At 67.5% G+C, this 54,350-nt stretch carries 55 protein-coding genes and 3 tRNA genes (1 of these 58 running past the window's edge); 15 read left to right on the forward strand and 43 right to left on the reverse strand.

Going from position 1 to position 54,350, the window contains the following annotated elements:
• Positions 1-181 precede the first annotated feature (181 nt).
• From D3H34_RS22970 to D3H34_RS22985, 4 genes are read right to left on the reverse strand one after another with little or no spacing between them, the layout of a single operon-like run.
• On the reverse strand, positions 182-535 hold the full coding sequence (locus D3H34_RS22970) for a hypothetical protein (RefSeq protein ID WP_119556561.1): 354 nt from the start codon (positions 533-535) through the stop codon (positions 182-184).
• 14 nt (positions 536-549) lie between these two features.
• Entirely contained in the window at positions 550-1,374 is an 825-nt protein-coding gene (locus tag D3H34_RS22975; protein ID WP_119556562.1) for a MetQ/NlpA family ABC transporter substrate-binding protein, read from the reverse strand.
• Positions 1,375-1,411: 37 nt separating this feature from the next.
• Positions 1,412-2,074, reverse strand: coding sequence for a methionine ABC transporter permease (locus D3H34_RS22980; RefSeq protein ID WP_119556563.1), 663 nt, complete (start codon positions 2,072-2,074; stop codon positions 1,412-1,414).
• Positions 2,067-2,936 carry a methionine ABC transporter ATP-binding protein gene (locus D3H34_RS22985; RefSeq protein ID WP_119556564.1) on the reverse strand — a complete coding sequence of 290 codons (870 nt, stop codon included), beginning with the start codon at positions 2,934-2,936 and terminating at the stop codon, positions 2,067-2,069. Before D3H34_RS22985 ends, D3H34_RS22980 begins: the two co-directional genes overlap by 8 nt.
• A gap of 240 nt (positions 2,937-3,176) precedes the next feature.
• On the opposite strand from D3H34_RS22985, the gene D3H34_RS22990 reads away from it, so the two are divergent.
• From D3H34_RS22990 to D3H34_RS23020, 7 genes are all read left to right on the forward strand, one after another.
• Positions 3,177-4,001: a MetQ/NlpA family ABC transporter substrate-binding protein gene (locus D3H34_RS22990; RefSeq protein ID WP_119556565.1), complete on the forward strand. Its 825-nt coding sequence runs from the start codon at positions 3,177-3,179 to the stop codon at positions 3,999-4,001.
• A 150-nt stretch (positions 4,002-4,151) separates the two neighbouring features.
• Positions 4,152-4,919, forward strand: coding sequence for an SIMPL domain-containing protein (locus D3H34_RS22995; RefSeq protein ID WP_119556566.1), 768 nt, complete (start codon positions 4,152-4,154; stop codon positions 4,917-4,919).
• Positions 4,920-5,010: 91 nt separating this feature from the next.
• Positions 5,011-6,115, forward strand: a protein-coding gene (gene prfB, locus D3H34_RS23000) for a peptide chain release factor 2 (protein ID WP_119556567.1) whose coding sequence is annotated in 2 segments (ribosomal slippage) — positions 5,011-5,091 and positions 5,093-6,115 — 1,104 coding nt in all. Because the reading frame shifts where the segments join, the coding sequence is not laid out codon by codon here.
• A 3-nt stretch (positions 6,116-6,118) separates the two neighbouring features.
• Positions 6,119-6,808: an HAD family hydrolase gene (locus D3H34_RS23005; RefSeq protein WP_119556568.1), complete on the forward strand. Its 690-nt coding sequence runs from the start codon at positions 6,119-6,121 to the stop codon at positions 6,806-6,808.
• Complete coding sequence (pepN, locus tag D3H34_RS23010; protein WP_119556569.1) at positions 6,792-9,494, forward strand: aminopeptidase N; 2,703 nt, start codon at positions 6,792-6,794, stop codon at positions 9,492-9,494. The genes D3H34_RS23005 and pepN overlap by 17 nt, the downstream gene beginning before the upstream one ends.
• Before the next feature lie 132 nt (positions 9,495-9,626).
• Positions 9,627-10,640 carry a class 1 fructose-bisphosphatase gene (locus tag D3H34_RS23015; RefSeq protein WP_119556570.1) on the forward strand — a complete coding sequence of 338 codons (1,014 nt, stop codon included), beginning with the start codon at positions 9,627-9,629 and terminating at the stop codon, positions 10,638-10,640.
• 25 nt (positions 10,641-10,665) lie between these two features.
• A tRNA-Thr gene (locus D3H34_RS23020) sits at positions 10,666-10,741 on the forward strand.
• Between the two features lie 57 nt (positions 10,742-10,798).
• Here the strand turns inward: D3H34_RS23020 and D3H34_RS23025 are convergent.
• On the reverse strand, positions 10,799-11,671 hold the full coding sequence (locus tag D3H34_RS23025) for an HNH endonuclease (RefSeq protein WP_119556571.1): 873 nt from the start codon (positions 11,669-11,671) through the stop codon (positions 10,799-10,801).
• Between the two features lie 274 nt (positions 11,672-11,945).
• On the opposite strand from D3H34_RS23025, the gene D3H34_RS34305 reads away from it, so the two are divergent.
• The gene (locus D3H34_RS34305) at positions 11,946-12,107 is read left to right on the forward strand and encodes a hypothetical protein (protein ID WP_167481263.1); all 162 of its coding nucleotides are present in this window, start codon (positions 11,946-11,948) and stop codon (positions 12,105-12,107) included.
• A 90-nt stretch (positions 12,108-12,197) separates the two neighbouring features.
• On the opposite strand, the gene D3H34_RS23030 is transcribed toward D3H34_RS34305, so the two are convergent.
• The 4 genes from D3H34_RS23030 to D3H34_RS23045 form a co-directional block, all read right to left on the reverse strand.
• Positions 12,198-12,470: a hypothetical protein gene (locus tag D3H34_RS23030; RefSeq protein WP_119556572.1), complete on the reverse strand. Its 273-nt coding sequence runs from the start codon at positions 12,468-12,470 to the stop codon at positions 12,198-12,200.
• A 258-nt stretch (positions 12,471-12,728) separates the two neighbouring features.
• Entirely contained in the window at positions 12,729-13,094 is a 366-nt protein-coding gene (locus D3H34_RS23035) for a helix-turn-helix domain-containing protein (protein WP_119556573.1), read from the reverse strand.
• A complete protein-coding gene (locus tag D3H34_RS23040; protein ID WP_119556619.1) occupies positions 13,069-13,389 on the reverse strand; it encodes a type II toxin-antitoxin system RelE/ParE family toxin in 321 nt (106 codons plus the stop codon). Before D3H34_RS23040 ends, D3H34_RS23035 begins: the two co-directional genes overlap by 26 nt.
• A gap of 141 nt (positions 13,390-13,530) precedes the next feature.
• Positions 13,531-13,944, reverse strand: a complete 414-nt coding sequence (locus tag D3H34_RS23045) for a hypothetical protein (RefSeq protein WP_119556574.1) — start codon at positions 13,942-13,944, stop codon at positions 13,531-13,533.
• Between the two features lie 109 nt (positions 13,945-14,053).
• Here D3H34_RS23045 and D3H34_RS34310 point away from each other — a divergent pair, with 109 nt between their 5' ends.
• Positions 14,054-14,230: a hypothetical protein gene (locus D3H34_RS34310; RefSeq protein ID WP_167481264.1), complete on the forward strand. Its 177-nt coding sequence runs from the start codon at positions 14,054-14,056 to the stop codon at positions 14,228-14,230.
• 100 nt (positions 14,231-14,330) lie between these two features.
• On the opposite strand, the gene D3H34_RS23050 is transcribed toward D3H34_RS34310, so the two are convergent.
• The 4 genes from D3H34_RS23050 to D3H34_RS23065 form a co-directional block, all read right to left on the reverse strand.
• Positions 14,331-14,894: an HNH endonuclease gene (locus tag D3H34_RS23050; protein WP_119556575.1), complete on the reverse strand. Its 564-nt coding sequence runs from the start codon at positions 14,892-14,894 to the stop codon at positions 14,331-14,333.
• A gap of 52 nt (positions 14,895-14,946) precedes the next feature.
• Positions 14,947-15,020 (reverse strand) — tRNA-His (locus D3H34_RS23055).
• Between the two features lie 33 nt (positions 15,021-15,053).
• A complete protein-coding gene (locus D3H34_RS23060; RefSeq protein WP_119556576.1) occupies positions 15,054-15,266 on the reverse strand; it encodes a short-chain dehydrogenase in 213 nt (70 codons plus the stop codon).
• 141 nt (positions 15,267-15,407) lie between these two features.
• Positions 15,408-15,484 (reverse strand) — tRNA-Pro (locus tag D3H34_RS23065).
• A gap of 376 nt (positions 15,485-15,860) precedes the next feature.
• Between D3H34_RS23065 and D3H34_RS34025 the strand changes: the two genes are divergently transcribed.
• Both D3H34_RS34025 and D3H34_RS23070 read left to right on the forward strand, forming a co-directional pair.
• Entirely contained in the window at positions 15,861-16,094 is a 234-nt protein-coding gene (locus D3H34_RS34025; protein WP_147400476.1) for a hypothetical protein, read from the forward strand.
• Positions 16,095-16,097: 3 nt separating this feature from the next.
• Complete coding sequence (locus D3H34_RS23070) at positions 16,098-16,514, forward strand: hypothetical protein (RefSeq protein ID WP_119556577.1); 417 nt, start codon at positions 16,098-16,100, stop codon at positions 16,512-16,514.
• Positions 16,515-16,520: 6 nt separating this feature from the next.
• Here D3H34_RS23070 and D3H34_RS23075 read toward each other — a convergent pair whose 3' ends face one another.
• The 24 genes from D3H34_RS23075 to D3H34_RS23190 form a co-directional block, all read right to left on the reverse strand.
• On the reverse strand, positions 16,521-16,988 hold the full coding sequence (locus D3H34_RS23075) for an acyl-CoA thioesterase (RefSeq protein WP_119556578.1): 468 nt from the start codon (positions 16,986-16,988) through the stop codon (positions 16,521-16,523).
• Positions 16,985-17,521: a MarR family winged helix-turn-helix transcriptional regulator gene (locus tag D3H34_RS23080; RefSeq protein WP_119556579.1), complete on the reverse strand. Its 537-nt coding sequence runs from the start codon at positions 17,519-17,521 to the stop codon at positions 16,985-16,987. Before D3H34_RS23080 ends, D3H34_RS23075 begins: the two co-directional genes overlap by 4 nt.
• Positions 17,518-18,294, reverse strand: coding sequence for an SDR family NAD(P)-dependent oxidoreductase (locus D3H34_RS23085; protein WP_119556580.1), 777 nt, complete (start codon positions 18,292-18,294; stop codon positions 17,518-17,520). Before D3H34_RS23085 ends, D3H34_RS23080 begins: the two co-directional genes overlap by 4 nt.
• 63 nt (positions 18,295-18,357) lie before the next feature.
• Positions 18,358-19,107: an SDR family NAD(P)-dependent oxidoreductase gene (locus D3H34_RS23090; RefSeq protein ID WP_119556581.1), complete on the reverse strand. Its 750-nt coding sequence runs from the start codon at positions 19,105-19,107 to the stop codon at positions 18,358-18,360.
• Positions 19,104-20,699 (reverse strand): ATP-dependent acyl-CoA ligase, encoded by a 1,596-nt coding sequence (locus D3H34_RS23095; protein WP_119556582.1) that lies wholly within the window; start codon positions 20,697-20,699, stop codon positions 19,104-19,106. Before D3H34_RS23095 ends, D3H34_RS23090 begins: the two co-directional genes overlap by 4 nt.
• Positions 20,689-21,420 (reverse strand): ABC transporter ATP-binding protein, encoded by a 732-nt coding sequence (locus tag D3H34_RS23100; protein WP_119556583.1) that lies wholly within the window; start codon positions 21,418-21,420, stop codon positions 20,689-20,691. The genes D3H34_RS23095 and D3H34_RS23100 overlap by 11 nt, the downstream gene beginning before the upstream one ends.
• The gene (locus D3H34_RS23105) at positions 21,417-23,204 is read right to left on the reverse strand and encodes a branched-chain amino acid ABC transporter ATP-binding protein/permease (RefSeq protein ID WP_119556584.1); all 1,788 of its coding nucleotides are present in this window, start codon (positions 23,202-23,204) and stop codon (positions 21,417-21,419) included. Before D3H34_RS23105 ends, D3H34_RS23100 begins: the two co-directional genes overlap by 4 nt.
• On the reverse strand, positions 23,201-24,256 hold the full coding sequence (locus D3H34_RS23110; protein WP_119556585.1) for a branched-chain amino acid ABC transporter permease: 1,056 nt from the start codon (positions 24,254-24,256) through the stop codon (positions 23,201-23,203). The genes D3H34_RS23105 and D3H34_RS23110 overlap by 4 nt, the downstream gene beginning before the upstream one ends.
• 55 nt (positions 24,257-24,311) lie before the next feature.
• Entirely contained in the window at positions 24,312-25,475 is a 1,164-nt protein-coding gene (locus tag D3H34_RS23115) for an ABC transporter substrate-binding protein (protein WP_119556586.1), read from the reverse strand.
• 39 nt (positions 25,476-25,514) lie between these two features.
• On the reverse strand, positions 25,515-25,979 hold the full coding sequence (locus D3H34_RS23120; protein WP_119556587.1) for an aromatic-ring-hydroxylating dioxygenase subunit beta: 465 nt from the start codon (positions 25,977-25,979) through the stop codon (positions 25,515-25,517).
• On the reverse strand, positions 25,976-27,304 hold the full coding sequence (locus tag D3H34_RS23125; protein WP_119556588.1) for an aromatic ring-hydroxylating dioxygenase subunit alpha: 1,329 nt from the start codon (positions 27,302-27,304) through the stop codon (positions 25,976-25,978). Before D3H34_RS23125 ends, D3H34_RS23120 begins: the two co-directional genes overlap by 4 nt.
• 26 nt (positions 27,305-27,330) lie before the next feature.
• Positions 27,331-28,473: an ABC transporter substrate-binding protein gene (locus D3H34_RS23130; RefSeq protein ID WP_119556589.1), complete on the reverse strand. Its 1,143-nt coding sequence runs from the start codon at positions 28,471-28,473 to the stop codon at positions 27,331-27,333.
• A gap of 50 nt (positions 28,474-28,523) precedes the next feature.
• Entirely contained in the window at positions 28,524-30,995 is a 2,472-nt protein-coding gene (locus tag D3H34_RS23135; RefSeq protein ID WP_286186116.1) for a penicillin acylase family protein, read from the reverse strand.
• 28 nt (positions 30,996-31,023) lie between these two features.
• Positions 31,024-32,190, reverse strand: a complete 1,167-nt coding sequence (locus D3H34_RS23140) for an ABC transporter substrate-binding protein (RefSeq protein WP_119556590.1) — start codon at positions 32,188-32,190, stop codon at positions 31,024-31,026.
• A 61-nt stretch (positions 32,191-32,251) separates the two neighbouring features.
• Positions 32,252-32,989: an SDR family oxidoreductase gene (locus tag D3H34_RS23145; RefSeq protein WP_119556591.1), complete on the reverse strand. Its 738-nt coding sequence runs from the start codon at positions 32,987-32,989 to the stop codon at positions 32,252-32,254.
• Positions 32,986-33,798 (reverse strand): cyclase family protein, encoded by an 813-nt coding sequence (locus tag D3H34_RS23150; RefSeq protein WP_119556592.1) that lies wholly within the window; start codon positions 33,796-33,798, stop codon positions 32,986-32,988. Before D3H34_RS23150 ends, D3H34_RS23145 begins: the two co-directional genes overlap by 4 nt.
• Before the next feature lie 16 nt (positions 33,799-33,814).
• A complete protein-coding gene (locus D3H34_RS23155) occupies positions 33,815-35,068 on the reverse strand; it encodes an SDR family NAD(P)-dependent oxidoreductase (RefSeq protein WP_119556593.1) in 1,254 nt (417 codons plus the stop codon).
• Entirely contained in the window at positions 35,065-36,240 is a 1,176-nt protein-coding gene (locus D3H34_RS23160) for a thiolase family protein (RefSeq protein WP_119556594.1), read from the reverse strand. Before D3H34_RS23160 ends, D3H34_RS23155 begins: the two co-directional genes overlap by 4 nt.
• Positions 36,237-37,871 carry an AMP-binding protein gene (locus D3H34_RS23165; protein WP_119556595.1) on the reverse strand — a complete coding sequence of 545 codons (1,635 nt, stop codon included), beginning with the start codon at positions 37,869-37,871 and terminating at the stop codon, positions 36,237-36,239. The genes D3H34_RS23160 and D3H34_RS23165 overlap by 4 nt, the downstream gene beginning before the upstream one ends.
• Before the next feature lie 7 nt (positions 37,872-37,878).
• On the reverse strand, positions 37,879-38,367 hold the full coding sequence (locus D3H34_RS23170; protein ID WP_119556596.1) for an aromatic-ring-hydroxylating dioxygenase subunit beta: 489 nt from the start codon (positions 38,365-38,367) through the stop codon (positions 37,879-37,881).
• Positions 38,367-39,680 (reverse strand): aromatic ring-hydroxylating dioxygenase subunit alpha, encoded by a 1,314-nt coding sequence (locus D3H34_RS23175; RefSeq protein WP_119556597.1) that lies wholly within the window; start codon positions 39,678-39,680, stop codon positions 38,367-38,369. Before D3H34_RS23175 ends, D3H34_RS23170 begins: the two co-directional genes overlap by 1 nt.
• Before the next feature lie 26 nt (positions 39,681-39,706).
• The gene (locus D3H34_RS23180) at positions 39,707-40,693 is read right to left on the reverse strand and encodes a PDR/VanB family oxidoreductase (protein WP_119556598.1); all 987 of its coding nucleotides are present in this window, start codon (positions 40,691-40,693) and stop codon (positions 39,707-39,709) included.
• 21 nt (positions 40,694-40,714) lie between these two features.
• A complete protein-coding gene (locus tag D3H34_RS23185; RefSeq protein ID WP_119556599.1) occupies positions 40,715-42,220 on the reverse strand; it encodes an indolepyruvate oxidoreductase subunit beta family protein in 1,506 nt (501 codons plus the stop codon).
• 4 nt (positions 42,221-42,224) lie between these two features.
• On the reverse strand, positions 42,225-44,417 hold the full coding sequence (locus D3H34_RS23190) for a thiamine pyrophosphate-dependent enzyme (RefSeq protein ID WP_119556600.1): 2,193 nt from the start codon (positions 44,415-44,417) through the stop codon (positions 42,225-42,227).
• 145 nt (positions 44,418-44,562) lie between these two features.
• Here D3H34_RS23190 and D3H34_RS23195 point away from each other — a divergent pair, with 145 nt between their 5' ends.
• Positions 44,563-45,039, forward strand: a complete 477-nt coding sequence (locus D3H34_RS23195) for a MarR family winged helix-turn-helix transcriptional regulator (protein ID WP_119556621.1) — start codon at positions 44,563-44,565, stop codon at positions 45,037-45,039.
• A 23-nt stretch (positions 45,040-45,062) separates the two neighbouring features.
• On the opposite strand, the gene D3H34_RS23200 is transcribed toward D3H34_RS23195, so the two are convergent.
• From D3H34_RS23200 to orn, 6 genes are all read right to left on the reverse strand, one after another.
• The gene (locus D3H34_RS23200) at positions 45,063-45,941 is read right to left on the reverse strand and encodes a quinone oxidoreductase family protein (protein ID WP_119556601.1); all 879 of its coding nucleotides are present in this window, start codon (positions 45,939-45,941) and stop codon (positions 45,063-45,065) included.
• The gene (locus tag D3H34_RS23205) at positions 45,938-46,741 is read right to left on the reverse strand and encodes an alpha/beta fold hydrolase (protein WP_119556602.1); all 804 of its coding nucleotides are present in this window, start codon (positions 46,739-46,741) and stop codon (positions 45,938-45,940) included. Before D3H34_RS23205 ends, D3H34_RS23200 begins: the two co-directional genes overlap by 4 nt.
• Complete coding sequence (locus D3H34_RS23210; protein WP_119556603.1) at positions 46,738-47,742, reverse strand: 3-hydroxybutyryl-CoA dehydrogenase; 1,005 nt, start codon at positions 47,740-47,742, stop codon at positions 46,738-46,740. The genes D3H34_RS23205 and D3H34_RS23210 overlap by 4 nt, the downstream gene beginning before the upstream one ends.
• Positions 47,732-48,805: an NAD/NADP-dependent octopine/nopaline dehydrogenase family protein gene (locus D3H34_RS23215; protein ID WP_119556604.1), complete on the reverse strand. Its 1,074-nt coding sequence runs from the start codon at positions 48,803-48,805 to the stop codon at positions 47,732-47,734. The genes D3H34_RS23210 and D3H34_RS23215 overlap by 11 nt, the downstream gene beginning before the upstream one ends.
• A 216-nt stretch (positions 48,806-49,021) precedes the next feature.
• Positions 49,022-50,911: a DEAD/DEAH box helicase gene (locus D3H34_RS23220; protein ID WP_119556605.1), complete on the reverse strand. Its 1,890-nt coding sequence runs from the start codon at positions 50,909-50,911 to the stop codon at positions 49,022-49,024.
• 269 nt (positions 50,912-51,180) lie between these two features.
• Positions 51,181-51,777, reverse strand: coding sequence for an oligoribonuclease (gene orn, locus D3H34_RS23225; protein WP_119556622.1), 597 nt, complete (start codon positions 51,775-51,777; stop codon positions 51,181-51,183).
• Between the two features lie 62 nt (positions 51,778-51,839).
• On the opposite strand from orn, the gene D3H34_RS23230 reads away from it, so the two are divergent.
• From D3H34_RS23230 to rsgA, 3 genes are all read left to right on the forward strand, one after another.
• Positions 51,840-53,099 (forward strand): M48 family metallopeptidase, encoded by a 1,260-nt coding sequence (locus D3H34_RS23230; RefSeq protein WP_119556623.1) that lies wholly within the window; start codon positions 51,840-51,842, stop codon positions 53,097-53,099.
• A gap of 133 nt (positions 53,100-53,232) precedes the next feature.
• On the forward strand, positions 53,233-53,574 hold the full coding sequence (locus D3H34_RS23235; protein ID WP_286186119.1) for a 4a-hydroxytetrahydrobiopterin dehydratase: 342 nt from the start codon (positions 53,233-53,235) through the stop codon (positions 53,572-53,574).
• A 12-nt stretch (positions 53,575-53,586) separates the two neighbouring features.
• Positions 53,587-54,350: the 5' portion of a ribosome small subunit-dependent GTPase A gene (rsgA, locus tag D3H34_RS23240; protein WP_119556607.1), read on the forward strand. 193 nt of this gene lie beyond the right edge of the window; only the first 764 of its 957 coding nucleotides appear in the window; its start codon is at positions 53,587-53,589; the stop codon falls past the right edge of the window.

A 54,350-nucleotide genomic window follows, 5' to 3' on the forward strand; every position in this document is an offset into this window, starting at 1 on the left:
CCCCTTCCGGGGGAGGGTCGGGGTGGGGGCACGGCCTTCGCGCATGCACAGCGTTTGCAAGCGCCGCGAGCCCCCATCCCAGCCTTCCCCCGGGAGGGGAAGGAGCAATACGGGGCGCGCTTGAACACGCGGTGCTGAACTTACCCGCACTGCGGACGCATTCGAAGCGCGATCCGCACCTTCATTCGTCGTCGGCGTTGTTTCCCGTCAGAGACAAGACCTCTTCGACAAAAGCCTCGAAGCGCGGCAACACAGCCGGAAGTCCTTCAGGAGACTCCCCCTCGCCCGCATCGAAGAAATGCGGTGCATCGGCGGCAATGGACACCCACTCCCCGCCTTCGAACAACAACCCCAGATAGCCATCCGCCGTCGGCAGATAGAACAGCCCCGCGCTGTCGAGCGTGCGCTGGCCTTGTTGAGCCTCGCCGCGCCCCCAGCGCACGCCGTGGTGCGCCAGGTGATCGGTGATCCAGCCGTCGCACACGTGCGTGTCGCGCCAGCTGCCTTGTGCATCGAATACGGCCAGCACGGGCATGGGCGGCGTCCGGGTTACTGCAGGAAGCTGGGCTTGGCGTAGCCCTGGAACTTGCTGTCGACCACCGCCTTGAATTCCTTCGAGCGGTAGGCGTCGGCGAGGTCCTTGGCCCATGCGGCGTTCTTGTCGGCGGTCTTCACGGCGACCACATTCAGGTAGTAGTCGGGCGTCTTCTCGAGCACCACGGCCTCGGTGAGCTTCAGGCCCGACGAGATCGCGAAGTTGCCGTTGACGATGGCGTATTCGGTGTCGCCCAGCGAACGCGGCAGCTGCGCGGCTTCGAGCGGAATGAACTTCAGCTTCTTCGGGTTCTCGGCCACGTCACGCTCCGACGCGCGCAGCGGGTCGATGCCGGCCTTGATGGTGATGAGCTTGTTCTGCTCCAGCAGCACCAGCGCGCGCGCCAGGTTGCTCGGGTCGTTCGGCAGCGTCACGCGGTCGCCCTCCTTCACGTCGGCCAGCGTCTTGCGCTTGGTCGAGTACACGCCCATCGGTGCGATCGGTCCCTGCACCAGCTCGGTCAGGTCGAGCTTCTGGTCGGCCGCGAACTTCTTCAGGTAGACCAGGTGCTGGAAGAAGTTGGCGTCGAGCGAGCCCTGCGCCAGCGCGAGGTTGGGCTGCACGTAGTCGTTGAACTCGACCAGCTTGACCTTGTAGCCCTTCTTTTCCAGGATCGGAATGATGCCGGTCTTGAGCTGGTCGGCGTTGGAGCCGGCGGTGCCGCCGATCACGAGGTTCTTCTTGGCGTCTTGCGCCTGCGCCGACAGCGAGAGGCCGCCGAGCGACAGCGCGGCGAGGGACAGGGCGAGGACGGAACGGCGCAGCAGTGCGGTTTTCATGGAATGAGCAAGGAAAGAGAAAGGGAAGAAAGAGAGATCAACGCTTGTCGAGCCGGCGCGCCGTGGTGTTGCCCACGAACTGCAGGATCTGCACCAGCACCACGAGCAGCGCCACGGTGAGCACCATCACGTCGGTCTGGAAACGGTAGTAGCCGTAGCGGATGGCCAGGTCGCCGATGCCGCCGCCGCCCACCACGCCGGCAATCGCCGAGTACGACAGGAAGCTCACGGCCAGCACGGTGAGCGCGAGCACCAAGCCCGAGCGCGCCTCGACCACCAGCACGCGCCAGACGATCTGCAGCTCCGAGGCGCCCATGGCATGGGCCGCCTCGATCACGCCGCGCGGCACCTCGCGCAGGCACTGGTCGACCAGCCGCGCAAAGTACGGAATGGCCGCGAACGACAGCGGCACCGCGGCCGCCAGCGGGCCGATGGAGGTGCCGGCGATCACCCGCGTGAACGGCACCAGCGCCACCAGCAGGATGATGAACGGGAAGGAACGCACCGTGTTCACGATCCAGTTGAGCACCAGGAACGCCGGCTTGTTCTCCAGCGACTGCCCCGGCCCCAGCAGGAACAGCAGGATGCCCAGCGGCCCGCCGATGAGCACCGCCGCCGACAGGCCGATGGCCAGCATCAGGAAGGTCTGGCCCGTGGCGGTCCACAGCTCGGGAAGGATGGGGGTGATGTTCTCAAACATAGGCCAGCTCCTGCGCGTTGCGCTCTACCGACGCCACGCGCGGCGCCACGGCTTCGCGCGCCTCGCGTTCGCGGCGGCGCACCAGTTCGTCGATCTCGCGGCCCAGCGCGGTCTTGCGCTCCTCGCTCGGTGCATCGACAGCGAACTGCTCGATGAGGCGGCCTTTTTCGAGGATGGCCACGTTGCGGCACAGCACCTCGACCACCGGCAGCTCGTGCGTGACGATCACGATGGTCACGCCGATCTTCTGGTTGATGTCGCGCAGCGTCTCGAGCAGCGCGCGGGTGGTTTCGGTGTCGAGCGCCGAGGTGGGCTCGTCGCACAGCAGCACCTGCGGGCGCGGCGCCAGCGCGCGGGCAATGGCCACGCGCTGCTTCTGGCCGCCCGAAAGCTGGGCCGGGTAGGTGTCGATCTTTTCGGCCAGGCCGACGAGGTCGAGGCACTCGCGCACCCGCTCGTTGATTTCGGCCTTGGAATGGCGGCCGTGGATCTTCAGCGGGAAAGCCACGTTGTCGAACACCGTGGCGTTCTGCAGCAGGTTGAACTGCTGGAAGATCATGCCGATGTTCTGGCGCGTGTCGCGCAACTCGCGGCGCGAGAGCGTCGTCAGGTCGCGCCCGCCCACGAACACCTGGCCCGCGTCGGGCCGCTCCAGCAGGTTGATGAGGCGCAGCAGCGTCGACTTGCCGGCGCCGCTCTTGCCGATCAGGCCGAACACGTCGCCCTGCTGGATCTCGAGCGAGAGCGACTGCACGGCATCGAACACCTCGCCGCTGGGCAAGGCAAAGGACTTCTGCACCGATTGAAGACGGATGACCGGCGCCGCGTTGCCGCGTGCCGCATCAGGCGAAGGGAAGGTCATGAAAGAAGAAGGAGGCACGGGCCGCAAGGCGCGACCGCGCAGGTTCGCAAAAAGGTGCCGAGTATGAAAAGAAACAAGCCGAAAGGGAACGAACAAATCGGCTCGTACTTATATGAAAAAACAGATAAGAAAGACCACATAAACGAAGTGGATGCCATATCGATATGAGGATTGGTTCGTTCCCGATCCACGGCGGCAATGCCACATTCGGCGCCTTCATTTCTTCGAATTCGCGCCACCATGCATTCCACTTTCCGCCGCCGCAGCCTCGTGCTCGCCACCCTGGCCACCGCCCTTTTCACCGCTTTCGCGGGCAATGCGGCCTTTGCACAGGACAACAAGAACACCGTCAAGGTCGGCATTTCCGTCGGCAGCGCCGAGCAGGTGTTCGAGGTGGTCAAGAAGGTCGCCGCCAAGGACGGCCTGAACATCCAGGTCGTGGTGTTCAACGACTACCAGTTGCCCAACGCGGCGCTGGCCGCCGGCGACCTCGACGCCAACGCCTTCCAGCACCAGCCCTTCCTGGACAACCAGATCAAGGCGCGCGGCTTCGACCTCGTGCCCGTGGGCCTGACCATCACCGCGCCGCTGGGCTTCTATTCGCGCAAGATCAAGTCGGTCGACCAGCTGGCCGACGGCGCCTCGGTCGGCATCCAGAACGACCCGTCGAACGGCAACCGCGCCCTGCTGCTCCTGCAACAGGCCAAGCTCATCACCCTCAAGCCCGAGGCCGTGAAGAACAACAACGCCACGCCGCTGGACGTGGTGAGCAACCCCAAGAAGCTCAAGCTGGTGTCGCTGGACGCCGCCCAGCTGCCGCGCTCGCTCGACGACCTGGCGATTTCGGCCATCAACAACGACTACGCCGAGAAGGCCGGCCTGTCGTTCGGCAAGGACGCCGTCATCAAGGAATCGGCCCAGAGCCCCTACGCCAACCTGATCGCCGTGCGCCGCGCCGACAAGGACAAGCCCTGGGCCAAGCGCCTCGTGGCCGCCTACCAGTCGCCGGAGGTGAAGAGCTTCATCGAGACGCAGTTCAAGGGGTCGCTGATTCCGGCGTTCTGACCGCCGCACCGCCCCATCCAGGTTGTCTCCCCCCTTGCCCCCTGTGCGCGCGCGGCGTGCCCAGGGGGCTTTTCGCGTTCAGGTTTTTTGCTGCGGAAACGGCGTCGAAGGTATCTTCCGGGCTCCAACGAACCATGGAGGAATCCCAGCATGTTTTCGCGACACCACCTCGCCGCCGGCCTGGCCACCATGACACTGCTCACCGCCGCCACGAGCGCCTCGGCCCAGCGGCCCGCCGACCCCGTGCCCGGCCAGATCAGCGTGACCGGCACCGCCGCGGTCCGCGTGGCGCCCGACGAGGTGTTCCTGACCATCGGCGTCGAGAGCCGCGACAAGAGCCTGCAGGCCACCACGCGCGACAACAGCGACCGCATCGCCAAGGCCCTGGCGGTGATCCGGCGCCACGGCGTGCCCGACAAGAGCGTGCAGCTCAACTACATCCAGGTCGAGCCCGACTACGACACCCAGGTCAGCCGCATCACCCCCGTGGCCTACCGCGCGCACAAGAGCATCGGCATCAAGCTCACGAAGCTGGACAGCTTCGAGCCCCTGCTGACCGAGCTTTTCGCGGTGGGCGTCAACCAGGTCGAGAACATCGAGTTCCGTAATTCCGACATGCGCAAGCACCGCGACAAGGCCCGCGAGCTGGCCGTGGCGGCCGCGCGCGAGAAGGCCGACGCGCTGACCTCGCAGCTGGGCGTGAAGCGCGGGCGGGCCCTGCGCATCACCGAGGACTCGGGCTGGCGCTGGGGCGGCTGGAGCGGCAGCTACCGCGGCGGCCAGAACCTGATGCAGCAGAACGTCGTGCAGTCCGCCGGCGGCGCCGCCGCCAGCCAGGGCGACAGCGCGGACGGCGAGCTGTCGGTGGGACAGATCAGCATCACGGCCACGATCAGCGTCGATTTCCAGCTCGAATAGCGCCGCAACGGCACTGCTTCAGGGGCCTTTGCGGCCCGTGAGAAAATGACGGGTTCCCCCGAACACCCACCTCACACAGTCAGGACACCCCATGGACGCAGAACAGATCAACCAAATCGGCGCAATGCTCGCGGACCTGAGCGTCCGCACGGTCGATTTACGGAGGTATCTTTGACTACGATGCCAAAGCTGAACGACTGAGGACAGTCAACGCATCGCTGGAAGACCCGAGCGTCTGGAACGACCCGAAGAAGGCCCAGGAACTGGGCAAGGAAAAGAAGTCGCTCGACGACGTGGTCGTCACGCTCGACCGGCTCACCAACGGGCTGTCGGACAACACCGAGCTCTTCGAAATGTCGAAGGAAGAAGGCGACCTCGACGGCCTGCAGGCCATTGCCGATGACGCCGCCACGCTCGAAGCCGACATCAAGCAGCTCGAATTCCGCCGGATGTTCAACAACCCGGCCGACCCGCTGAACGCCTTCATCGACATCCAGGCCGGCGCCGGCGGCACCGAGGCCTGCGACTGGGCCAGCATGCTGCTGCGCCAGTACCTGAAGTACGCCGAGCGCAAGGGCTTCAAGACGCAGATCGAAGACGAAACGCCCGGCGACACCGCCGGCATCAAGGGCGCGACCATCAAGGTCGAAGGCGACTACGCCTTCGGCCTGCTGCGCACCGAGACCGGCGTGCACCGCCTGGTGCGCAAGTCGCCGTTCGACTCGTCGGGCGGCCGCCACACCAGCTTCGCATCGATCTTCGTCTACCCCGAGATCGACGACTCGATCGAGATCGAGATCAACCCTTCCGACGTGCGCACCGACACCTTCCGCGCCTCGGGCGCCGGCGGCCAGCACATCAACAAGACCGACTCGGCCGTGCGCCTGACGCACATCCCGACCGGCATCGTGGTGCAGTGCCAGGACGGCCGCAGCCAGCACAGCAACCGCGACGTGGCGTGGAAGCGCCTGCGCTCGCGCCTGTACGACCACGAGATGCGCAAGCGCCAGGAAGAGCAGCAAAAGCTCGAGGACAGCAAGACCGACGTGGGCTGGGGCCACCAGATCCGCAGCTACGTGCTGGACAACAGCCGCATCAAGGACCTGCGCACCAACGTCGAAGTCTCGGCCACACAGAAGGTGCTCGACGGCGACCTCGACGTGTTCATCGAAGCGTCGCTCAAGCAAGGCGTCTGATCGATGAGCCTGAACACCGGCAGGGTCGAAGCCCTGATCTTCGACATGGACGGCACCATGATCGACTCCATGCCCTGGCATGCGCGGTCGTGGGTGACGTTCGCGGAGCGCCACGGCGTGAAGCTCGACGTGAGCGAGATCCTCGCGCGCACCACGGGCCGCACCGGCACCGAGAGCATGCGCGAGCTGTTCGAGCGCGAGCTCTCCGATGCCGAGTGCCTGGGCTTCGTGCACGAGAAGGAAGAGATCTACCGCGAACTCTTCCACGACAACTTCACCGAGGTGGCGGGCTTCACCGCCTTCGCCAAGGCCGCCGTTGCACGCGGCCTGAAGGTGGCGGTGGGCACGGCCGGCGACAGGCACAACATCGAATTCGCCATGTCGCGCCTGAAGATGGACCCGCTGCCGCTGGCCATCGTCGGCGGCGACGAAGGCTTTTCGGGCAAGCCCACGCCCGCGATCTTCCTGGAAGCCGCGCGCCGCATCGGCGTGGCGCCCGAGCGCTGCATCGTGTTTGAAGACGCGCCCTTCGGCATCGAAGCCGCCCGCCGTGGCGGCATGCGCGCCGTGGCCGTGTGCAGCACCCATACGGCCGCCGAGCTGGCCGGCCCTCACGTGATCGCCGCCGTTCGCGACTACAACGAACTGGCCCATTCGAATTTTCTGGAGACCCTCGATGCTGCTTCAGCGTGACGCCCAAGGGCAACCCATTGCCATCCGCCGCGAAGACTACGCCGCGCCGGCGTTCTGGATCGACACCGTCGACCTGACCTTCGACCTCGACCCCGCCAAGACCCGCGTGCTCAACCGCATGCAGCTGCGCCGCAACCCCGAGGTGCCGGCCCAGCCGCTGCGCCTGGACGGCGACGAGCTCAACCTGGCGCGCGTGCTCGTGAACGGCCAGGGCGCCTCGTTCCGCATGGAAGGCGAGCAGCTCGTCATCGACGGTTTGCCCGACGCGTTCGAACTCGAGATCTTCACCACCTGCTGCCCCATCAAGAACACCAAGCTGATGGGCCTGTTCGTGAGCGAGGACACCTTCTTCACGCAGTGCGAGGCCGAGGGCTTCCGCCGCATCACCTACTTCCTCGACCGTCCGGACGTGATGGCGATGTACACCGTCACGCTGCGCGCCAGCAAGGCCGCCTACCCGGTGCTGCTGTCCAACGGCAACCTCGTCGACCAGGGCGAACTGCCCGAGGGCCGCCACTTCGCCAAGTGGGTCGACCCCTTCAAGAAGCCCAGCTACCTGTTCGCCCTGGTGGCGGGCAAGCTCGTGGCGCGCGAGCAGCGCATCAAGGCCCGCAACGGCAAGGAACACCTGCTGCAGGTGTACGTGCGCGCCGGCGACCTCGACAAGACCGAGCACGCCATGAACTCGCTCGTCAACTCCGTGCTGTGGGACGAAGCCCGCTTCGGCCTGCCGCTGGACCTGGACCGCTTCATGATCGTCGCCACCAGCGACTTCAACATGGGCGCCATGGAGAACAAGGGCCTGAACATCTTCAACACGAAGTACGTTCTGGCCAACCAGGCCACCGCGACCGACGCCGACTACAGCAACATCGAAAGCGTGGTCGGCCACGAGTACTTCCACAACTGGAGCGGCGACCGCGTGACCTGCCGCGACTGGTTCCAGCTCTCGCTGAAGGAAGGCCTCACCGTCTTCCGCGACCAGGAGTTCAGCCAGGACCTGTGTGCCGACGCCTCGGCGCGCGCCGTCAAGCGCATCGAGGACGTGCGCGTGCTGCGCACCGCCCAGTTCCCCGAAGACGCCGGCCCCATGGCCCACCCGGTGCGGCCCGACAGCTACATCGAGATCAGCAACTTCTACACCGTCACCATCTACGAAAAGGGTGCCGAGGTCGTTCGCATGATGCAGACGCTGGTCGGCCGCGCAGGCTTCGAAAAGGGCATCACCCTGTACTTCGAGCGCCACGACGGCCAGGCCGTGACCTGCGACGACTTCGCCCAGGCCATCGCCGACGCCAACCCCGACTCGGAACTGGCCCGCCTGCTGCCGCAGTTCAAACGCTGGTACAGCCAGGCCGGCACGCCCCGCCTTGCGGCGCACGGCGTGTACGACGCGCAGAACCGCAGCTACACCCTGAGCGTTGTGCAAAGCTGCCCGCCCACGCCGGGCCAGCAGACGAAGGAACCCTTCGTCATTCCACTGAACATCGGCCTGCTCGACGCCGCCACCGGCCGCGAGCTGCCCATGCAGCTTGAGGGCGAAAGCGATGTGGCACACGGCACTCGCACCATCGTGCTGTCGCGCGCCGGCGAGCAGATCACCTTCACGGGCCTGGACGCCGAGCCCGTTCCGTCGATCCTGCGCGGCTTCAGCGCGCCGGTGATCCTCGACTTTGCGTACACCGACGCCCAGCTGCTCACCCTGCTGGCCAACGACCCCGACCCGTTCAACCGCTGGGAAGCCGGCCAGCGCCTGGGCCTGCGCGCCGCGCTGCAAGCCATTGCAGCAGCGAACGCCACCGACGCCACGCCGGTGCTGAACGACGCGTACCTCGACGCCATGCGCAGCGTGCTGCGCCACCCGCAGCTCGACGCCGCCTTCAAGGAACTGGTGCTCACGCTGCCGTCGGAAACCTACATCGCCGAACAGCTCGACGTGGTCGACCCGCAGCGCGTGCACCTCGTGCGCGAAGCCATGCGCGCCCAGCTCGCCACCGCCCTCTTCGCCGACTGGGAGCAGGTGTACGAAGCCAACCACGACACCGGCGCCTACACGCCCGACCCGACCTCGTCGGGCCGCCGCGCACTGGCCGGCATGGCGCTGAACTTCCTGTGCCTGGCGGCGCGCGCCTCGGGCGACACCGTGTGGCCGGGCAAGACCCTGCAGCGCTTCAAGGACGCGGGCAACATGACCGACCGCTTCAACGCGCTCAACGCGCTCGTGTCGTCGGGCCACACCCTGGCGGCGCAGGCGCTCGCACGCTTCCACGCCATGTTCAAGGACGAGGCGCTGGTCATCGACAAGTGGTTCTCGCTGCAGGCTGGCGCCAGCGACCGCGGCGGCGACATCCTGCCGCTGGTGAAGCAGCTCATGAAGCACTCCGACTTCTCGCTGAAGAACCCCAACCGCGCGCGTAGCGTGATCTTCAGCTACTGCAGCGGCAACCCCGGCGCCTTCCACCGCGCCGACGCGGCCGGCTACGTGTTCTGGAGCGAGCGCGTGATCGAGCTCGACGCCATCAACCCCCAGGTGGCTGCCCGCCTCGCGCGCGCGCTCGACCGCTGGAGCAAGCTGGCCGAGCCGTACCGCAGCGCCGCGCGCGAAGCCATCGCCCGCGTGGCCGCCAAGCCCGATCTGAGCAAGGACACGCACGAAGTGGTGACCCGCGCTCTTGCCGGGAATTGAGCTCTCCCCCAGGCTTCGCGCACTTCGTGTCGCTTCTCCTCCCCCCTCACCGGGGGCAACACCAGCGGCCGGGCAAAGCCGGTTCCGCGGTGTTCCACGAACAGACCCTCTCATTTGGATAGGACAGACCCCATGGCACAGCAAAAAATCTCCTTCACCCGCTACCTCGTCGAACAACAACGCGCCGACGGCCTCATTCCTGGTCAGCTGCGCCTGCTGCTCGAAGTGGTCGCCCGTGCCTGCAAGAGCATCAGCCAGGCTGTCAACAAGGGCGCGCTGGGCGGCGTGCTCGGCTCGGCCGAGAGCGAGAACGTGCAGGGCGAAGTCCAGAAGAAGCTGGACATCATCGCCAATGAAGTGCTCATCGAGGCCAACGAATGGGGCGGCCACCTCGCGGCCATGGCCAGCGAGGAAATGGACAGCATCTACGTGGTGCCCAACCGCTACCCGCAGGGCGAATACCTGCTCATGTTCGACCCGCTCGACGGCAGCAGCAACATCGACGTCAACGTGAGCATCGGCACCATCTTCAGCGTGCTGAAGAAGCCCGACGACACCCCCGGCGTGCAGGAAGCCGACTTTCTGCAGGCCGGCACCCAGCAAGTGGCCGCCGGCTACTGCATCTACGGCCCCCAGACCACCCTGGTGCTCACCGTGGGCAACGGCGTCGCCATGTTCACGCTCGACCGCGAGCAAGGCAGCTTCGTGCTCACGCAGGAAGACATCCAGATTCCGGCCGACACCAAGGAATTCGCGATCAACATGAGCAACATGCGCCACTGGGACGAGCCCGTGAAGCGCTACATCGACGAATGCCTGGCCGGCAAGGAAGGCCCGCGCGGCAAGGACTTCAACATGCGCTGGATCGCCAGCATGGTGGCCGACGTGCACCGCATCCTGATGCGCGGCGGCGTCTTCATGTACCCCTGGGACAAGCGCGAGCCCGAAAAGGCCGGCAAGCTGCGCCTGATGTACGAGGCCAACCCCATGAGCTGGCTCGTCGAACAGGCCGGCGGCGCCGCCACCAACGGCAAGCAGCGCATCCTGGACCTGAAACCCACCAAACTGCACGAGCGCGTGAGCGTGATGTTGGGTTCGCGTAACGAAGTTGAGCGTTTGACGCAGTACCACGCCGAGAAGCCTTGATTTCTTGGCTATAATCTGAGGCTTCGCCGGTGTAGCTCAGTCGGTAGAGCAGCTCATTCGTAATGAGAAGGTCGGGTGTTCGATTCATCTCTCCGGCACCAAATCAAAAGCCCCGCTATTTTTTCGATAGCGGGGCTTTTTGCTGTGCGGTCTAGAAATTAGGGTCGATGAGACCCCGTCGGTTCAAGACTGCGAAGTCGTTCTATCAGCGCCAGATTCTTCGTATGAGCATGCTCCCCATAGTGCACTTCCCGATGACACGCCGGGCACAGCGCAGCCACAAACTGCGGATGATCTGGCCCTCCGTCAGATACGCGCGTGGTGTGATGGGGCTCTAGATACGGGGACCCGCCACTTCGATGAAACGGCGCCGGCTCATTACATAGCTCACACTTCCCCGCTGCCCGCAAAAGCACGTAGTCCCGCACCGCACGGCTCCGGTCGTAGATCGTGCGGCTTCCTGTTGTCGCGTCCTTCACGCCATCGACCTTGGACGCGGCAATTGCCCTGCTTCGGGACTCTTGCAACGTCAGACCTTCAGCGGAATTCTCCGCCGCAGCAAGCTCCAGTTGTTCGAGACGCGCAACCGGTACAAGCCGAAAAATGATCGCGTCTCGAAGAACTTGTTTCTTGTCTGGCGCACGGACCCAGTCATATCCTTGGTAAACAAATTCGCCGAGATACTTTTGGCCCTTGCCTTTGCCGATGGTCCGAAACAAATGCAGCGCTTTTCCTCTGGCTGAGTGGTCGCGAACTGCCTTGTTGCCGCGAACGAACTGCATGTTGCCTTCTTGGCCTTCGCCCGAGAAAAAGAAAGTGCCCTCGTCATCGAATCGATCGGCGTAACCATACTGCTCGCCACTATCGCCAGTGAACAAGAACGTCACCGGTGCCTGCGCTGAATCAGAGATTCCGCCTTGCCGACCGCCGCCAAACGGGTCATTCAGGTCTGGCCAGCGTCGATAAATCTTCCCAAGTGCAAACGATGGAAGCGCCCCAGCGATTGAGAGCGAAGGCGCCTTGCTAGCCACGCCATCTCACCGAAAAAACGACCTGATTGCTCCCAATCCGATACTGATCCTTCGATCTGGAAGAACCTACATCGCACTGCGCTCCGCGATTTGCACCGAAATAGCCTGACATCACCCGCCTTTCGTTAACAATTGACCACACTTTAGCGTCAATTGATCGGGTGATTCACTGTCTGGCGCGCTCTAAGCAATCATTGTTTCTGTGCTTCTCGGCGACGCCCCTCATTCGCCTGAATGAGAAGAGCAGGCCGCTCACAAGCAGGGCCGGCACCAAGTGAATGAGTTGATTGCCGCCGCCAAGCGCACGATGTTCTTCATCGGCGAGAACCAACAAGACGTGGCAGAGCCGAAGGCCTGCGGTCGGCACGACAGCACCTCGCGCGGCTACAAGGCGCGGCTCAAAGCAGACCCGATCATCAAGAACACCGCACGCTGATGACGCGCGGCATGAAGGGGTGCCACCTCTACTGCAGCAACGAAGAGACCGCGAACTACTTTCGCGCGCGGCTGTCGCCCTCTGCAGCGCTCACGTAGGCGCCGACGCGTCCGCTGCGTTGATCCGTCTCAACAGTTGCTGCGCAAGCTCTGCAACTTCGCCAGCCAGGTCTGACGCGATCCACATCACATGGTCCCGGTGCACCGCACCGATTGCGTCGAACCATTCACTGCAGTCTCCGTAGCAACAGGTCAGCAACGATTGCAGTTGAGAGGACTTCTTCTCTAGAAGATCGGCAGCGTCAGGGCGATTTGCCCTGGGGGAATCAGGCGTGGCTTGCCCGGCGATAATTTCATCAGCCATTTGGTGTGCGTCCTTTCCGAGGTTGTGCACGTCACTTGGTCAGACGGTCTGGGTGTTAGCGCACCCTGGCCGTCGCCTTTTGTGCCTCACATCGACATCGCGGCGGTGTGCATCGATGTCCCGCCGTGAGGCGCGGCGGGCGTTCAAATGTAGGCAGAGAAGCGCATCAGCGGAAGCCTCACACGGTGAACAAATGAGGACTCGCGTCGACTCTGTGGCGTGCGACTGCGATCGTCATGGACGCGACGAAGCCGGCACTCAGGCCTTGATCTGTCTGGCTTTCGATCGACTCGGTACGCGTCGCGGCGCCTTGTAGTTCGGGTCTGCCGCCCGGAGTGCTTCGGGCATCTTTTCAGCGATGGCGATCAGTGTCTTCGCAGCGCCTGTTGGTTCTCGGCGCCCTTGCTCCCACTGCTGCAAGGTACGAACCGACACGCCGAGCAGTTCAGCAAAGCCCGCTTGCGAAAGGCCTGCGTTCTCGCGTGCAGCAACAACAGGCGTGTAGACCTTGCGCGTTTTTCCAGCGCCCATCTCGCGCGCCGATTGCACGAGCAACGCCTCGAAGTCCTGGCCTGCTTCGAAGGCAGCCAGCTCGGCATCATTCATCGGCTTTTTCTGCGGCATTGCGCAACTCCTTCAAGGTTTCACCAGAGATCGAATCGAGGTTCGCCTTGGCATAAATCAACAGCAGGACGACTTCACCGCGCTTCGTGCGGTTGAAGTACACCACCCGCACGCCACTGCTCTTGCCCGAGCCGACACGGCTCCAGCGCACCTTGCGCACCCCGCCCGACTTCTGAACGAGATCTCCCGCATCGGGGTGTTCCGAGATGTAGGCAGCAAACTCGCCTCGCTCTTCCTCTGCCCAATAGTTCGGCCACAGCTTCTGGAAGGTTGGGGTTTCGACGACGGTGAGCATGGCGAAAATGTACGCCAATGGCGTATATTCTACGCCCACCGAATCGTGACCATCGTCACGAATCCTGCATGAGAAGTTGGACGTGCCAGCAGGCCCGTTCTACAGGTCGATCAAGAAGCGTTTCTGCGAGCCACGCCGGTTTCAACCCGCAGCCGCAGCCCACGCCTCCACCCGCCGCACCAACACATCCCGACGCGCCACCACCTCCGCCAACAGGTACTGCCGCGCCTGCTCCTGCGCCACGTCGTTCGACAGAAACCACTGCTCGCGCTCGGCGCTGCCTTGCGGCGGTGGCGTGCCCCACCCTGCTTCTCCGGCAGCGCCTCGGAAGGCCTCGGTCATGGGCAGGCGGCCGTCGGTCTTGCCTAGGCTCGACAGCGCATCGGGCGGGCCGTCGAGTGCGATGCGCACGTGCACGACGCTCTCGCCTTCGGTGCGAATCGATGCACCCAGGCCGCCCTCGCGGTGCACGCGCCACAGCTCGACCGCGGAGGCGTTGCGGACCCAGCTCTCCAGTGCGCGGACCAAGCTCTCGAGAATGATTTGTTGGTTCATGGGCAATATTTCACACGTTTCCATCTGGTGTCGGCAAGCGGCCACGGTGCGAGCCGGTCAAAAGGCCGCTGTAACTTCGTGTCTTGGCGCCTGAGCTATATTTGTTGTCATGGAAAAGGCGTCTGACATAGGTAAACCCACGGTTCCGATCGATCTGATCGGGCCAGAGCATTGGGTGCGTTCAAGGCGCGGCTCCCGCCGCACGACGAAGGTGCTTTTCCTTCTGCTCGGTGGGCTCGCAGCGGCCTCCGCGGTGGCCTACAGCTTCTTCGGCGCGGGGCGCTGAACACCCACACAAACAAGCACACGCGCAAGCCGCACAAGACAAAGCCCGCTTCCGTTGGACCAACGGAAGCGGGCTTTTCTCATGGTGCATGCGGCGCCATCTATTGCAGTCGCGAGCCGCGCGGCAGGCGTTTGGCCAGCCACTCGTGCACGTCGGCGCGGATGTTGCGGCCTTCGAGCAGGAAGTTCTCGAAGCGGCTCGGCACGTACGGCAGGTAGACCAGCGGCATGCCGGCTTCCTCGGGCGTGCGTGCGGCCTTGCGGTTGTTGCAGGCGGCGCAGGCGCTCACGAGGTTGGTCCAGCTCCACGGGCCGCCGCGCGATTCGGGCATGACGTGTTCGCACTGCAGGTCGCGGTCGGCGAACACCTGCGCGCAATAGGCGCAGGTGTGGCGGTCGCGGCGCAGCAGCTTGGCCTTGGTCACGCCGGGCACGACGTCGAACAGGTTGATCTTCGACGCACCACGCAGCGCGATGATGGGCGCGACTTCGATGCGCGACTGCACACCGCGCGCCACGTTGAAGCCGCCGCGCAGCGTGGCCAGCGGCAGGTCGCCGTCTTCCCAGGCGACGGAGCCGGTGGCGTAGTGCAACACCGCCTGCTCCAGCGAGATCCAGGCTTGCGGCGTGCCCTGAATGTCGAGTTGCAGGACGTGAGGATGCATGACGGTTCGCCTCCCTTCGCGGCGATAAAAAGTGAGTGGATGGGTGAATGAATGGGGTGCACGAACGGAATCGAACCGCCGTCAGCGGGATCACAACCCGCGGCTCTGCCATTGAGCTACGCGCACCATGGAAAACAAGAAGAAGACGAGCGACGCCGCCTACCACTCGCCCGATGCGCGCACGCGCTGGTCGAGGTCGAGGTTGTCGAGCAACGCCTCGTTGCCGCTGGGCAATGCCGAAGCACGAAGTTCGACGTAGCGCGGCCCGAGCCCCACGCCGAAGCGCTGGGCCAGCGACCACACCATGTGCCTGCGCGGCTTCGGTGCCGGGTGCACGGCGATCATCCGGATCGGTGTGTTGCGCTTGCGCATGAGGGCCTCCTGGGTCAGTGACAGAAAAACAAAAGTGATGACTTGAAAAATGTCCGGTGACGGGTTCCGGCGCCGCCCAATCTTTGCGGCCGGTTTCCGCGGGAGGACCACGCATCGGCATGGCCCGGTCCCGCTCGGGTGTGGTCCGTGTGGCAGGAGTTGAACCTGCGACCCTCTGGTCCCAAACCAGATGCGCTACCAGGCTGCGCCACACACGGAAGAAAAACAAAAAAAGCCTGCCCGCGCTTCCATTTCGGTTGTGTCCTCACGCGACAGGCCACGCGCTGGGCGCGGCCCCGTCGAACGTCGCTGCACAGGAGTGATCAACTCATGCACATCCCGCCAGACCGTCGACGCGGCAATTTCTGGCGGTGGGGTGAAGGCACACCCGAAATGGAAAGCGGCAAAAACAAAAAGGCCCGGAACCTTGCGGTGTCCGGGCCTCTTTGCGAGAGAGCTTGAGAGATGCGCGTCTACGCGCGACCTCCACCCGGGGGCACCTGAGCCTCGAACTGACCGCCAACGCGCAGACGGGCTGCGGCTTTGGTGGCGTACGCGGTGTTCTGGTGCGAAAACAACGACAGGGGCGACGGCATGTCGAAACCATGGCAGAACCCGACGCGCACGAGCGGTCGGCCCGAAGCGGGTCGAATGCTGGTGAGAGTCAGTGCGGTGTTCACGATGGTTCCTGGTCAAAAATTGCCGCTGTCGGCTGTAAGGGGTTGGAAAAAGGACGGCTTGCGCCGTGAATTGCTGGCAACTGTAAAGAGTGTTTACGGCGACGTCAACAACCGGGACAATCTTTTCTTGTCTTGTTGTTGTTTTTGAACAGTGCCCCATACCACCGTCGCGCGCCGCCGCAATGCGCTCGTGCTGCATCGCCGCTTTCTCGAGGACGCCGTCGCGGCGGGCCTGCCCGCCAAGGGACTGGACCAGGCGTTTGCACGAAAGATCGAGATCTCTCCCAGCATGTGGAGCCAGATCAAGAGTGCGCGGCCCATCGGCGACAAGCTGGCGCGGCAGATCGAACGGCACTGCGACATGGAAGCCGGTTGGCTCGACCGGGAAGACACCCCCCAGTCAGAAGCGCTGCCCGATGCGGCGGAAGAACGCTTCGTGGCGGCCGCGCGCGACGCGTGGCGCCAGGCCAATGCCAAGGGGAAGCGAGAACTCAGCGGCTGGCTGAAGAAGCACGCGCAGGAGAAGAAGGCGCCCGAGGCTGCCGACAGCGCGGCACCGGCGCCCTAGCCTTCTTCAGGCCTTGCCTGCAGCCTCGGCAGCGGCCAACGCCGGCGCATCGCGCAGGATGGCCGCGCGCATGTCGTCCGGCACGGCGATGGCACGGTGCGTGTCGAGCGAGGTCGTCACCAGCACCTGACGCACCTGCATGCGCAGCTCGCCCGAGGTGGGCTCGAAGCAGCGCAACGAAAGCGTGATCGAGCGCGAGCCCAGTTGTGCCACCGACAGGCCGAGCGTCACGCGGTCGCCCATGCGGCTCACGGCGCGGAAGTCGGCGTCGAGCTTCACGGTCGGCAGGCCGACGCGGCGCTCGCCGATGAGTGCGTGATAGCCCACGCCGAGCCCGTCGCTCACCCAGTCTTCGACCAGGCCGTTGAGCATCACGAAGTACTGCGGATAGAAAACGATGCCCGCCGGGTCGCAGTCGGAAAAGCGGATGAGGCGCGGGCGCTGGAACTCCACGCCGTTGCTCTCGCCGCTCATGCCTGCCCTTCCTCGCCCGCGCCGTCGCCGCGCATCACGTGCACGCGCAGCAGTCCGAGCTGGTTGTACATCTGCTTCACGGTCTTCATGTCGAGACCCGAGAACATCTCGAGGATCCACTGCTCGTGTTCGTTGGCCATGGCTTCGAAGGCGCTGCGGCCTTCGGGCGTGAGGCTCACGATCCACGCACGGCGGTCGTCGGGGCTGGGGGCGCGTGCCACCATGCCTTCGCGCTCGAGTTCGTCGGTCAGGCCGGTGACGTTGCCACCGGTGACCATCAGGTAGCGCGAGAGCACGCGCATCTTCAGGCCGTCTTCGTAGCGGTACAGCTGCGCCATGTAGTCGAAGCGCGCCAGCGAGATGCCGAAGCGCTCGCGCAGGCGACGCCGGATCTCGGCCTCGATCTGCGTGGTGCTGGCGAGCATGCGCAGCCACAGCTTGAGCATGGCGTGGTCTTCATGACCGGCGCGCGCTTCGTGGCCGAGTTCTTCGGCGTCGCTCAGCACGGCGTGGGAAGCATCGTTGCGGCTCATGTGACTTCTCCTCCGGAAACGGAGATCGACTGGCCCGTGACCGACGCGGCGCCTTCGCCGCACAGCCAGCGCACGGCATCGGCCACCTCGGCAGGCTGCACGATGCGCTTTTGCGGGTTCACGCTGGAGAACTCGGCCAGCGCATCGGCTTCGCTGCGGCCGGTCTTGCCGACCACGTTGGCGACGCTGTTGCGCAGGATGTCGGTGTCGGTGTAGCCCGGGCACACGGCGTTCACGGTGATGCCCTTGCGCGCCACTTCGAGCGCGAGCGAGCGCGTGAGGCCGATCACGCCGTGCTTGGCCGCCGTGTAGGCCGACACGTAGGCGTAGCCCTTCTGCCCCGCCGTGCTGGCGATGTTGACGATGCGGCCCCAGCCGGCGTCGAGCATGTCGGGCAGCGCGGCCTGCGCGCACAGGAAGCTGCCGGTGAGGTTGACCGACAGCATGCGCTGCCACAGCTCGACCGAGGTCTTCAGGAACGGCGCGCTCTCGGCGGCGCCCGCGTTGTTGACCAGCACGGTCACAGGGCCGCGTTCCGCCCGCGCCTGCGCAAAGGCCGCCTGCACGCCCTGCGGGTCGGCCACGTCGGCCGCCGCCACGCCGTGACCGCTGCCGGCCAGGGTGTCGGCCACGCGCTGCAGGGCCTGCGCATCGCGGCCCAGCAGGGTGAGCACGGCCCCCTGGGCGGCGAGGGTGCGGGCGATCTCCGCGCCGATGCCGCGAGCGGCGCCGGTGACGAGGGCATGACGACCAGTGAGCGAATTTGTATGCATACCTGAATGTTTTAGTTCTGAATCATTTTAGCGGTTTGCGGCAGGCGTGTGTCTCCCGTGCTGCTACCGCATGAAACGGCCGCCGTTGAGGTCCAGCGTCGCCCCTGTCATGAAGGCGCCGGCCGGCGAGGCCAGGTAGACGACGGCGGCGGCCACCTCTTCGGCCAGCCCGAAGCGGCCCAGCGGGATGCCGGCTTTCAGCGCCTGCTGCCGCTCGGGGGCCAGCGCGGCAAGCGCGGGGCTGTCGATGGCGGCCGGCGCCAGCGCGTTCACGGTCACGCCGTGCGGTGCCAGTTCCTGCGCAAAGGAACGCGTCAGCGCCAGCAGGCCGGCCTTGCTGGCTGCGTAGTGCACGCCGGTGGCACTGCTGGCCTGCTGCCCCGCCAGCGAGGCCAGGTTGACGATGCGGCCCGCGCCGCGTTCGCGCATGTGCTTTCCCGCGATACGGCAGCCGAAAAAGCTGCCGCGCAGGTTGATGGCGAGCACGTCGTCCCACTCGGCGGGCGTGATGTCCCACAGCGACGTGGTCGGCGTGCGCGCCGCGTTGTTGACCAGGATGTCGACGCCGCCGAAGTGCGTCACCGCCTGCGCGAAACCATCGCTGAAAGCCTGCTCGTCGCGCACGTCGAGCGCCAGCGCGAGACCACCCACCTCGGCGGCGATGGCTCGTGCATTGGCCAAGTCGATGTCGGCCACTGCCACGTGCGCACCGGCCTGCACCAGCCCGCGCGCGATGGCCGCGCCCAGCCCCTGCCCCGCGCCGGTGACGAAGGCCACGCGCCCTGCCAGCGGAAGCGCGGTGGCGTGCGTCATCCCGCTTTCACGGGCCGACCGTCCCAGGTCTGAGGCCCCACGCCGCGCTCGCGCAGCTTGAACTTCTGCACCTTGCCGTTCTCGGTGCGCGGCAGGTCGGGCAGCAGGTCGATGTAGCGCGGCACCGCGAAGTACGGCAGGCGGCCTTCGCAGAAGCGCGCCAGTTCGGCCGGGTCGATGGCCACGCCCTCGCGCGCCACCAGCGCGGCCATCACCTCGTCTTCGGCCAGTTCGGAGCGCACCGGGTACACCGCGCACGAGGCCACGCCGGGGTGGCTCAGCAGCACCTGCTCGACCTCGAAGGACGAGATGTTCTCGCCGCGCCGGCGGATCGCGTCCTTGATGCGGTCGACGAAGCGGAACGCCCCGTCGGCATCGCGCACCACGCGGTCGCCCGTGTGGAACCACAGGTTGCGCCAAGCCTCGACGGTCTTCTCGGGCATGTGGAAGTAGCCGCTTGCGAAGGCATAGGGCTCGTCGGCGCGCAGCAGCAGTTCGCCGGCCTCGCCGGGCGGCAGCGGCACGTCGTCTTCGTCGGCCACGCAGGCCTGGAAGCCGGGGCGCAGCCAGCCCATGACACCGCCGCGCGGCGAATCGGGCGCGGTGGCGATGGCGAAGTTGGTTTCGGTGGAGCCATAGCCTTCGAGCAGCGCCACGCCCGTGCGCGCCTTGAAGGCCTGCCCTGCCGCCGCGGGCACGCCGGGCCCGAGGCCGGTGCGCACGCGGTGGTTGCGCTCGCCCTCGCCTTCGGGCTGGGCCAGCAAAATCGGCACCATCGCGCCGAGCAGGTAGACCACGGTCGCGCCGTTGGCGCGCATCGACGGCCAGAAGCCCGAGGCGGAGAAGCGCGACTCGAACACCACCTCCGCGCCGGTGAGCGCGGCCTGCGCGAAGGTATTGAGCGCGTTGATGTGAAAGAGCGGCAGTGTGGTGCACAGCACGTCGTCGCGGCCGACACCGAGCACTTCGGCGCTGTTCACGCCCCACCAGAAATACTGCGCCTGCGGGCAGATGACGCCCTTGGCCGGGCCGGTGGTGCCCGAGGTGTAGAGGATGGCGAGCGGGTCGCCCGGCTGCACCGCGGCGGGCGGCAGGGCCTGCGCGCCCGACGGGTAGGCCGACACACGCACGCCGGCGGGCGGCGTCCACGGCGCTTCGGCCTGCGCATCGCCCACCACCCACACCTCGCGCAGCGCCGTGCGGGCCAGGTCGGCCGTCGCCAGCCGATCCAGAAAACCGGCCTCGATCACCAGCAGCTTCGCCTCGCTGTTCGCGAGGAAGTATTCGATCTGCGGCCCCATCGACGCCGTGTTGACCGGCACGACCGACGCGCCGAGCCAGCCCGCGCCGAGGAAGGTGTCGAGGAACTCGATGCGGTTGCCGCACATCACCGCGATGCGGTCGCCGCGCGCCACGCCGTGCTGCGCAAGCGCACCGGCGCGCGTGGCCGCGGCTGCGGCGGCGTCGGCGTGCGTCCATTGCCGGCCCGCGATGCGCAACAGCGGTCGGCTGCCGAACAATGACGCCTGCCGCTGCAGCATGGCCGGCAGCGTGCGCTGCGGCGGCGGCACCGCGCGCGGGTCACTCGTCATCGTGCGTGCCTCCGCCCAGATACGTCGCCTGCACGCGCGGGTCGCTGGCCAGTTCGGCCGAGGCGCCCGACAGCGCGATCTCGCCCGTCTCCAGCACATAGCCTTCGTCCGAGCTTTCGAGCGCGGCGCGCGCGTTCTGCTCCACCAGCAGGATCGACACGCCGTCGTCGCGCAGCTTGCGCACGATGGTGAGGATGTCGCGCACGATCAGCGGCGCCAGGCCCAGGCTGGGCTCGTCGAGCATCAAGAGGCGCGGCGCCGACATCAGCGCGCGCCCCACCGCCAGCATCTGCCGCTCGCCACCCGAGAGCGTGTCGGCGCGCTGTGCGCGGCGCTCGGCCAGGCGCGGGAAGCGGTCGTACACCGACTGCAGCTGCCGCTTCATCGCATCGCCGCGCAGCCGCTTGGCGTAGGCGCCCAGCTGCAGGTTGTCGAGCACGGTGAGTTCACCGAACAGCTCGCGCCGTTCGGGCACGAGGCACAGGCCGCGCTCCACGCGCGCCTCCACGTCCAGGCCTCGCAGGTCTTCGCCTTCGAAGCGCAGCGTGCCCTTGCTGGGCAACAGGCCCATGGCCGCGGCCAGCAGCGTGGTCTTGCCCGCGCCGTTGGGGCCGATCACCGAGATGATCTGGCCCGGCTGCAAATCGAGCGACACGCCGCGCACGGCCTCGACCTGCCCATAGGACACATGCAGGTCTCCAATCTCGAGCATCGCGGTCATACAACGCTCCCCAGGTAAGCCGCCTGCACACGCTCGTCCGCGCGTACCGCCGACGGCACGCCCTCCACGAGCTTGGAGCCGAAGTTCATCACCACCAAACGGTCCACCAGTTTCATCACGAAGTCCATGTCGTGTTCGACGATCAGGATGGTCACGCCCTCCTCGCGCAGCTTGCGCAGCAGGTCGCCCAAGGCCATCTTTTCCTTGCGGCGCAGGCCGGCGGCGGGCTCGTCGAGCACCAGCAGCACGGGGTCGGCGGCCAGTGCGCGCGCGATCTCCAGGATGCGCTGCGTGCCCAGCGGCAGGCTGCCGGCAAGCTCGTGTGCGCGATCGCCCAGGCCGATGCGGTCGAGCTGGCGCTGCGCTTCCTGCAGGATCTGGGCTTCTTCCGTGCGGTCCAGGCGCAGGCCCGCCTTCAGGATGCCCGAGCGCGTGCGCGAGTGCGCACCCAGCGCCACGTTGTCGAGCAGGCTCATCTGCGGGCGCAGCTTCACGTGCTGGAAGGTGCGCGCCAGCCCCAGCCGCGCCACCTCGCGCTGCGGCATGCCGGCGATGTCGTGCTCCAGAAAGCGCACCTGGCCCGCGCTCATCGGCAGCGTGCAGGTCAGCAGATTGAACATGGTCGACTTGCCCGCGCCGTTGGGTCCGATGAGGCCGATGATCTCGCCGGCCTTGACGTCGAAGCTCACGTCGTTCACCGCCACCAGTCCGCCGAAGCGCTTCACGGCGCCGTTGACCGACAGCACCGGCGTGCCGCGTGCAGGCAAGGTGCGATGCGGCAGCGGCTCGACCAGCGGTGCCTCGTGGCGCGAGGCGGCGGGCGTGCCGGCGCGGCGGCGCGTCCAGCGACGCAGCAGGCCCATCACGCCACCGCGCGCAAAGTGCAGCAGCAGGATGAAGAGCGCCGCGAAGGCCACGGCCTCCAGCTGCCCTGCGCGCTGCGTGAGCAGCGGCAGCACGTCCTGCAGGCCGTTCTTCAGCACCAGCACCAGCGCAGCACCCACGAGTGCGCCCGTCAGCTGGCCGAGCCCACCGGCCACGGCCATCAGCAGGTACTCGATGCTCATGCGCACGTCGAAGGGCGACGGGCTCACGAAGCGGTTCATGTGCGCATAGAGCCAGCCCGCCAGCCCCGCGAACAGCGCGGCCGTGACGAACAGCGACAGCCGCACGCGGTAGGCGTCGGCGCCCACGCTCGCCAGCAGCGTGGCGCCGCCGCGCAGCCCGCGAATGGCGCGGCCGGGGCGCGACTGCAGCAGGTTGTGGCTGAACAGGCAGGCCAGCCCGACGACGACCCAGATCAGGTAGTACATCGCGCGCGGATCGGCCAGCGACCAGCCGCCGATCTGCAGCGGCGGAATGTTCGACAAGCCCGTGTGCCGGCCGAGCGCATCGACGTTGCCGAACAGCATCGCGATCGACAGCCCCCAGGCGATGGTGCTCAGCGGCAGGAAGTGCCCACCCAGGCGCAAAGTGAGCATGCCGATGGCCAGTGCCGAAATGCCCGTGAGCAGCAGCGCGAAGGCGAGCCCGATCCACGGCGACATGCCCTGCGTGGTGGTGAGCCACGCCGTGGCGTAGGCCGCGATGCCCACGAAGGCCGCCTGTCCGAACGACGTCGCGCCACCCACGCCGGTCAGCAGCACCAGCCCGAGCGCCACCAGTGCGCCGATGCCGATGTCGTTGAGCAGCGAGACGGTGAAGCTGCCCGCCAGCACCGGCACCAGGGCCAGCACGACGACCACGAGGGCGATCCAGCCCGTGCGTTTGCGGTTGCCGTTCATTGGTCCACCTCGTCTTCTTCCTCTTCCGAATGGGCTGCCATGAAGGAACGCAGCATGAGCACGGGGATCAGCAGGCTGAACACGATCACGTCTTTCAGCGCGCCGCTCCAGAACGACGCGAAGCTCTCGACCACGCCGACCGCCAGCGCGCCGATGGCCGTCATCGGGTAGCTCACGAGCCCGCCGATGATCGCGGCCACGAAGGCCTTCAGGCCGATGATGAAGCCCGAGTCGTAGTACATGGTGGTCACCGGCGCGATCAGCACGCCGATGAGCCCCGCCAGCAGCGAGGCGCAACCGTAGGCCAGCAGCGCCGTGCGCACCGGCCGGATGCCGACCAGCCGCGCGCCCACGCGGTTCACCGCCGTGGCGCGCAGCGCCTTGCCGGCCACCGTGCGCTCGAACACCAGGAAGAACAGCCCGCTCAGCACGATGGCCGCCCCCACCATCAGCACCACCTGGCCGCTGACCGTGAAGCCGTCGCCCAGCGTGAACACCGCGCTCGTGAGCGGCGTGGTGCGCGAGCCTTCAGGCCCGAAGAACAAGAGGCCCAGGCCCGACAGCAGGAAGTGCAGCGCGAGCGACACGATCAGCAGCACCAGCACCGAGGCATCGGCGATCGGCTGGAACACCACGCGCGCCAGCAGCGGCGCGATGGGCACCACCAGCAGTACCGCCACCGCGATGTGCACCGCCACCGGCACGCCGGGCCGCGCCGCCAGCCATGCGAGCACGCACGGAATGGCGGGCAGCACGCCCCAGGTCAGCACCGCCTTCGGAATGCGCGCGGCCTCGCCGCGTCGCAGCAGGCTGCCGATTTCGGTGGCCAGCGCCAGCGCGGCCAGCACCGCGACCATGCCGATGGTCGGCGGCACGCGGCCGGTCTCGAAGGCCGCCAGCGACAGGGCGGCAAAGGCCGCGATGTCGCCGAACGGCACGAACACCACCCGCGTGACCGAGAAGATCAGCACCAGCCCGAGGCCGGCGAGCAGATAGACGGCACCGTTGGCCAGGCCATCGGTGACGAGGATCAGCGCCACGTCCCAGTTCATAGAAAAACCTCTGTCGGAGTCATCGTTGTCGTTGTCGTGAAGGAAAACAGGAGATTCAAGGGGCGAGCTTCCATTGGCCGCTGTCGAGCTTGACGATCACGCGGGCGCGCTCGTCCACGCCGTACAGGCTGCCGGGCTTGAAGGTGTAGACGCCGTGCGTGCCCACCACTTCCTTGGTGCTGAAGATGGCGTCGCGCAGCGCCACGCGAAACTCGGGCGTGCCGGGCTCGGCCTTCTTCATGGCGCGCGAGGCGGCGTCGGCGAACACCAGCCAGCCGTCGAAGGAATAGGCCGAGAAGGCGTCGCTGGTCGGCGCGTTGTTGACCTTCTGGAACACGGCGCGGAAGTCGGTCGCGATCTTCTTGGTCGGGTAGTCGGCCGGCAGCTGCTCGGCCACGATCACCGGGCCCGTGGGCATCAGCGCGTTCTGGCCGGCCGCGCCGACCACGCGCACGAAGTCGGGGTTGATGAGGCCGTGCTGGCCGTACACGCCGCCCTTGAAGCCGCGCTCCTGCAGCGCCAGGAACGGCAGCGCGCCCGGCGTGCCGGCGCCGCCGGTCATCACCGCGTCGGGACGCAGCGCCACGATCTTCAGCACCTGGCCGGTCACCGAGGCGTCGGCGCGCGCGTAGCGTTCGTTGCTCACCACCTTGATGCCGGCGGCGGGCGCCGCCTTGTTGAGGGCCTCGTACACCAGGTCGCCCCAGGCGTCGGAGAAGCCGATGTAGCCCACGGTCTTGACGTTGTTGCGCTTCATGCGCTCGACCACGGCGTCGATCATGAGCTGCGTGGGCTGCGCCACCGTCATGACCCACGGGTTCTCGTTCGGGTCGAGCAGGATGGGCGTGAGGCCGATCATCGGCGTCTTCGCTTCCTTGCCCACCTGCGCCATCGCGATGGCCGAGGGCACGCCCGAGGTGCCCATGAGGATGTCGACCTTCTCGTCCTCGATGAGCTTGCGCGCGTTGCGCCCGGCCGTCGTCGGGTCGGAGCCGTCGTCCAGCACCACGAGCTGGATCTTGCGGCCGTTGACCTCGCCCTTGTAGGCCAACGCAGCCTGCATGCCCTTGGCATACGGCACGCCCAGCGAAGAGTTGGGCCCCGACAGCGACACGCTGAGACCGACCTTGAGGTCGGCCGCCAGCGCGCTGGCCACACCACAGGCGGTCAGTGCCGCGGCGAGGGCACCGCGCGTCAAGGTCAGCATCAGGTTCTTCATGTCGTAGCTCCAGTGAGGAAGGATGGAAGGAACAGAAACTCAGATGAACAGTTGGACCGCGGGCAACGCGCGCGTGGCGTTGAGCAGGTCGATGCGCTTCTCGCGGATGGACCAGCCCGTCGATGTGCGGATGAGGTGGTGGCGTGCGGTGCCACTCAGCAGGATCTGGCCCTCGCCGCGCGCCTCGACATAAAGGAACGGCGTGCGCAGGCGCACCTCGCCGTCGTTCTCTTCCTCGATGCGCGAAGGCTGCAACACGTGCTGGCTGTGGCTGGCCGGGTGCTGCGAATGGGCGCGCGGATTCTTCAGGCGCTCCACGCGCAGCTGCAGCAGCAGCCGGTCTTCATAGGCCAGCGAGTTGTGCGTGAACGGATCGGCCTGCGCCGCACCGAGCAGCGGCACCCAGTAGTGGCCGTCGTCGGCGAACAGGGCCAGCCAGTCGTCGAAGCGCCGCTCGTCGAGCAGCGCCGCTTCGTGGGCGACGAAGTCGCGGGGGTCGTTCATGCCGCCACCTCCGCCGTCGTTGCCGTCATGGCTTTCGCCCAGGCGCGGAACTGGTTGCGCATCAGCAGCTCGTTGGTTCCGTTGGTGGTCACCGTGGCCTGCAGCGTCTCGGCGGGGTCGTGGTTGCGGTGCAGGCTGATCCACTCGTTGCCACCCGCGCGCAGGCCCTGCTGGATGCTCTCGAACAGGTGCACGTCGTCGTGCGCCACCACCGACATCGGCGAGAACACGAGCCGGTTGTAGCTCATGGCGCGCTCGAACAGCAGCGCGGGCGCACCGGCCGCGCGAAAGCTCCAGGCCTCGATGAGCGTGCGGTTCGCGGCCAGCGGACGGATCACGCGGATGGCCTGCGGCGAACCCTTGACCGACAGGCTCGGGTACAGCACCGAGTTCTGCGGCGAACGCTGAAGAATCTCGGTGGCGCGCTCCACGCCGTGCGCCGCCTGCATCGCGGCTTCGTACTCGGGCAGCTGCGCGTAGTTGGAGTGGATGCTGAAGTTCACGCCCAGCACGCTGTGGCCGTTGGCGAACACGCGCCCGCCCATCTTGTCGAAGAACTCGTAGCCCGAGCCGAAGGGCAATATCTGCTCCATCGCCATCGGCTTGGGGTCTGAAGGCGCATGGCCTTCCCACAGCGCCTCGGCGGCCTTGGTGGCCGACTCGTGCGTCGACATCGGATGCACCGTGTCGTTGATGTTCTCCAGGTACATCTTCCAGTTGCAATGGACGATGTTGCGCAGCACGCCGCCGCCCACGGTGAGCTTGCCTTCGGGCGAACGGTCGACCATGTTGTCGAGCGCGCCCAGCACGTCGCCGAAGTAGTCCTCGAACGAAGGACCGGTATCGGACAGGCGCACGAACACGAAGTCGCGGTACACCTTCACGTGCCTGACCACCGACAGCCCCTGTCCCGACTCGCAGGCCTTGAGCTGCGTGCCCTCGTAGCCGTTCTTCAGCGGCAGGCCGAGCGGCGCGCCGTCGAGCTTGTAGGTCCACGCGTGGTACGGGCAGCGAAAGAACCGGCCGGTGTTGCCGCTTTCGTCGGTCACGAGCTGCGTGCCCTTGTGGGCGCAGCGGTTGTACATGACGTGCACCGCGCCGTCGGGCTGGCGCACCATGAGCAGCGGGCGGCCCGCGATCTCCTGCGTGACGAAATCGCCCGCCGCCGGCACCTGGCTCGCATGGCCCAGGAAGACCCAGGTGTTGGCGAACAGGCGTTCCTGCTCCAGCGCGAACAGCTCGTCGCTCAGGTACAGGTCGCGATGCACCCGGTCGTCACGAACCAGCGCCGCGACGAGATCGGGGCGGTTGCGGTAGGTGGTCATGGTGGTGGGCTTCGGTTGAACCGAGGTCAGGGGACCAGCTTCCACTGGCCTTTATTCATCTGCACGATGACCACGCCGCGCTTGTCCGAACCGTAGCGGTCGTCGGGCTTGAAGGTGTAGACGCCGTGCGTGCCCACCAGCTCCTTCGTGCCCACGATGGCATCGCGCAGCGCCGTGCGGTATTGCGGCGTGCCGGGCTCGCCCTTGGTGCGCGAGGCCGCGTCGGCCAGCAGCAGGTAGGCGTCGTAGGTGTACGACGAGAACGCATCGGTGGGCACCGCGCCGTTCACCTTCTGGTAGGCGCTGCGAAAGCCCATCGCGACCTTCTTGATCGGGTTGCTGTCGGGCAGCTGGTCAGCCACCAGCACCGGACCGCTGGGCACCTGCAGGCCTTCGATGGCCGCGCCGCCCACGCGCACGAAGTCGGCGTTGATGAGGCCGTGCGTGCCGTAGATCTTGCCCTTGTAGCCGCGCTCGGTCAGTGCCAGGTAGGGCAGCGCCCCCGGCGTGCCCGAGTTGCCCGCGAACACCGCGTCGGGGCGCGCCGCGACGATCTTCAGCACCTGCCCCGCCACCGACGAATCGGTGCGCGCATAGCGCTCGTTGGCCACCACCTTGATGCCGGCGGTGGCCGCGCTCTTCATGAGCGAGTCGTAGGCCAGGTCGCCCAGCGCGTCGGAGAAGCCGATGAAGGCGACCGTCTTCACGCCCGACTTCTGCATGCGCTCGACCACGCCTTCCACCATGAGCGGGAACGGCTGGGACACGGTGACGGTCCATGCGCCATCCGCGCCCGGAATGGTCACGGGCGTGGGCGAGATCAGCGGCGTGTTGAGCTCGCGCGCCACCGAAGCGATGGCCATCGCGCCGGGCACGCCCGAGGTGCCGATGAGCACGTCGACCTTGTCTTCCGTCACCAGCTTGCGCGCGTTGCGCCCGGCGGTGGTGGGGTCCGACGCATCGTCGAGCACGATGAGCTGCACCTTGCGCCCGCCGATCTCGGGCCGCTCGGCGATGGCCGCGCGGATGCCCTTCTCGTACGGCACGCCCAGGGCCGCCACCGGCCCCGAGAGCGAGCTGATGAAGCCGATCTTGAGGTCTGCTGCAGCGGCACCGACAGTGCTGAAGGCGGCCAGCAGCGCGAGACCAAGGCGGGAGATTTTCTTCATGGGTACTTTCTCTTCGAGGGTTCTTCGGGGTGGACGGGGACGAGGGAGGGTCAGTAGCGCAAGGTGCGGCGCGATTCCAGGTCGGCATCGACCTGCGCGGGCGTGAGCCGCTCCGGCTTGCATTCGAAGCGCTCGAACAGCGCGAGCTGGTCGCCGTAATGGCGGTCGCGCACGCCGGCGGGGCTCACGAAGCCGCTCTGCCCCGGCGCCGCGACCGAGCACATGTCGAGCGCGCCCGGCTTGAGCACCACGCGGTAGTTCAGCGTGCCGCGGTTCATGTAGGGGCTGACCTCGGGCTCTTCGCCCGCGCCGGCCCACGGCACGCCGATGGCGTTGATGCGCGAGAAGCGGTGGCGCACCACGGGCGTGGTCCACGCGGCCATGTCGGGCCCGAGGCGCGTGCGCAATTCGCCGACGGCATCGGACAGCGCCGCGCGCACCATCGTGCGCGGGTCCTGCCCGTTGAAGAAGTCGTGGCGCTGCGGCACGCCCGAGGCCGGGCCGCTCAGCGCGTTCCACAGCAGCTTGGCCACCGCGGCGGGCTGGGCGCTGCCCGGCGAGCCGCGCGGCGTGAGCGTCGGGTAGCCGAGGTTGGCGTAGGTCGCGAACACGGCCGGCGGCAGGTCGTCGGCCAGCAGGCGCTTGGACATCGCGCCCAGCCACGCGCGCAGCACGGTGGTGGCGCGGTTGTCGTAGACCTCGCCACCCGGGGCGACGCGGTTCTTGAAGTCCCAGTTCGCGAGCAGGTCGGCCGCGCGGCGCGCCGGGTCGTTGGCCGGCAGGCCCTTCGCCGCGTCGACGATCAGGGGCACGAAGTAGCGAGCGTTCAAATCGGCCAGCGCCGCGCCCTGGCTCACACGCCAGATCTCGTCGGCGCCCAGCTTGGCCGTGCCCTGCAGCTGCGCGTGGATCTCGGCCACGCGGTCCACGTGCGAGAAGTTCGCGCCGTCCGCGCGCAGGCCTTCGGCGATCTGGTTGTTCCAGCTCGCGAGGTAGCCCTGCGCGGGGTTGTACGAACGCGGGTTGGCGCTGAACGGCAGCGTGCCCTGCCACTCCATGCTGCCGTCGCCGCGCGCGGGAAAGCGGATGTCCTGCGTGGCCGGGCGGTTCGGCATGCGCCCCAGCCCCACGGCGCCGATGTTGCCCGCCACGTCGGCATAGAACCAGGTGATGGACGCCGCCACGCGCTCGCCCTGCGCCAGGAAGCCGGACCAGTCGCGTGTCCGTGCGGCCTGCGCCCAGCCCAGCATGGTCTCGACCTCGCGGCCCTGCCAGGTGCTGCGCGCGGTGTAGGCGCGGCCGTTGTCCACGTCCCAGCTCTGCACGAAGCCGTGCACGGTGGCGTAGATGTCCACGCTCTGCGGCGCGGCGCCCTTCACGCGGATGACGTCGGTGCGCCGGGTCATCGGGCGGTAGGCGCCGTTGTACCGGTACTCGTAGCGGTTGGCCGGGTTCAGCGCTTCCTGGTAGATGTCGTTGGTGTCCAGCGATCCCACCGTCGAGCCCCAGGCGATGGTGCCGTTGGTGCCGAACAGCACCGGCAGCAGGCCGATCGGCGTCAGGCCAGTGAGGTCGTAGCCCGCGCCATGCAGGCCGATGCCATGCACGAACGACGGGTTGTTGAAGCCCTGCTGCGGCCCGTTGTAGAGCACGGCCACGCCCTCCTTCGTGCGCGAGGGGCCGAGCACCCAGGCATTGCTCGCGGTCGGCATGCCTTCGGTGGCGGCCAGGCCCATGCGAGCGACCTGCGTGGCACGGAAGTCGGCGGCGGCCTGCGCGGGCACCGGCGCGAGCGCGGCGTCTCCGGGCTCGACGCTTGCCACCCGGTGCTGCCCGCCGCGCGGCACGATGGTCGGCGCGGTAGGGTCTTCGAGCCAGCGCAGCTGCTCGTAGAGCTGCGTGCCCACCGCATCCCCGCGCGCGGCCTTGAGCTGGTTGAGCAGCGACAGGTTCGCCACCTCGGCCGTGCCGGCGAAGAAGCGGTTGAGGATCAGGCCGATCCAGACCATGGCCACGTCGTCCGCGGTCCAGGGCGTGGGCTCGAAGCCGTTGTCGATGAACTCGCGCGGCATGAGCTTGGCGCGGTCGGCCAGCACGTCGCGGATGCGCGCGTTGACGCCGGCGGCGTAGCCTTCGAACATGGCGCGGTCGTTCGCGTTCAGCGCATCGATCTGGCGGCGGATCGACACCGGATCGATGTTGGAACGCGTCGCCTTGTCGGTCGCCACGAAGTCGGCCCCCAGCACTTCGGCCACGCTGCCGTTGCCCGAGCGCCGCGCCATCTCCAGCTGGTAGAGCCGGTCTTCGGCGACGGCATAGCCGAAGCCGTGGAACAGGCCGCGCGTGTCGCCGGCGTAGACATGCGGCACGCCGTAGCGGTCGCGCTTGATGGTCACCTCGCCGCTGCCACCGGGGGCGGTGGCGGCGCAGCCGGCCAGCAGCGCGGCAGCGAGCAGGGCCGTGCCGGTGGCGCGAAAGCGCGAGGCGGGAAGCAGCGAATGCATGGCGTGCGGGCCGTTCATCGTGTCGCTCGTCGTTGCGTGGATGCGATCAGGGCACCAGCTTCCACTGGCCCTTGTCGAGCTTCACCACGACGCGCGAGCGATCGTCGGAGCCGTAGCGGTCGGTGGGCTTGAAGTTGTAGACCGAGTGCGTGCCCACCAGCTCCTTGGTGCTCACGATGGCGTCGCGCAGCGCCACGCGGAACTGCGGCGTGCCGGGCTCGGCCTTGGTGGCGAGCGCGCGCTGGGCGGCGTCGAGGTACAGCAACCAGGCGTCGAAGGTGTAGGCCGAGAAGGCGTCGGTCGGCGGTGCGCCGTTGGCCTTCTGGTAGGCCGCGCGGAAGTCCATCGACACCTTGCGGATCGGATTGCTCTCGGGCAGCTGCTCGGCCACGATCACCGGACCGGTGGGCGCCAGCAGCCCGTTGACGGCATTGCCGCCCACGCGCACGAAGTCGGGGTTGATGAGCGCGTGCATGCCGTAGATCTGGCCCTTGTAGCCGCGTTCGGCCAGTGCCAGGTAGGGCAACGCGCCGGGGGTTCCCGAGGTGCCGGTGATCACGGCGTCGGGGCGCAGCGCCGCGATCTTCAGCACCTGGCCGGTGACCGAAGCGTCGCCGCGCGCGTAGCGCTCGTTGCTCACCACCTTGAGGCCGGCGGCCGGCGCGCTCTTTGTCAGCGCGTCGTACACCAGGTCGCCCCAGGCGTCGGAAAAGCCGATGTAGCCCACCGTCTTCACGCCGGACTTCTTCATGTGCTCGACCACCGCGCTGAGCATCAGCGGCGCGGGCTGCGGCACCGTGACCATCCACGCGCCTTCTTCGCCCGGCAGGTTGGCGTTGGCGATGGAGATCAGCGGCGTCTTGGTCTCGCGCGCCACGCCGGCGATGGCCAGGGCGCCGGGCGAACCGGCCGTGCCGATGATGACGTCGACCTTGTCCTCGTCGATCATCTTGCGGGCGTTGCGCGCGGCCGTGGTGGGGTCGGATGCATCGTCGAGCTGCACCAGCTGGATCTTGCGGCCGCCGAGGTCGGCCTTGTACGCCAGCGCGGCCTTCATACCCTTCTCGTAGGGGATGCCCAGCGACGACACCGGCCCCGACAGCGAGGTGATGAAGCCGACCTTGAGGTCGGCGGCCCAGGCGCCCCCGGCGCTCAGCGCGCCGAAGCCCGCGGCGATGGCGGCGAGTGTGCGGATGCGGTTCAGGACTTTCATGGCGATGCTCCAGAGGTGATGTTTTTTGGACGGAACGGAACGAAACGAACGCAGGAAAAAACTAGAGGGCGAGACTGCCGACGCTGGTGCCGCCGCAGACGTACAAGACCTGACCGGTGACGAAGCTGTTCTCCGGCGAAGCGAAGAAACGCACGGCGCGTGCCACGTCGGCCGATTCGCCCAGGCGCTTGACCGGCACCGAAGCGGCGAGCGCACGCTCCTTCTCGCTGCCGGCCTCGACCACGTCGTAGAACATGTCGGTGCGGATCGGGCCCGGCGCCACCACGTTCACCGTGATGCCGTCGGCCGCGAGTTCGAGCGCCCAGGTACGCGCCATGCCCAGCATGCCGGCCTTGGTGGCCGAGTAGCTGGTGCGCGTGGCCAGGCCCAACGCGGCGCGCGAAGACAGCAGCACCACACGGCCGAAGCGTTGTGCACGCATCGCGGGCAACGCACCTTGCACGAGCTGGATCGCACAGCCCAGGTGCAGATCGACCAGTGCGTCGAGGTCGTCGAGCTTCACCTCGGGCAGCAGCGCGGCGCGGATCACGCCAGCGTTGTGGACGATGGTGGTCGGCGCGAAGCGCTCGACGAGTTCGCGCACGGCGTCGCCGGTGGCGGTGCGGTCGGCCAGGTCGACCTCGAGGCTGTGCATCCGGGGGTGATCGATATCGGCGGTGCGGCGCGCGAGCGAGATCACCTCGTAGCCTTGCGCAAGCAGGTCTTCGCAGATGGCCTTGCCGATGCCGGCGCTGCCGCCGGTGACGGCCGCGACCTTGCGGGGTGCGCCCGCGCTCATGCCGAGGCTCCCACCAGGGCCAGCACGCGCAGCGGGCTGCCGCTGCCCTTCTCGATCTTCAGCGGCGGGCAGATCAGCACCGCGCCCGAGGGCGGCAGCAAGTCGAGGTTGCTCAGGCACTGCAGGCCGTAGCGGCCCGCGCCGTGCATGTAGTAGTGGCAGGGGTACGGCGGGCGCAGGTGGTAGCCCTGCCCGGCGTCGGTGCCGATGGCCTCGGAGCCGAAGCCCAGCACGTCGCGCTGCTCGACCAGGAAGCGCACGGCCTCCGTGCTCGGGCCGGGCGTGTGCTGGCCGGTCGCATCGAAGTTCTGGTACGCCTCGGGGTCGGTGCGCTTGGACCAGTCGGTACGCATGAGCACCCACGCACCCTTCGGGATGCGGCCGTGCGCGGCTTCGTAGGCCTCGATGTCCTCGGGCGTCAGCAGGTAGTCGGGGTCGTCCTTGACCTGCGGCGAGCAGTCGATCACGCAGGCCGGCGCCACGAAGTGCTGCACGGGAATGGTGTCGACCGAGTTGTTCGGCAGGTCGCGGCCCGAGATCCAGTGGATCGGCGCATCGAAGTGCGTGCCGGTGTGCTCGCCGCACGAGAAGTTGTTCCAGTACCAGCCCGGGCCCCGCTCGTCGTACTTCGAGACTTCCTCGATGCGGAAGGGCCAGCACTGGCCCATCTCGGGCGGCAGCGCGATCTGCGGGAACTCGGGCGTGAGCGTCTGCGTGAGGTCGATCACGCGGATGCGGCCGCTGGCCATCGCGGTCACGAGGTTGCCGAGGATTGCGGCGGTGGACATCAGTTCGGTGGTGGTTGTCATCGTGTGATTCCTCTGCTCAGCCGCCGGCGGCCAGTTCGCGCTCCAATACCTTGGGGTTGTCGCGCCAGCGCTCCAGCCATTCCTGCGCCACGTCGCCCGGGTACACGTCTTCCACGCCATCGCGCAGCGCCTTGACGATGGCATTGGCCAGGGCCGTGGGCGCCAGCTTGGGCGGCGGCGTGTGCTGGTTCCATTCGTCGTCGATGGGACCGGGGAACACGTTGATCACGCGGATGCCGGCCGGGCGCATCTCGGCGCGCAGGCACTGCGCCAGCGAGTGCGCGGCGGCCTTCGAGGCACTGAAGGTGCCGTGCGGTGGGAAGTTGCTCAGCGCATAGATCGACAGCAGATTGACCCACGCGGTCGCACCTGTCGCGCCGTCGGCCGAGCGGCCCTTGAGCGCGGGGCCGAACTCCTGCGCCAGGCGCAGCAGGCCTAAGTAGTTGATGTCCATCTCGGCCTTGGCCACGTCGGTGCCGCGCCTCGCGCCGATGCCGAAGGTGCGGTGCACCTCGGCGTTGTTGATGACGATGTCGACCTTGCCGCCGATGGAGCCGGCCAGCTCGCTCACCTGGCGGCCGTTGGTGAGGTCCAGCGGCACCAGCGTGACCTGCGGCAGCGCCGAGATGTCGTCCAGGCCGTCGCCCATCTTCTTCCAGGGCTCGGCATGGCCGACCCAGACGATGTCGGCGCCGGCCTTCACCAGCGCACGCACGATCGCCTGTCCGGTCTCGGTCTTGCCGTCAGTCACCAGCACCTTGCGGAACTTCGGGTCGCTGGTCATTTCGCGCAGCATCTTGTCGTCGGCCATGTGGGGACTCCCTTCATTCGGAAAAGCAATGAGAACGGCCTGACCCGCACGGTCGAGCCGGGCGCCCACGCGCACACGCTGCGGCGCTTCGCCGACCTCGCCGTGCAGGTGGACCATGAGCGTCGGGCCGGCGTCGAGGTGCACCAGGCCCAGCCGCCACGGCAGCCGCTCGCGGAAGAACAGGTCGTTGCTGTGGTGCAGCGTGGTGCTGCCGAGCAGCGCGCCCTCGCCGCTCTGCTGGCGCCAACGCAGCGCGGCCGACAGGCACTTGTGGCAGACCTCGCGCGGCGGGTACTGCACCGTGCCGCAGTCCTCGCAGGTCTGCAGCTCAAAGCGGCCTTCGGCGGCGGCCGCCGTGAGGCCGAGCGCGACGCGGCCGCGCGCGCCGGGCGGCAGGTTCATCTGCCGGGTGCGCAGCACCGGGTTCTTGCGCGGGGGGCGCATCATGGGCATCGTCATGCGGGTCTCCCCAGGATCACCGCGCCTGTGCACAGGCAACGGTCGTAAGTCACCATGCCGAAGCCGGCAACGAGGCCCGTCTGGGCATTCGGCACGGCGCGTGCGCCGGCCTGGTCCGTTAGCTGGCGGATCGCCTCGACCATGCCGAGGAAACCGCCCGCCGCACCGGCCTGCCCGGCCGAAAGCTGGCCGCCGCTGGTGTTGTTCGGAAAGCTGCCGTCAAAGGTCATGGTGTTCGCCTGCACGAAGGCGGAACCCTCGCCCTTCTCGCAGAAACCCAGGTCTTCGAACTGCATCATCACGATCACCGGGTAGTCGTCGTAGGTCTGCACGAAGTCCAGCTGCGCGGGCTGCATGCCGGCCTGTGCATAGAGGTCGTCGCGGTCCTTGCGCCAGCCGCCCTGCACCATCACCGGGTCTTCGGCGTAGGCGTTGTGGCGCTCGATGGCGCCGCGGATCACCACGTGCGCCAGGCCCAGGTCGCGCGCACGCTCCTCGCTCATCACGAGGAAGGCATCGGCACCGGCGCAGGGCATCACGCAGTCGAAGAGATGGATCGGGTCGGAGATCGGCCGCGCGGCCATGTACTCGTCGAGCGTGAGGCCCTTCTTGAACATGGCGTTCGGGTTGCCGAGCGCATTGGTGCGCTGGTCGACGCAGATGCGGCCGAAGTCCTCGCGCGTCGCGCCGTAGGTGCGCATGTAGTTGGCGGTGATGAACGCGAAGATCGAGTTCGGGCCGCCCGAGCCATAGGGGTAGCTCGCGTCGCGCGCGAAGCTGCTGAAGCTGCCCAGTGTCTGGCGGAAGGAGTCGACATGGTTGGTGTCGGCGCCCACGCAGGCCACGATGTCGGCATCGCCCGCCTGCACGGCGCGCGCGGCGCGGCGCAGGCACATCACGCCCGAGGCACCGCCCGTGGGCATGTGGTCGAGCCAGCGCGGCGACAGTCCCAGGTGCTGCGTGACGCCCACGGCCGTGTCGGGCGCGAGCGAGAAGCTGCTCAGGCACAGGCCGTCGATCTGTTCCTTGGGCACGCCGCTGGCCTGCACCAGCGCCTCGATGGCCTGGCCGACGAACCAGTGGGCTGTGCGCGTGGAATAGCGCACGTAGGGCACGGTAATGGGCACCGCGACCGCGACGCCTTCGTAGGAGAGGCGATTGCGTTTCGTCATGCCTGCCCCACTTGTCGTTTCTTCATCGAGCGCGTGTCGATGCAATGCTCTTGGCCCGGCAGCGACTGCGCCATCTCGCGCAGCTGGCCGCGCTGGATCTTCTGCGAGGGCGTGAGCGGCAGCGCATCGACGAAGGCCACGTAGCCGGGCGCCTTGTAGTAGGCGAGCTGGTCGAGCGCATGGGCCACGATGCTGGCAGCAACCTGCGCGCGCTGCGCGGCATCGGCCTCCTCGCGCAGCACGATGCAGGCCAGCACCTCGTCGCCGCGCACCGTGTCGGGCGTGGCGGCCACGGCCGAGGTCTTCACGGCCGGATGCTGGTTGAGCACGCTCTCGACCTCGACGGCCGAGATGTTCTCGCCGCTGCGGCGGATCACGTTCTTCTTGCGATCGACGAAGAAGAAATTGCCGTCGGCGTCGCGGCGCACGAGGTCGCCCGTGTGGAACCAGCCGTCGGCCCAGGCCTCGCGCGTGGCTTCCTCGTCCTTCAGGTAGCCGGAGAAGAAGTAGCGACGCGGGTCGTCGCCCGTGGAGCGCACGAGCAGCTCGCCGGGCATGTCGGTGCCGACGTCGTTGCCGTCCTCGCCCATGAGGCGGATCTCGACGAAATCTTCCTGTCGCCCGAAGCAGCTCGTGCCCACGAGGCGCGGCTCGCGGTTGGCCATGATGCAGGCGGCCGCGCCGGTCTCGGTCATGGCCCAGGCCTCGACCAGCGGGAAGCCGAAGCGTTCCTCGAAGGGCGCGTGGTTCTTGCGGTCCACGCCGGCGCCGAAGCCCCAGCGGATGGCATGGTCGCGGTCGGCCGGCGACGGCGGCGCCGACAGCAGCATCGCGGGCATCACGCCGAGGTAGTGGACGATGGTCGCACCGCTTTCCTTCGCGCTGGCCAGCCAGCTCTTGGGATGGAAGCGGTCGAGCTGCACCAGGCAACCGCCTGCGATCAGCACCACCATGGTCGAGAACGCCATCGCGTTCATGTGATTGAGCGGCAGCGGCGTGATGACGCGCTCGGCATCGGGGCGGATGCTGCACACGCCGTCGAGCGCGGCGTACCACTCGCCAGCGCGCAGGAAATACGCGTTGCTCAGGATGCAGCCCTTGGGCCGGCCCGTGGTGCCCGAGGTGTAGAGCAGACCGCACTCGGTGTCGACGCCGATGGGCTCGCCGGCGCGCGGCGCGGCGGTCTTCACGGCCGGCACCGGGTCGTCGGCGCCCATGGTCTCGAAGGGCACGCCGGCTTGCGCGGCGGCGGCGCGCAGATCGGCGGCGCGCTCGGGCAACGTCACGGCCAGGCCGATCTCGCTGTGGCCGATGAGGTAGACCAACTCGGCCGAACGCATCTCGGCATTGATCGGCACCACGCTCACGCCCAGCGCGTTGAGGGCGAGCCAGTGGAAGATGAAGGCGGGCCGGTTCTCCAGCAGCAGGCCGACACGGTGGCCGTGGCCGTAGCCGGCTTGCGCGTAGGCGGTGCGCAGCCGTTCGATCTGCGCGGAGGCTTCGCCCCAGCGGATGGCGCCGGCAGCGATGCCGTAGGCGGCGGCCGTGACCGATTCAGTGAAGAGGAACTCGGCCTGCGGCGTGCGCGCCGCGGTGGTGGCGAACACTTGATGGACGGTGGCGTGGGTCATCGCGTCCTCAGATGAAAAGCTGCACGGCCGGCAGGGCCGCGTCGGCGTTGAGCAGGTTGACGCGCTTGAGCGTCATGCGCAGCGCGCCGTCCTGCACCGTGAGGTGGTGGAAGAAGGTGCCGACGTAGAACTGCAGCTCGTCGCCCTGCGACTCGGTGTAATGGAACGAGGTGCGCACCACGAAGCGGTTGGCCTCGCCATCGAAGGTCTCGACCACGGGCATCTGCAGCAGGTGGTGGCAGCGGCTTTGCGGTTGCTGCGAGAAGGCGCGCGGGCTCTTCAGGCGCTCGATGCGCAGCTCGCGCAGGAGCTTGTCCTCGTACAGGTGCGAGGTGTGGTTCAGGCCGTCCTCCTGGTCGGGCACGAGCGGAATCCAGTAGAACGCGTCGTCGGTGAAGAGCGCGTTCCACTCTTCGTAGCGGCGGGTGTCGAGCAGGTGCGCTTCGTTCACGACGAAGTCGACGAGGTCCTGGCGGGTGATATCGAGCGCGGCCATCACATCGTCTCCGTCATGCGCTGGACCCAGCTGCGGTATTGGTTGCGCATGGGAAGCTCGTTGGTGCCTCCCGTGGTGATCTCTCCGCCCTGCAGTTCGGAGGCGTCGTAGTCGCGGTGCAGGCTGACCCACTCGTTGCCGCTGGCGTGCAGGCCGGCCTGCATGCCGCGGTAGGCCTGCAGGTCGTCGTGGCCCACCACCGAGAACGGCGAGTTGATGAGCCGGTTGTACATGGTGGTGCGATGCAGCAGCTCGTCCGGCGCACCCTTGAGACGGAAGGTCCAGCTCTCGATCAACGTCTGGTTGGCCGAGATGGGCTTGACCACGCGGATGGCCTGGATCGCGCCCTTGATCGTGAGGTTCGGGTAGTACACGGTGTTGTGCCGCGCCATGCCGAGGATCTGCGCCGTCTTTTCTTTGCCGTAGCGCGCCTTCATGGCGTCGTCGTAGGCGGGGATCGCCTTGTACTTGCTGTGGATGCTGAAGTGCACGCCCGTGAAGCTGTGGCCGTGGTCGTAGGTGCGGATGCCCATGTCCTCGAAGAACTTGTAGTCGGACATGAAGGGAACGAACTGCTCCACCGCCATCGGCTTGGGCTCGTCCTCGGGCTTGTCGGCCCACATGCGCTTGGCGGTGCCGGCCGACGACTCGTGCGCCACCATCGGGTGCATCGTGTCGTTGAGGTTCTCGACGAACATCTTCCAGTTGCACTGGTGCATGAAGCGCAGGCAACCGCCGGCAATCTCCAGCTCGCCCTCGGGCGAGCGGTCGGCCATGTTGTCGATGGAGCTCAGCGAATCGCCGAAGTACGCGTCGAAGTCGGGGCCCGCGTCGTTGATCTTCACGAAGATGAAGCCGCGGTGGCTGCGCACATGCTTCACGGTGGTCAGGCCCTTGCCCGATTCGCACTCGTGCAGCTGCGTGTGCTCGTAGCCGGTCTTCAGCGGAATGGCCAACGGCGCGCCGTCGGTCTTGAAGGTCCAGGCGTGGTAGGGGCAGCGGAAGAACTTGCCGGTGTTGCCGCAGGGGCCGTTGACCAGGCGCGAGCCCTTGTGGGCGCAGCGGTTCATCATCACGCGCACGCTGCCGTCGGAATGGCGCACCACGATCAGCGGGCGGCCCGCGATCTCGTTGCTGATCCAGTCGCCCGGCTTGGGCAGCTGGCTCTCGTGGCCGACGTAGTTCCAGGTGTTGGCGAAGAAGTGTTCCTGCTCCACCTCGAAGAGGTCCTGGCTGATGTACAGGTCACGGTGCACACGGTCGTTCTGCACGAGCGCGCGGATGGCTTCGGGGTTGTCTCGGTACGAGGTCATGGTTCTCGTCGCTCCTTCCTTCTTCTTCAGATGTCGAGCACCAGGCGCGCGCCCTTGGCACGCGAGATGCAGATCTGCATCACGTCGCCCTGCGCCTTCTCGCGGGCGGTGAGCACGTAGTCGCGGTGGTCGATCTCGCCTTCGAGCACGGGCACGGCGCACACGCCGCATTCGCCGCGCTTGCAGTCGAACATCGGGTCGCAGCCGTTCTCGATGAGGCAGTCGAGGATGCTCTGGCCGACCGGAACGGTGAAGCGCTGGCCGGACTGGGCCAGCTCCACCTCGAAAGGCTGGTCGCCTGCTTCGACGACGGGTTCGGTGAAGAGCTCGAAGTGCACGCGGTCGTGTTCCCAGCCCCGGGCCTGGGTGCGCGCAAGCACGGCGTCGAGCATGACCTTGGGGCCGCACACATACAGGCGGTCGCCGGCGGGCACGGCGTCGAGCAGCGCGTCGATGTCCAGCGGCGCGCCGGCCTCGGCGTCGGTGTGCACGCGCAGGTCGTCGCCCAGAAGCGCCTGCAGCTCGGGCAGGAAGGCCATCAGGTCGCGGCTGCGGCCGGCGTAGTGCATGCGCACGGCAGCGCCTTCGGCGCGGCGGCGCGCGGCCATCGATGCGAGCGGCGTGACGCCGATGCCACCGGCCACCAGCACCGTGCCGCCAGGGCCGGTGTGCAGCGGGAAGTCGTTCTTCGGCGGCTCGATGGTGAGCACGCTGCCCTCGGCCAGCCCTTCGTGCATGAAGCGCGAGCCGCCGCGGCCTTCGGCCTCCTTGCGCACGGCGATCACGTAGTCGGTGGGAGCGTTGGTGGCGTTGCGCTCGGTCGCGAAGTTGATGAGCGAGTAGTGACGCCAGTCGGTCTTGCCATCCGCCAGCGTCACCTGCACGCGGATGTGGGCGCCGGCCGCGAAGCCGGGCAGCGCGCGTCCGTCGTCGGCGCGCAGGCGCAGCAGGCGGATCAGCGGATTGAGGGCGCGCGCTTCGGCAACGCGAAGCTGGAGCGTGGGGGCGGTCATGGGGCGGGTCCCTTTGTCTCTTCAGGCCAGGGCGTGCTGCGCCAGGGCGGCCTGCAGCTTGTGGCCGTGTTCATCGGCGAGCGCCGCGTCGCGCAGTTCGCGCAGGGTGGCGGGCGCCAGCGCCGCACCCGCACGTTCGAATGCGCGCATCACGGTGTCGTAGTTGCGCAGGCCGCGTTCGTGCGTGTCGCTGTAGCCCTTGACCAGGCGCTGGCACTGGGCGAGTTCGACGGCGAGCGCGGGGTTGCGTTGCGCGGTGGCGGCGATGCGTTGCAGCCATTCCTCAATGCGGCGGTTCTCGTCGGCGTAGCGGATCGTCGAGAGGCGCCAGCGCTTGCAGGCCGCGACCATGCGCAGCATCAGGTAGCCGCGCAGCGAGCTGGTGTGGATCACGCGGCCGTGCTGTGTGAAGCGCTCGACGAGCTTGCGGGGCTGCGAGGAATTCATGAGCCAGCGACCGATGCCGCCGGGCAGCGTCTCGCAGATTTCCTGCAGGCGCGGGTGCATGTACTCGTGGATGGCCAGCACCTGGCCCGGCTGCACGCCGGCCTCGCCGTGGACGCGCTCGAAGCGGGTTGCACGGGTCTTGAGGGCGGCGACGCGGGCCGTGTCTTCGTACGACATCCACAGCGCGAGGTGGCGCGCGGTCTCGCGCAGCAGCCGGTGGGCATCGTCGGGCAACTTGGCCACGGCGGCCATGCGGTCCAGGTACAGGCCGGCGTAGGCCGGGTCCTGGTAGTCGATGAGGCGGCGCACGCCTTCAAGCAGGAAGTCTTGCGCGGGGAGCGGAAAGTCGCGCTGCACGCGTTCGACCAGTGCGCGCACGGCCGGGTGACGCGGCTGCAGTACGGGCGTGGCGGCGGGGGCCGTCTTGGCGGGCTCGCCGTCGTCGCCGTCCTGCGCGCGATCGAACGCCGCGCCGAAGGCCTTGAGGCTGGGCTTCACGCCCACGCCGCCGCGCTCGATGGTGGCTTCGAACTGCGCACGGCCGAACGGCAGCACGCCCGAGCCCGCGAGCGTGCCGAAGAGCACGGCGCTGATCACGCTGCCCGAGGCTTCGGCGGCCTGCGCCATGTCGAAGCGGATGAAGCGCTTGGCGGCGCGCGCAGTGTGCGCGAGCAGCTGCTGGCTGTCGACGCGACCATCGCCCATGGCGCTCTTTTCCGCGATGGAGAAGACACGGTGCGTGGAAGCGATGAGCGTGGTGCGGTCCTTCGTGACCAGGCCACGCTGGACCGCGCGGCCGGCTTCCATGAGCTCGGAGGCGAGCACCACGTCGACGTCGCCCGGCAGCGGCATCAGCGCGAGCACGGGGCGCCCGCCGTCGGCGTGCGCCTGCGTGTCGGGGTACAGCTCGACGTAGTAGATGGTTGCGCCGGTGCGCTGGGCCACGCCGGGCACGGAGGTGGTCTGGGCGACGTAGCCGTTGGCTTCGCCCATGTCGACGATCCAGTCGGCGAGCACGCCGCCGCCCTCTCCGCCCATGGCGAGGATGGCAATCTTGATGGGTTGAACCGTGTTCGTCATGGCGTCAGAAGGCATAGGCGTCACGGCGGCGCGCGTCGCCGCGCTGCAGCCAGCCGATCACGGTGGTGCGCACGCGCTGGCGGAAGCGGTCCCAGCCGGTGGGGTTGCTCACGACCTGCGCCTTGTAGAACGAAGGGCACAGCACGGCAGCGTGCGACACGTCGCCGCAGTTTCCGCAGCCCACGCAGCTTTCGAGCACGGTGGCGACGGGGTCGACGCGCAGCGGATCGGGGTTGGGCTTGATCGACAGCGACGGGCAGCCCGACAGGCGGATGCACGAGTGGTCGCCGGTGCAGGTGTCGGCATCGACACCGAATTTCTCGCGCACCATGCGCTTGCCATCGGCGATGGCCTTGCGTACCAGCGGCTTCTCGCGGCGCTGCTTGTTGAGCATGCACTCCGACTGGGCGATGAGGACCTTGGGGCCCTTTTTCGTCGTGGTGAGTGCTTCTTTCAGTGCATCGCGCATGCCGGCGACGTCGTAGGTGCGGCGCATCGTCTTCACCCACTCCACGCCCACGCCGCGCACGGCGCGCTCGATCTCGTGGCCGGTGCTGCGCGTCTTGTTGACGGCGTTCGACGAGAGGATGTCCTGCCCGCCCGTGGCCGAGGTGTAGTTGTTGTCGACGATGACGGTGAGGTTGTCGCTCTTGTTGAAGACCGCATTGGCCACGCCGCTCGTCAGGCCGTTGTGCCAGAAACCGCCGTCGCCCATCATCGAGATCGCGCGCTTGCCGGCGGGCGCGTTGAGCGCCGACGCACCCGCGCCACCGAGGCCGTAGCCCATGGTGGTGTTGCCGATGTTGAAAGGCGGCAGGATCGAGAACAGGTGGCAGCCGATGTCCGCGCTCACGTGGTGCGGACCGAGTTCGCGCTCGACCAGCTTCATGGCGCTGAAGATGGGGCGCTCCGGGCAGCCGGTACAGAAGCCCGGCGGGCGTGAGTGCACCACATCACCGAGTGCCGACGAGGGCTCCACGGGCTCGGGCGCGGCATCGACGCCGATGGCGGCCACCTCCTTCAGAGGGATCACCTTGCGCACCGGTGCGGGCACCGGCAGCGGCGCGAGGCGTTCGTAGCGCTCGCAGAAGGTGCGCGTGCCTTTCAGCAGTTCGAGGGTCGTGTATTCGCCAGCCACCGGCAGCATGTCCTTGCCATGCAGCGCGGTGGTGGAGCCGGCCTGGCGCAGGATGGTGGCGAGGTTCTGCTCGACGAAGTTGGGCTGGCCTTCTTCCACCACCAGCACGGCGCGCTTGCCTTCGCAGAAGCGGATGACTTCGCTCTCGATGACAGGGTACGCCACGTTCATCACATACAGCGGCACCTGCGTGTTGCCGTACACGTCGGCCAGGCCCAGGCGTTCGAGCGCACGCAGCAGCGTGTTGTAGCTGCCACCCTGCACGATGATGCCGATGTCGTCGGCGTCTTCGGAGAAGAACTCGTTGAGCTTGCGCTCCTCGATGAAGCGCACGGCAGCGGGCCAGCGGTCTTTCACCTTCTCTTGTTCATGCACGAAGCTCGCGGGCGGCAGCACGATGCGGCCGACGTCGCGCTGCGGGTTCTCCAGCGCTTCCTTCAGCGTGAACTTGGCGCGCTTGTTGTCGCCAGCGACGAAGTGGCCGTGCACATGGCAGGCGCGGATGCGCAGCTGCAGCATCACGGGCGTATTGCTGGCTTCCGAGAGATCGAAGCCCTGCTTCACCGCATCGACGATGCTCGGCAGATTGGGACGCGGGTCGAGCAGCCAGATCTGCGACTTCATCGCGAACGCATGGCTGCGCTCCTGCATGATCGACGAGCCTTCGCCGTAGTCCTCGCCCACGATGATGAGCGCGCCACCGGTGACGCCGCCCGAGGCCAGGTTGGCCAGCGCATCGGACGCCACGTTGGTGCCCACGGTGGCCTTGAAGGTCACGGCGCCGCGCAGCGGGTAGTTGACGGAGGCGGCCAGCGTGGCGGCGGCGGTGGCTTCGCTGGCGCTGTTCTCGAAGCGGATGCCCTGCTCGGAGAGGATGTCCTGCGCATCGGCCAGCACGTCCATCAGGTGCGAGATGGGCGCGCCCTGGTAGCCCGCCACATACGACACCCCCGACTCCAGCAGGGCCTTGGTGACGGCCAGAATGCCTTCACCACGGAATACATCGCCACCAGAAAGTCGCAGCTTCTTGACTTCTTCGACGAACGAACGCTCAGCCATGGATGTCCTTCTTCTTTCTCGTGGGAGGATGCGGCCCGAGGGGTCACATCACGGTTCCTATAATGTTTAGAAATGAATGTATCCACAATCATGAATTACCCTAGCCATGCAATCCGCATGCCTGCGGCACACGGGAGGCACCTTCATGTCTGAACCATCCAGGGAAACGCATCGCTTCGTCGATGACTACCTGCCCGCGCTGCTCGCGCAGGCCAGCCAGCTGATCTCCTCGGAGTTCCACGAGGTGGCGCGACAGCAGGGCTTCTCGGTGTCGGAGTGGCGCGTGATGGCGTCGCTCGCGGGCAGCGAGGCGGTCAGCATCGGCCAACTCGCGCAGGTGACGGTGACCAAACAACCGACGGTGACGCGGCTACTCGACCGCATGGAAGCGCGCGGACAGGTCGAGCGTCTGCCCCACGAGAGTGATCGCCGCATCACACTGGTGCGCATCACGCCCGCAGGGTTGAAAGCGGTCGAGCACCTGATGGAACTGGCGCGCGAGCACGAGCGCCGCGTGCTCGAACCCTTCGGCCTGCGACGCGCCGAAGAGCTGAAGCAGACGCTGCGGCAGATGATCGACCTGCATGTGCATGTGCCGGTCGAGGTGCCGGACGAAGACTGAGGCGCGCTGCCGAAGAGGAAGAACTAGGGAACGAGCACTGCGCGGCCGCGATGGCCGCGTTGTGCGATCCAGTCGAGTGCCAGCGCGGCATCGGCGAGCGCGAAGGGCTGCACGTCGAGATGCAGGCGGCCATCGGCCAGCCGTGCAAGCAACTCTGGAGCGGCTGCGCGGCCTGCGGCTTCGCGCCGGAACATGTTGAGCGGCAGCAATGCCACGTCACGCTGCAGGAAGTGCGCGATGTCCAGATGCAGCGACGGACCGGCGGTATAGCCGATCAGCACGGCGCGACCGCCAGGGCTCACGGCAGGCAAGGCGGCAGCGAGCACGTCGCCGCCGACGGTGTCGATGAGCAGGTCGGCGCTGGCGACTTCTGGTGGTCCCACTTTCGGATCGACGGCCGTCGCGGCGCAGCCCGCATCGCGCGCAAGCTGCATCACCAGGGACCCCACCGCGCCACTCGCACCCGTCACCAGAACCTGCTCTCCGGGCTGCAATCGCGCGACGTCGTGCAAGGCGACCCAAGCCGATGTGGTGGGCGAGAAGAACGCCGCACCGAGCGTCATCGGCACCGCGTCGGGCAGCACGCCGAGTGCGTCGTCGGGCGCATCGATCAACTCGCACCAGGTGCCGTCGAACAGCGTGCCCAGGCCGCTGCCGCGCAACCACACGCGCTGCCCGACGGCATGGCGCTCGCTCGCGACGACGATGCCTGCAGCTTCCACGCCCGGTATGTAGGGCAATGGCGGATGCCGCAGGAAACGGCCCTGCCAGACGGTGCGATCGATGTGGCCGACGGTCGCAGCCTCCATGCGTACGAGCGTACGGCCCGGTCGCGCCACGGGGTCGGGCATTTCTTCCAGCGTGGGCGCGGCATCGAAGCCATGGATGCGAATCGCCTTCATGGCCGTGTCGCTAGAAAGTCGAGCACCGTGCGCGCGAAGACGTCGGGCATCTGGTCGGGCAAGGGCACCATGCCGCCGTCGATGTCGGCGATGCGCGCCTGCGGCAGCTGATGCTGCAGTTCCGCCGCGTGTGGCGAGGCGAAGGGGTCGAGTGTGGCGCGCACGATGAGCGTCGGTTGCGTCACGCGGCCGATGCGATCTTCCATGCGGTACGAGGCGACTGCGCGGTGCCCGTCTTCCACGCGAAGGCCGACCTTCAACGCATCGTGCACAAAGGCCTCGAGCAGGTCCGGGCGTCCCGGCGGATAGAAAGCCTGCCGCTTCTGCCACAGCGCCGCGAGGTGACTGCCGTCGTCGCTGGGCGCCACTTCGTCGATGGGCGGGCGCTGCGCGCGGGCGCGGCGGAACGCCTCGTCGGTGTATGGCGTGGACGACAGCACGAGGCTGCGCACGCGCTCGGGAAACGCAGCAGCCAGTTCGATCGCGACCACGCCGCCGGTGTGATGCCCCACCACGTCGGCCTGCGCAATGCCGAGCGCATCGAGCAGCTCGCACGCCACGCGCGCCCACTGCGCGATGCTTGCCGGCACGCCGCCGTCCGCCGAGTCGCCGAAGCCCGCCGTGTCCATCGCGATGGCGCGGTACCCGACACCGGCGATCAACGGCAGCACCTCGCGGTACTCGGTCCAGCTGCGCGGCGACTGGTGCAGCAGCAACACAGCCGGCGCCTGTGCATCGCCGCACGCGGCGTAGTGCACCTGCCCCACCGACAGATCGGCGAAGGCGCGGCGGATCGTCATGACAGGGTCTCGTCGGCCGGTGCACGCCACAGGCCGGCGTGCTTCAGTTCGCCGAGCGTGCGCGAGAGCACGTCGCGCCGGTAGGCGGCGGTGTCGCGGCCTGCGTAGTCGTAGAAGCCGCTGCCGCTCTTGAGGCCGAGGCGTCCTTCCTCGACCATGCGCCCGATGACGGCCGGCGCGGTGTAGCGCCCTGCGTCGAGCGAGGCCGACATCTCGCGGCTTGCGTGGTGCAGGATGTCGGCGCCGCCGAAGTCGATGAACTCGACCACGCCGAGCGCCGCGAAGCGCAGGCCCAGACCGTAGCGCGTGGCCTTGTCGATCTCCTCGGCGGTGGCGGCGCCCTCCTCGATCATGCGGGCCGCCTCGTTCATCACGAGTGCCTGCAGGCGCGGCACGATGTAGCCGGGCGACGCGCCGCAGACCACCGGCAGCTTGCCGATGGCTTCCATCAGCGCCTTGGTGCGCGCGAGCACGCCGGCGTCGGTGCCTGGGTGGCAGCTCAGCTCGACCACGGGGATCACGTAGGCCGGATTGAGCCAGTGCATGTTCAGGAAGCGCTCGGGGCGCCGCACCAGCGCGGCCAGTTGCGTCACGAGGATGCTGCTGGTCGTCGAGGTGAGGATCGCGTCGTCGCTGCAATGGCGGTTGATGTGCTCGAAGGCTTCGCGCTTGGCGTCGAGGGTTTCGGGCACGCCTTCGAACACCAGCTCGGCAGCAGCCAATGCGCGCGGTGCAGCACCGGCGTCGACGATGTCCACGCGCGCGGCGATGCGCTCGACCTGCGATGCATCGATCACGCCGAGTTGCGCCAGGCCGGAAAGGCTCGCCGCGATTTCCGCGCGCGCCTCGTCGTGCAGGCGCTGCCAGGCCTCGGAGGTACGCGGGCGCAGGTCGATCAGCGAGATGCGGTGGCCCGCATAGGCGAACGCGATGGCGATGCCGCGGCCCATGCGGCCGGCGCCCACGGCGGCGAAGCGCGGCGCTGCAGACTCATTCGCCATCGTGCAGCTTCTGCTTGAGCTGGGCCGCGCTCAGGCCGGCCAGGCCCAGGCTTTCGAAGGTGCGCGGGCCCTGGCGCAGGTCACGCCCGAGGAAGCCGCCGACGATGGCCAGCAGGCCGTGCGCAATGGGCGCATCGACACCCGTGTGGCGCGCGGCCGAGGCCAGAAAGGCCAAGCCGAGCTCGGTGTCCTCGGTGATGTAGCGATGCGTGTGCAGGTCGATGTTCTCGCGCCAGTCGCCCGACTTGACGAGCTGCTTGTGCGCGTCGCCGTACATCCACTGGTCGTTGTTGTAGTGGTCGGCCAGCGGATAGTGCGGCGCGCCCTGCCCGAAGGCCTCGCGCACGGCCATGCGCTCGCGGTCGAGCCTGTCGGTCACGTCGCGCACGGCGCGCTGCGTGCCCTCGTTGTGGATGTCCCAGCGCTCGAAGTGCTGCAGAGGCGCGGCATTCATCACCATCAGCGGCGGGTGGATGACGGGGCCCGCGTTCATCAGCGCGCCCGAGAGCGCGTCACCGCAGCCGTGCACGGCCGGGTAGGCGCGGCGGATCACCTCGATCGCCTGCGCTTCCTTTCGCGCCGGGTAGACGCCGGTGGGCAGGCGGATGGCGCGGATGGTGACGTTGACTTCGCGCTCGCCGTGCTTGCGCGCGAGATACGGCAAGGTGCCGGTCTCGGCCCAGGCCACGTCGGCGCGGTTGCCCGCTGCCTTCACCGCCTGCGCCATCACGTAGCTGCCGAAGGTCCCGGGCGGCAGGAACACGACCTGGCCGTCGACCAGGTGCGGCGCCATGGCCAGCGCGATGTCGTGCTGGGCGATGGCAGGCGTGGGAATGACGATGAGCTCCGCGCCCTTCAGCGCGGCGCCGATGTCGGCGGTGGCGAGCGCGATGGGCACTTCGCGCGCGCCGGCGGCGTCTTTCAGCGTGATCGCGCCGGCTTGCACGAGCGGCTCGAGCGCCGCAGCGTCGCGACGCCACAGGCGCACTTCATGGCCGGTTTCAGACAGGTCCGCAGTCGCCGCATAGGCGCCGTGACCACCCCCAAGAATCGCAATTTTCATGATCGAAAGTCGAGAACAGGTGTCGATGAACCGGCTGCCGCGAACGGATCCGGGAGAAGCAATGCGCCATTACATTACTTTTCATCGATTCAGGTGTCAATCAAATTCATGCGCACCCGACTGCTCGGAAACCCGACAACGAAAAAGCCCGCGTTCGTGAGAAGCGCGGGCTTTCGAGGGGAAGCGGCCTGGTTTCAGGCCGACTGGAAGGGACGATCAGCGGCTGGGCTTGAACGCGCGCTTTTGCGCGTCACGGGGCACGAACACCTTGCCCGGGCCGCCGTGACCACCGCCGTTGCCGCGCGGTGCGAAACCTTCGCGGGGAGCGAAGCCTTCACGGGGCGCAAAGCCGCCGTCGCCGCGACCACCATGGCCGTGGCCGCCGCGCGGGGCGCTGTCGCCCCAGCCCGGCTTGCGACCGTAGCCGCCGCCATTGCCGCCATCGTCACGGCCGCCGCCGAAGCCGGCGTTGTGACCCTGGAAGCCGCGCGGGCCTTGGCCCTGGGCGGGACCGCGCGAGTTGCGGTCGTTGAAGCCGCTGGCGCCCGAATAGTTGCGGTCGTTGCCGCCGCGATAGCCACCGCCATTGCCGCCGCCGAACTTGCGGTCGCGCGACTGGAAGTCGCCACGGCCACCGCGGAACTCGCCTTGCGGCGGGCGCGATTGGGGCATGCGCTGTTGCGGCTCCAGGCCCGGCACCACTTCCGACTTGAACTGCTGGCGGCTGTAGTGCTCGATGTCCATGATCCGGCGACGGTCGCGGAACTCGGCGAAGGTGACGGCGATGCCGTCGCGGCCGGCACGGCCGGTGCGGCCGATGCGGTGGGTGTAGTCCTCAGCCTTCATCGGCAGGCCGAAGTTGAAGACGTGGGTGATGGTCGGCACGTCGATGCCGCGGGCGGCCACGTCGGTGGCCACGAGGATCTGCACCTGGCCGTTGCGCAGCGCCATCAGGCGGCGGTTGCGCAGGCCCTGGCTCAGCGCGCCGTGCAGCGCGACGGCACTGAAGCCGTCCTGCTGCAGGTCGTTGGCGAGGCCGTCGCACTCGACCTGCGTGCTCGCGAACACGATGGCCTGGTTGATGCTGGTGTCGCGCAGCCAGTGGTCCAGCAGCTTGCGCTTGTGCGTCGCGTTGTCGGCCCAGAACAGCACCTGCTTGATGTTGGCGTGCTTTTCCTGCGGGCTGTCGATGGTCACGCGCTGCGGCTCGCGCATCACGCGAGCGGCCAGTTGCTGGATGCGCGGCGCGAAGGTGGCGCTGAACATCATGGTCTGCTGGCGCTCGATGGTGAGCTGGTTGACTTCAGCCAGGTCGTCGGCAAAGCCGAGGTCGAGCATGCGGTCGGCTTCGTCGACCACCAGGAACTTGACCTGGTCGAGCTTGATCTGCATCGAACGCTGCAGGTCGAGCAGGCGGCCCGGCGTGGCGACCACGAGGTCGGCGTTCTGCAGCTTGGCGATCTGCAGCTGGTAGGGCATGCCGCCCACCACGTTGGCGACGCGCAGGCCGCGGCAGTGGCGAACCAGTTCGATGGCGTCGTGCGCGACCTGCTGCGCGAGTTCGCGCGTCGGGCACAGCACCAGGGCGCCAGGGGTGGCGGCCTTGAAGTGGCGGGCGTTGGTCGGGTCCTTGCGCTTGGGCTTCTTGGGCGGCGCTTCGCCGCGGGCAGCAGCTTCGTCGGCCAGGCGCTGGAACTCGGCGCGGGCTTGCGCCTCGGCTTCGGCCTGGCGCTTGATCAGCGTGTGCAGCACAGGCAGCAGGAAGGCGGCGGTCTTGCCCGAACCGGTCTGGCTCGACACCATCAGGTCGACGAAACGGGCCGAGCCCTCTTCGCCCATGGCGATCGGCACGACCTTTTCCTGCACGGTGGTCGGCTGTGTGAAGCCCATGTCGGCCACGGCGGCGATCAGTTCGGGGGCGAGGCCCAGCTTGATGAAACCGTTGGGCGTGGCAGGCGCTTCGGCTTCGGCGGCCTCGGGGGCTGCGGCGTCCAGTGCGTCGAGGATCGGAGCCTCGGACACGGTTTCCGCGACAGCGGTGAATTCGTTGTGGGTAGCGGATTGCACAGGCGCGAGTTCGCCCTGCGCTTCAAAAGCGTCGGTCATGAATGTCAATCTCAAACGCGAGCGCTGCCGTGGGCGGCGCCCCGTTGGTGGTTAAAAACATCAACCATCCAACGACATTCAACTTTCGACTCTCGTCGAAGGCTGCGGCCCTTTTTGATCAGCGGATGCGATCGGGCGCGGTGTGCAAGATAGGGAGATGCGAGAGACGCTGATCTGTGTCCAAAGACGGGTTCAAATCAGCGAAGCCTGCGATTATGGCACGGCTTCGGGTTTTTACCTAATTCCCTGTCGACGTATCGCCCATCGGCTCAATCGGTCAGGCGCAGGAAGGTCTCCCGGTAGTGCGCCAGTTCCTCGATGGACTCGTGCACGTCGGCCAGCGCGGTGTGCGCCTGCTGCTTCTTGAAGGCGCTGTAGGCCGCGGGCTTCCAGCGCTTGGCCAGCTCCTTGAGGGTGCTGACGTCGAGGTTGCGGTAGTGGAAGTACGCCTCGAGCTTGGGCATGAACTTGACCAGGAAGCGCCGGTCCTGCCCGATGGTGTTGCCGCACATCGGCGAACCGGTGCGCGGGATGTACTTGGCGATGAACTCCAGCAGTTGCTGCTCGGCCGCGGCTTCGTCGAGCGTGGAGGCCTTCACCTTGTCGATCAGGCCGCTGCGGCCGTGGGTGCCCTTGTTCCAGGCGTCCATGCCATCGAGCACGGCGTCGCTCTGGTGGATGACCAGCACGGGGCCATCGATGCGGGGCGTGAGGTCGGGGCCGGTGACGACCACGGCGATCTCGAGCAGGCGCTCTTTCTCGGGGTCGAGGCCGCTCATTTCGCAGTCGAGCCAGACCAGGTTCTGGTCGCTTTTCTTGAGGGTGGGAACGGTTGCGGGGGGCGTCGGGTCAAGGGATTCGGGCATCGCAGGATTGTCGTCGAAGGCCTGCGCCCCCACGGACCGCGGACTAAACTCGCCGCTTCATGATGTCTTATTCGCTCATCTTCACCCTTGCCTTCGCGGCGGCGCTCGTTGCGGGCCTGCTCGTGAAGTTCTGGCTGGCCACCCGCCAGGTGCGCCACGTGGCGCGCCACCGTGGCGCCGTGCCGGCCGCTTTTGCCCAGACCATCACGCTCGCCGCGCACCAAAAGGCGGCCGACTACACCATCGCCAAGGCCCGCTTCGGGCTTGTCGAAATGGCCTGGGGCGCCGCCCTGCTGCTCGGCTGGACGCTGCTCGGCGGGCTCGACGTGCTGAACAAGCTGCTGCTGGTGTGGCTGGGTGGCGGCATGGTGCAGCAACTGGCGCTGCTGGCGGCCTTCGCGGCCATCGGCGGCCTGCTGGAGCTGCCGTTCACGCTGTGGCAGACCTTCCGGCTCGAGGAGCGCTTCGGCTTCAACAAGATGACCTGGAAGCTCTGGCTCACCGACACCCTCAAGTCGACGCTGCTCGGCGCGCTGATCGGCCTGCCGATCGCCGCGCTGATCCTGTGGCTCATGGGCGCGGCCGGCACGCTCTGGTGGCTGTGGGCCTGGGGCGCGTGGATGGGCTTCAACCTGCTGCTGATGCTGATCTACCCGACCTTCATCGCGCCGCTGTTCAACAAGTTCAAGCCGCTGGACGACCCTACGCTCAAGGCGCGCGTCACCGCACTCATGAAGCGCTGCGGCTTCGCGGCCAAGGGCCTGTTCGTGATGGACGGCAGCACGCGCAGCGCACACGCGAACGCGTACTTCACCGGCTTCGGCGCCAGCAAGCGGGTGGTGTTCTACGACACGCTGCTGCGCCAGCTCAACGCCGGCGAAGTCGAGGCCGTGCTCGCGCACGAACTCGGCCACTTCAAGCACCGCCACATCGTCAAGCGCCTCATCGCGATGTTCGCGCTGAGCCTGGCGGGCTTTGCGCTCCTGGGCTGGGTGTCGACCCAGGTCTGGTTCTATGCCGGCCTCGGCGTGCAGCCCAACCTGTCGCCAGCCGCCCCCAACAACGCGCTGGCGCTGCTGCTGTTCATGCTGGCCGTGCCGGTGTTCAGCTTCTTCGTCGCCCCGCTGCCGGCGCGCCTGTCGCGCAAGCATGAGTTCGAAGCCGACGCCTACGCCGTGGCACAGACCAGCGGCGCAGACCTGTCGGCCGCGTTGCTCAAGCTGTACCAGGACAATGCCTCGACGCTCACGCCCGACCCGGTGTTCGTCAAGTTCTACTACTCCCACCCCCCGGCCTCCGAGCGCCTCGCGCGAATGACATGACTCACCCCCAGTCTTCGCGCACTTCGTGTCGCTTCGCCAACCCCCTTTCAGGGGGCAACATCTGCGGCCCGGCAAAGCCGGTTCCGCGGTGTTCCGCGATCTGCCTTTAATAGGACCCCCAATGAATCAGAGCATGTTCAAACCCAAGGACTGGAAGAACCTCCCGCCTCGCAAGGCCCTGAGCGCCACCGAAATCGTCTCGGGCCTGGCCCAGCTCGATGGCTGGAAGCTCACCGGCGACGGCGCCGATGTCGCCATCGAAAAGACCTTCACCTTCGCGAACTACTTCGAAACCATCGCCTTCGTGAACGCACTGGCGATGGTGGCCCACACGCAGGACCACCATCCCGACCTGTCGGTGCACTACAACCGCTGCGTGGTGCGCTTCAACACGCACGACGTGAACGGCCTCTCGATCACCGACTTCGACTGCGCGCGCCAAGCCGACGCGCTGGTCGCAAGCCCCGCCGCATGACGGACCGCGCCCTTGGCTAAGCCCGGCCGCGTCGCCGCACCCGCAGCCTCCGGCGCTGCAAAGGCGCGCCACGACGGCCTCGTCGTCGCCAGCCACGGGCGCCACTGCCTCGTCGAAACGCCCACGGGCGAGCGACTGATCTGCCACCCGCGCGGCAAGAAGAGCCAGGCCGTGGTCGGCGACCGCGTGCGCTGGCAGGCCTCCGAAGACGAAGGCACCATCGAAGAGGTGCTGCCACGGCGCAACCTCTTCTACCGGCAGGACGAGATCCGCACCAAGTCGTTCGCGGCCAACCTCGACCATGTGCTGATCCTGATCGCGGCCGAACCCGAGTTCTCCGAACACCAGTTGGCGCGTGCGCTCATCGCGGCCGAAGCCGAGCGCATCACGCCCATCATCGCGCTCAACAAGAGTGATCTCGTCGAGCCCTTCGAGCGCGCCTGGAACAAACTGGCGCCCTACCGTCGCATGCACCACGGCGTGCTGCCGCTGTCGCTCAAGGCCTCGGGCGAGACGGACTACGCCTCGTTGATGAAGCTGCTGGCGGGCAAGTCGACACTGGTGCTCGGCCCGTCCGGCTCCGGCAAGAGCACGCTCACCAACCTGCTCGTGCCCGGTGCAAGCGTGCTGACGCAGGAGATTTCGCAGGCGCTCAATTCGGGCAAGCACACGACCACCAGCACCACCTGGTACTGGATCGACGAAGCCCGCACCACCGGCCTCATCGACTCGCCGGGCTTCCAGGAATTCGGCCTGAACCACATTGCCCCGATGCA

It is taken from the genome of Acidovorax cavernicola (assembly GCF_003581445.1).

Excerpts from the sequence above, each read along its gene's own strand:
- D3H34_RS23230 (WP_119556623.1), top strand. The coding sequence starts at position 51,840 with ATGTCTTATTCGCTCATCTTCACCCTTGCCTTCGCGGCGGCGCTCGTT.
- D3H34_RS23190 (WP_119556600.1), bottom strand. The coding sequence starts at position 44,417 with ATGGCTGAGCGTTCGTTCGTCGAAGAAGTCAAGAAGCTGCGACTTTCT.
- D3H34_RS23095 (WP_119556582.1), bottom strand. The coding sequence starts at position 20,699 with ATGACGAGTGACCCGCGCGCGGTGCCGCCGCCGCAGCGCACGCTGCCG.
- D3H34_RS23145 (WP_119556591.1), bottom strand. The coding sequence starts at position 32,989 with ATGAGCGCGGGCGCACCCCGCAAGGTCGCGGCCGTCACCGGCGGCAGC.
- D3H34_RS23155 (WP_119556593.1), bottom strand. The coding sequence starts at position 35,068 with ATGACGATGCCCATGATGCGCCCCCCGCGCAAGAACCCGGTGCTGCGC.
- D3H34_RS22985 (WP_119556564.1), bottom strand. The coding sequence starts at position 2,936 with ATGACCTTCCCTTCGCCTGATGCGGCACGCGGCAACGCGGCGCCGGTC.
- D3H34_RS23130 (WP_119556589.1), bottom strand. The coding sequence starts at position 28,473 with ATGAAGAAAATCTCCCGCCTTGGTCTCGCGCTGCTGGCCGCCTTCAGC.
- D3H34_RS23005 (WP_119556568.1), top strand. The coding sequence starts at position 6,119 with ATGAGCCTGAACACCGGCAGGGTCGAAGCCCTGATCTTCGACATGGAC.
- D3H34_RS23125 (WP_119556588.1), bottom strand. The coding sequence starts at position 27,304 with ATGACCACCTACCGCAACCGCCCCGATCTCGTCGCGGCGCTGGTTCGT.
- D3H34_RS23060 (WP_119556576.1), bottom strand. The coding sequence starts at position 15,266 with ATGCGCAAGCGCAACACACCGATCCGGATGATCGCCGTGCACCCGGCA.
- D3H34_RS23040 (WP_119556619.1), bottom strand. The coding sequence starts at position 13,389 with ATGCTCACCGTCGTCGAAACCCCAACCTTCCAGAAGCTGTGGCCGAAC.
- D3H34_RS23165 (WP_119556595.1), bottom strand. The coding sequence starts at position 37,871 with ATGACCCACGCCACCGTCCATCAAGTGTTCGCCACCACCGCGGCGCGC.
- D3H34_RS23180 (WP_119556598.1), bottom strand. The coding sequence starts at position 40,693 with ATGACCGCCCCCACGCTCCAGCTTCGCGTTGCCGAAGCGCGCGCCCTC.
- D3H34_RS34310 (WP_167481264.1), top strand. The coding sequence starts at position 14,054 with ATGGAAAAGGCGTCTGACATAGGTAAACCCACGGTTCCGATCGATCTG.
- D3H34_RS23160 (WP_119556594.1), bottom strand. The coding sequence starts at position 36,240 with ATGACGAAACGCAATCGCCTCTCCTACGAAGGCGTCGCGGTCGCGGTG.
- D3H34_RS23150 (WP_119556592.1), bottom strand. The coding sequence starts at position 33,798 with ATGACAACCACCACCGAACTGATGTCCACCGCCGCAATCCTCGGCAAC.
- D3H34_RS23185 (WP_119556599.1), bottom strand. The coding sequence starts at position 42,220 with ATGACGAACACGGTTCAACCCATCAAGATTGCCATCCTCGCCATGGGC.
- D3H34_RS23110 (WP_119556585.1), bottom strand. The coding sequence starts at position 24,256 with ATGAACTGGGACGTGGCGCTGATCCTCGTCACCGATGGCCTGGCCAAC.
- D3H34_RS23100 (WP_119556583.1), bottom strand. The coding sequence starts at position 21,420 with ATGACCGCGATGCTCGAGATTGGAGACCTGCATGTGTCCTATGGGCAG.
- D3H34_RS23090 (WP_119556581.1), bottom strand. The coding sequence starts at position 19,107 with ATGACGCACGCCACCGCGCTTCCGCTGGCAGGGCGCGTGGCCTTCGTC.
- D3H34_RS23080 (WP_119556579.1), bottom strand. The coding sequence starts at position 17,521 with ATGAGCCGCAACGATGCTTCCCACGCCGTGCTGAGCGACGCCGAAGAA.
- D3H34_RS23120 (WP_119556587.1), bottom strand. The coding sequence starts at position 25,979 with ATGAACGACCCCCGCGACTTCGTCGCCCACGAAGCGGCGCTGCTCGAC.
- D3H34_RS23115 (WP_119556586.1), bottom strand. The coding sequence starts at position 25,475 with ATGAAGAACCTGATGCTGACCTTGACGCGCGGTGCCCTCGCCGCGGCA.
- D3H34_RS23215 (WP_119556604.1), bottom strand. The coding sequence starts at position 48,805 with ATGAAAATTGCGATTCTTGGGGGTGGTCACGGCGCCTATGCGGCGACT.
- D3H34_RS22975 (WP_119556562.1), bottom strand. The coding sequence starts at position 1,374 with ATGAAAACCGCACTGCTGCGCCGTTCCGTCCTCGCCCTGTCCCTCGCC.
- D3H34_RS23045 (WP_119556574.1), bottom strand. The coding sequence starts at position 13,944 with ATGAACCAACAAATCATTCTCGAGAGCTTGGTCCGCGCACTGGAGAGC.
- D3H34_RS22990 (WP_119556565.1), top strand. The coding sequence starts at position 3,177 with ATGCATTCCACTTTCCGCCGCCGCAGCCTCGTGCTCGCCACCCTGGCC.
- D3H34_RS22995 (WP_119556566.1), top strand. The coding sequence starts at position 4,152 with ATGTTTTCGCGACACCACCTCGCCGCCGGCCTGGCCACCATGACACTG.
- D3H34_RS23170 (WP_119556596.1), bottom strand. The coding sequence starts at position 38,367 with ATGGCCGCGCTCGATATCACCCGCCAGGACCTCGTCGACTTCGTCGTG.
- D3H34_RS23030 (WP_119556572.1), bottom strand. The coding sequence starts at position 12,470 with ATGGCTGATGAAATTATCGCCGGGCAAGCCACGCCTGATTCCCCCAGG.
- orn (WP_119556622.1), bottom strand. The coding sequence starts at position 51,777 with ATGCCCGAATCCCTTGACCCGACGCCCCCCGCAACCGTTCCCACCCTC.
- D3H34_RS23235 (WP_286186119.1), top strand. The coding sequence starts at position 53,233 with ATGTTCAAACCCAAGGACTGGAAGAACCTCCCGCCTCGCAAGGCCCTG.
- D3H34_RS23200 (WP_119556601.1), bottom strand. The coding sequence starts at position 45,941 with ATGAAGGCGATTCGCATCCATGGCTTCGATGCCGCGCCCACGCTGGAA.
- D3H34_RS23175 (WP_119556597.1), bottom strand. The coding sequence starts at position 39,680 with ATGACCTCGTACCGAGACAACCCCGAAGCCATCCGCGCGCTCGTGCAG.
- D3H34_RS23195 (WP_119556621.1), top strand. The coding sequence starts at position 44,563 with ATGTCTGAACCATCCAGGGAAACGCATCGCTTCGTCGATGACTACCTG.
- D3H34_RS23085 (WP_119556580.1), bottom strand. The coding sequence starts at position 18,294 with ATGCATACAAATTCGCTCACTGGTCGTCATGCCCTCGTCACCGGCGCC.
- D3H34_RS23220 (WP_119556605.1), bottom strand. The coding sequence starts at position 50,911 with ATGACCGACGCTTTTGAAGCGCAGGGCGAACTCGCGCCTGTGCAATCC.
- D3H34_RS23075 (WP_119556578.1), bottom strand. The coding sequence starts at position 16,988 with ATGAGCGGCGAGAGCAACGGCGTGGAGTTCCAGCGCCCGCGCCTCATC.
- D3H34_RS22980 (WP_119556563.1), bottom strand. The coding sequence starts at position 2,074 with ATGTTTGAGAACATCACCCCCATCCTTCCCGAGCTGTGGACCGCCACG.
- D3H34_RS23050 (WP_119556575.1), bottom strand. The coding sequence starts at position 14,894 with ATGCATCCTCACGTCCTGCAACTCGACATTCAGGGCACGCCGCAAGCC.
- D3H34_RS23205 (WP_119556602.1), bottom strand. The coding sequence starts at position 46,741 with ATGACGATCCGCCGCGCCTTCGCCGATCTGTCGGTGGGGCAGGTGCAC.
- D3H34_RS23135 (WP_286186116.1), bottom strand. The coding sequence starts at position 30,995 with ATGAACGGCCCGCACGCCATGCATTCGCTGCTTCCCGCCTCGCGCTTT.
- D3H34_RS23015 (WP_119556570.1), top strand. The coding sequence starts at position 9,627 with ATGGCACAGCAAAAAATCTCCTTCACCCGCTACCTCGTCGAACAACAA.
- pepN (WP_119556569.1), top strand. The coding sequence starts at position 6,792 with ATGCTGCTTCAGCGTGACGCCCAAGGGCAACCCATTGCCATCCGCCGC.
- D3H34_RS22970 (WP_119556561.1), bottom strand. The coding sequence starts at position 535 with ATGCCCGTGCTGGCCGTATTCGATGCACAAGGCAGCTGGCGCGACACG.
- D3H34_RS23035 (WP_119556573.1), bottom strand. The coding sequence starts at position 13,094 with ATGCCGCAGAAAAAGCCGATGAATGATGCCGAGCTGGCTGCCTTCGAA.
- D3H34_RS23140 (WP_119556590.1), bottom strand. The coding sequence starts at position 32,190 with ATGAAAGTCCTGAACCGCATCCGCACACTCGCCGCCATCGCCGCGGGC.
- D3H34_RS34025 (WP_147400476.1), top strand. The coding sequence starts at position 15,861 with ATGTCGAAACCATGGCAGAACCCGACGCGCACGAGCGGTCGGCCCGAA.
- D3H34_RS23105 (WP_119556584.1), bottom strand. The coding sequence starts at position 23,204 with ATGAACGGCAACCGCAAACGCACGGGCTGGATCGCCCTCGTGGTCGTC.
- D3H34_RS23210 (WP_119556603.1), bottom strand. The coding sequence starts at position 47,742 with ATGGCGAATGAGTCTGCAGCGCCGCGCTTCGCCGCCGTGGGCGCCGGC.